This is a genomic window from Bacteroides celer (genome assembly GCF_002632415.2).
Classification (GTDB): domain Bacteria; phylum Bacteroidota; class Bacteroidia; order Bacteroidales; family Bacteroidaceae; genus Bacteroides.
This window is the reverse complement of sequence record NZ_CP178209.1, coordinates 1,557,129-1,614,799: the sequence shown is the minus strand read 5'-3', so window position 1 is coordinate 1,614,799 and position 57,671 is coordinate 1,557,129. Positions and strand designations below refer to the sequence as shown.

The 57,671-nt window shown below is 42.5% G+C and carries 43 protein-coding genes, 1 other RNA gene and 1 pseudogene (2 of these 45 cut by a window edge); 10 read left to right on the top strand and 35 right to left on the bottom strand.

Features of this window, described 5'->3' with window-relative positions; all coding sequences use genetic code 11:
* Together CJF29_RS06035 and dinB are read right to left on the bottom strand one after the other, a co-directional pair.
* A protein-coding gene (locus tag CJF29_RS06035; protein WP_074638864.1) for a heparinase II/III family protein crosses the window boundary here: on the bottom strand, window positions 1–1,303 show its 5' portion. It extends 632 nt beyond the left edge of the window; only the first 1,303 of its 1,935 coding nucleotides appear in the window; its start codon is at window positions 1,301–1,303; the stop codon falls past the left edge of the window.
* Between the two features lie 325 nt (window positions 1,304–1,628).
* Window positions 1,629–2,720 carry a DNA polymerase IV gene (gene dinB / locus CJF29_RS06030; RefSeq protein WP_074557371.1) on the bottom strand — a complete coding sequence of 364 codons (1,092 nt, stop codon included), beginning with the start codon at window positions 2,718–2,720 and terminating at the stop codon, window positions 1,629–1,631.
* A gap of 215 nt (window positions 2,721–2,935) precedes the next feature.
* Here dinB and CJF29_RS06025 point away from each other — a divergent pair.
* Window positions 2,936–4,362 (top strand): annotated as a pseudogene (locus CJF29_RS06025) (DUF4419 domain-containing protein).
* A gap of 68 nt (window positions 4,363–4,430) precedes the next feature.
* Here the strand turns inward: CJF29_RS06025 and ssrA are convergent.
* Window positions 4,431–4,827, bottom strand: a transfer-messenger RNA (tmRNA) gene (gene ssrA, locus CJF29_RS06020).
* 183 nt (window positions 4,828–5,010) lie between these two features.
* Here ssrA and CJF29_RS06015 point away from each other — a divergent pair.
* The gene (locus CJF29_RS06015; RefSeq protein WP_099146239.1) at window positions 5,011–6,192 is read left to right on the top strand and encodes a lactonase family protein; all 1,182 of its coding nucleotides are present in this window, start codon (window positions 5,011–5,013) and stop codon (window positions 6,190–6,192) included.
* A 4-nt stretch (window positions 6,193–6,196) separates the two neighbouring features.
* Here CJF29_RS06015 and CJF29_RS06010 read toward each other — a convergent pair whose 3' ends face one another.
* From CJF29_RS06010 to CJF29_RS05975, 8 genes are all read right to left on the bottom strand, one after another.
* Complete coding sequence (locus CJF29_RS06010; RefSeq protein ID WP_099146256.1) at window positions 6,197–6,835, bottom strand: M23 family metallopeptidase; 639 nt, start codon at window positions 6,833–6,835, stop codon at window positions 6,197–6,199.
* Between the two features lie 37 nt (window positions 6,836–6,872).
* Complete coding sequence (locus CJF29_RS06005) at window positions 6,873–7,538, bottom strand: B3/4 domain-containing protein (protein WP_074557366.1); 666 nt, start codon at window positions 7,536–7,538, stop codon at window positions 6,873–6,875.
* 50 nt (window positions 7,539–7,588) lie between these two features.
* Window positions 7,589–8,401 carry a peptidoglycan editing factor PgeF gene (gene pgeF / locus CJF29_RS06000; RefSeq protein ID WP_074557364.1) on the bottom strand — a complete coding sequence of 271 codons (813 nt, stop codon included), beginning with the start codon at window positions 8,399–8,401 and terminating at the stop codon, window positions 7,589–7,591.
* Window positions 8,398–9,564 carry a GTPase ObgE gene (obgE, locus tag CJF29_RS05995; protein ID WP_074557362.1) on the bottom strand — a complete coding sequence of 389 codons (1,167 nt, stop codon included), beginning with the start codon at window positions 9,562–9,564 and terminating at the stop codon, window positions 8,398–8,400. The genes pgeF and obgE overlap by 4 nt, the downstream gene beginning before the upstream one ends.
* 115 nt (window positions 9,565–9,679) lie before the next feature.
* Entirely contained in the window at window positions 9,680–10,249 is a 570-nt protein-coding gene (locus tag CJF29_RS05990; RefSeq protein WP_004301902.1) for an adenylate kinase, read from the bottom strand.
* A 67-nt stretch (window positions 10,250–10,316) separates the two neighbouring features.
* Window positions 10,317–10,853 carry a hypoxanthine phosphoribosyltransferase gene (gene hpt / locus CJF29_RS05985; RefSeq protein WP_004304676.1) on the bottom strand — a complete coding sequence of 179 codons (537 nt, stop codon included), beginning with the start codon at window positions 10,851–10,853 and terminating at the stop codon, window positions 10,317–10,319.
* Between the two features lie 41 nt (window positions 10,854–10,894).
* Window positions 10,895–12,439 carry a peptide MFS transporter gene (locus tag CJF29_RS05980; RefSeq protein WP_074557359.1) on the bottom strand — a complete coding sequence of 515 codons (1,545 nt, stop codon included), beginning with the start codon at window positions 12,437–12,439 and terminating at the stop codon, window positions 10,895–10,897.
* Between the two features lie 204 nt (window positions 12,440–12,643).
* Entirely contained in the window at window positions 12,644–12,868 is a 225-nt protein-coding gene (locus tag CJF29_RS05975; protein ID WP_099146240.1) for a winged helix-turn-helix domain-containing protein, read from the bottom strand.
* Window positions 12,869–13,425: 557 nt separating this feature from the next.
* Here CJF29_RS05975 and CJF29_RS05970 point away from each other — a divergent pair.
* From CJF29_RS05970 to CJF29_RS05960, 3 genes are all read left to right on the top strand, one after another.
* Complete coding sequence (locus tag CJF29_RS05970) at window positions 13,426–14,937, top strand: bifunctional ADP-dependent NAD(P)H-hydrate dehydratase/NAD(P)H-hydrate epimerase (protein ID WP_074557357.1); 1,512 nt, start codon at window positions 13,426–13,428, stop codon at window positions 14,935–14,937.
* Window positions 14,938–15,009: 72 nt separating this feature from the next.
* The gene (locus CJF29_RS05965; protein WP_074557355.1) at window positions 15,010–16,077 is read left to right on the top strand and encodes a DUF4831 family protein; all 1,068 of its coding nucleotides are present in this window, start codon (window positions 15,010–15,012) and stop codon (window positions 16,075–16,077) included.
* Window positions 16,078–16,100: 23 nt separating this feature from the next.
* Window positions 16,101–16,385: a hypothetical protein gene (locus CJF29_RS05960; RefSeq protein ID WP_074557353.1), complete on the top strand. Its 285-nt coding sequence runs from the start codon at window positions 16,101–16,103 to the stop codon at window positions 16,383–16,385.
* 294 nt (window positions 16,386–16,679) lie between these two features.
* On the opposite strand, the gene CJF29_RS05955 is transcribed toward CJF29_RS05960, so the two are convergent.
* The 16 genes from CJF29_RS05955 to CJF29_RS05880 all read right to left on the bottom strand — a co-directional run bounded on the left by CJF29_RS05955 (window position 16,680) and on the right by CJF29_RS05880 (window position 36,378).
* The gene (locus tag CJF29_RS05955) at window positions 16,680–17,027 is read right to left on the bottom strand and encodes a PqqD family protein (RefSeq protein WP_074557351.1); all 348 of its coding nucleotides are present in this window, start codon (window positions 17,025–17,027) and stop codon (window positions 16,680–16,682) included.
* A 118-nt stretch (window positions 17,028–17,145) separates the two neighbouring features.
* Entirely contained in the window at window positions 17,146–18,534 is a 1,389-nt protein-coding gene (locus CJF29_RS05950; RefSeq protein WP_074557349.1) for an MFS transporter, read from the bottom strand.
* A 245-nt stretch (window positions 18,535–18,779) separates the two neighbouring features.
* Window positions 18,780–19,172: a preprotein translocase subunit SecG gene (secG, locus tag CJF29_RS05945; protein WP_074557347.1), complete on the bottom strand. Its 393-nt coding sequence runs from the start codon at window positions 19,170–19,172 to the stop codon at window positions 18,780–18,782.
* Between the two features lie 6 nt (window positions 19,173–19,178).
* A complete protein-coding gene (locus CJF29_RS05940; protein ID WP_074557345.1) occupies window positions 19,179–19,952 on the bottom strand; it encodes a hypothetical protein in 774 nt (257 codons plus the stop codon).
* A gap of 5 nt (window positions 19,953–19,957) precedes the next feature.
* Complete coding sequence (gene lptE / locus CJF29_RS05935; RefSeq protein WP_074557343.1) at window positions 19,958–20,485, bottom strand: LptE family protein; 528 nt, start codon at window positions 20,483–20,485, stop codon at window positions 19,958–19,960.
* Window positions 20,472–21,713: a sigma-54 interaction domain-containing protein gene (locus CJF29_RS05930; RefSeq protein ID WP_074557341.1), complete on the bottom strand. Its 1,242-nt coding sequence runs from the start codon at window positions 21,711–21,713 to the stop codon at window positions 20,472–20,474. The genes lptE and CJF29_RS05930 overlap by 14 nt, the downstream gene beginning before the upstream one ends.
* Before the next feature lie 104 nt (window positions 21,714–21,817).
* Entirely contained in the window at window positions 21,818–22,912 is a 1,095-nt protein-coding gene (gene pdxA, locus CJF29_RS05925; RefSeq protein WP_074557339.1) for a 4-hydroxythreonine-4-phosphate dehydrogenase PdxA, read from the bottom strand.
* 4 nt (window positions 22,913–22,916) lie between these two features.
* The gene (locus CJF29_RS05920; RefSeq protein ID WP_074557337.1) at window positions 22,917–23,960 is read right to left on the bottom strand and encodes a DUF4837 family protein; all 1,044 of its coding nucleotides are present in this window, start codon (window positions 23,958–23,960) and stop codon (window positions 22,917–22,919) included.
* Window positions 23,961–23,978: 18 nt separating this feature from the next.
* Window positions 23,979–25,013, bottom strand: coding sequence for a 23S rRNA (adenine(2503)-C(2))-methyltransferase RlmN (gene rlmN, locus CJF29_RS05915; protein ID WP_074557335.1), 1,035 nt, complete (start codon window positions 25,011–25,013; stop codon window positions 23,979–23,981).
* Between the two features lie 103 nt (window positions 25,014–25,116).
* A complete protein-coding gene (locus CJF29_RS05910; protein ID WP_099146241.1) occupies window positions 25,117–28,467 on the bottom strand; it encodes a DUF4062 domain-containing protein in 3,351 nt (1,116 codons plus the stop codon).
* 205 nt (window positions 28,468–28,672) lie between these two features.
* On the bottom strand, window positions 28,673–30,814 hold the full coding sequence (locus tag CJF29_RS05905) for a peptidylprolyl isomerase (protein ID WP_099146242.1): 2,142 nt from the start codon (window positions 30,812–30,814) through the stop codon (window positions 28,673–28,675).
* Window positions 30,815–30,933: 119 nt separating this feature from the next.
* Window positions 30,934–32,190, bottom strand: coding sequence for a hemolysin family protein (locus tag CJF29_RS05900; RefSeq protein ID WP_099146243.1), 1,257 nt, complete (start codon window positions 32,188–32,190; stop codon window positions 30,934–30,936).
* A gap of 53 nt (window positions 32,191–32,243) precedes the next feature.
* Window positions 32,244–32,858, bottom strand: coding sequence for an LPS export ABC transporter periplasmic protein LptC (lptC, locus tag CJF29_RS05895; RefSeq protein WP_099146244.1), 615 nt, complete (start codon window positions 32,856–32,858; stop codon window positions 32,244–32,246).
* 43 nt (window positions 32,859–32,901) lie between these two features.
* The gene (locus CJF29_RS05890; protein ID WP_099146245.1) at window positions 32,902–34,227 is read right to left on the bottom strand and encodes a hypothetical protein; all 1,326 of its coding nucleotides are present in this window, start codon (window positions 34,225–34,227) and stop codon (window positions 32,902–32,904) included.
* Window positions 34,228–34,289: 62 nt separating this feature from the next.
* On the bottom strand, window positions 34,290–35,603 hold the full coding sequence (locus CJF29_RS05885) for an outer membrane protein transport protein (protein ID WP_099146246.1): 1,314 nt from the start codon (window positions 35,601–35,603) through the stop codon (window positions 34,290–34,292).
* Window positions 35,590–36,378, bottom strand: coding sequence for a type III pantothenate kinase (locus CJF29_RS05880; RefSeq protein WP_176553111.1), 789 nt, complete (start codon window positions 36,376–36,378; stop codon window positions 35,590–35,592). The genes CJF29_RS05885 and CJF29_RS05880 overlap by 14 nt, the downstream gene beginning before the upstream one ends.
* 408 nt (window positions 36,379–36,786) lie before the next feature.
* Here CJF29_RS05880 and CJF29_RS05875 point away from each other — a divergent pair, with 408 nt between their 5' ends.
* The 5 genes from CJF29_RS05875 (at window position 36,787) to CJF29_RS05855 (ending at window position 44,844) form a co-directional block, all read left to right on the top strand.
* Window positions 36,787–37,974, top strand: a complete 1,188-nt coding sequence (locus CJF29_RS05875) for a DUF4105 domain-containing protein (RefSeq protein ID WP_099146247.1) — start codon at window positions 36,787–36,789, stop codon at window positions 37,972–37,974.
* A complete protein-coding gene (locus CJF29_RS05870) occupies window positions 37,974–39,548 on the top strand; it encodes an alkaline phosphatase family protein (protein ID WP_074557326.1) in 1,575 nt (524 codons plus the stop codon). Before CJF29_RS05875 ends, CJF29_RS05870 begins: the two co-directional genes overlap by 1 nt.
* A 189-nt stretch (window positions 39,549–39,737) precedes the next feature.
* The gene (gene secA, locus CJF29_RS05865; protein ID WP_004301872.1) at window positions 39,738–43,055 is read left to right on the top strand and encodes a preprotein translocase subunit SecA; all 3,318 of its coding nucleotides are present in this window, start codon (window positions 39,738–39,740) and stop codon (window positions 43,053–43,055) included.
* Between the two features lie 174 nt (window positions 43,056–43,229).
* A complete protein-coding gene (locus CJF29_RS05860; RefSeq protein WP_004301871.1) occupies window positions 43,230–44,336 on the top strand; it encodes a DUF6340 family protein in 1,107 nt (368 codons plus the stop codon).
* Between the two features lie 61 nt (window positions 44,337–44,397).
* Window positions 44,398–44,844: a hypothetical protein gene (locus tag CJF29_RS05855; protein ID WP_004301870.1), complete on the top strand. Its 447-nt coding sequence runs from the start codon at window positions 44,398–44,400 to the stop codon at window positions 44,842–44,844.
* A gap of 137 nt (window positions 44,845–44,981) precedes the next feature.
* Here the strand turns inward: CJF29_RS05855 and CJF29_RS05850 are convergent, their stop codons facing one another.
* The 8 genes from CJF29_RS05850 to CJF29_RS05815 form a co-directional block, all read right to left on the bottom strand.
* Complete coding sequence (locus tag CJF29_RS05850) at window positions 44,982–46,994, bottom strand: DUF5689 domain-containing protein (RefSeq protein WP_074637607.1); 2,013 nt, start codon at window positions 46,992–46,994, stop codon at window positions 44,982–44,984.
* Window positions 46,994–48,262 carry a ComEC/Rec2 family competence protein gene (locus tag CJF29_RS05845; protein WP_099146248.1) on the bottom strand — a complete coding sequence of 423 codons (1,269 nt, stop codon included), beginning with the start codon at window positions 48,260–48,262 and terminating at the stop codon, window positions 46,994–46,996. The genes CJF29_RS05850 and CJF29_RS05845 overlap by 1 nt, the downstream gene beginning before the upstream one ends.
* Before the next feature lie 22 nt (window positions 48,263–48,284).
* Complete coding sequence (locus CJF29_RS05840; protein WP_004301867.1) at window positions 48,285–50,036, bottom strand: RagB/SusD family nutrient uptake outer membrane protein; 1,752 nt, start codon at window positions 50,034–50,036, stop codon at window positions 48,285–48,287.
* A gap of 31 nt (window positions 50,037–50,067) precedes the next feature.
* Window positions 50,068–53,283 carry a SusC/RagA family TonB-linked outer membrane protein gene (locus CJF29_RS05835; protein WP_074637616.1) on the bottom strand — a complete coding sequence of 1,072 codons (3,216 nt, stop codon included), beginning with the start codon at window positions 53,281–53,283 and terminating at the stop codon, window positions 50,068–50,070.
* 112 nt (window positions 53,284–53,395) lie between these two features.
* Window positions 53,396–54,430 carry a FecR family protein gene (locus CJF29_RS05830; RefSeq protein ID WP_009000565.1) on the bottom strand — a complete coding sequence of 345 codons (1,035 nt, stop codon included), beginning with the start codon at window positions 54,428–54,430 and terminating at the stop codon, window positions 53,396–53,398.
* A gap of 126 nt (window positions 54,431–54,556) precedes the next feature.
* A complete protein-coding gene (locus CJF29_RS05825) occupies window positions 54,557–55,120 on the bottom strand; it encodes an RNA polymerase sigma-70 factor (RefSeq protein WP_004304646.1) in 564 nt (187 codons plus the stop codon).
* A 169-nt stretch (window positions 55,121–55,289) separates the two neighbouring features.
* Entirely contained in the window at window positions 55,290–57,425 is a 2,136-nt protein-coding gene (locus CJF29_RS05820; protein ID WP_074637618.1) for an alpha-N-acetylglucosaminidase, read from the bottom strand.
* Between the two features lie 69 nt (window positions 57,426–57,494).
* A protein-coding gene (locus CJF29_RS05815; RefSeq protein WP_074637645.1) for a beta-galactosidase crosses the window boundary here: on the bottom strand, window positions 57,495–57,671 show its 3' end. Its footprint extends 2,151 nt past the window's final position; 177 of the gene's 2,328 nt are visible here — the last part of the coding sequence; its start codon lies off the right edge, out of view; its stop codon occupies window positions 57,495–57,497.

Sequence of the window (57,671 nt, the reverse complement as noted above, 5' to 3'; positions counted from 1 at the left end):
CGGCAACGAACATACCATTCTTGTTCTTCATATAGCAGAACTCTGTTTCGGGATACCAGGTTACATCCGGCATATCGTGTTTCGGAGTTGCTTTTGCGAGTTCATTACAGCAAAGCAGAGACTGGAGCGAACGGAAAGCATCGTTGCCCATGGTGGCATATGGCTTTCTCCCATTCAGCAGGTAAGCGGCAAAATGCATCATTTCATCGCTGTTTACAGCTTTACCGAAACGATAAATTAACAAAGGATCACCCCCTCCTTGTGCCGATGCATCGGCAAAGTTCACTACCCAACCATTGCCCACGTATGAGCGGGACATATATTCTCCCATCCGGCGAATCATCGGTTCGTTGAACAGAGACAGTTTTCCACCTGTACCGTCGGAGAGTATCTGCAGATAGTCATAGAGTTTGCCGGCAGCATGTCCCCAGTAGGATGTACCTTCTTCACAGGCACCGTCGGACTTCACGAAATTGATAAATTTGTCGACTGATTGCATGGAGCGGTAAACGGCTTTTGCCAACTTGTCTTTATTGTTCTCCATCAGGAAGAAACATTGCAGGGCATTCGAGTTACACCAGGGATTCCAGTTGTTGATGATTTCCCCCGGTTTCCAGTTAAAAGCCATCCACCACATTTCATCGTCGTTCATATATGGATCGAGAATACGTTCTTTGATTGCCTTACACATTTGTAAAGATACCACGGGATTGATTTTGTCGAATGGTTTGCGGAAGAAATAATGCACCCAAGCCATTAAAGCTCCATATCCGCCTGAACCGAGGTCAATAATCTGTTCGCGAAAATCGGGCAGTGAACGTTTGCTGCTCTGGCGAGGTAAGTGTGCGGATAAAACCCATGAATTCATTTCACAGCTCATATATGCTCCGTTCAGTAGTTGGTCGATGAAGCGTCCTTTTCCTTCAGCCAGTTCGGCGAGCATCAAGGTGTTGAGTGCCTGACGGTTGGTGTCATAAGGAACTTCCATCACTTTCCGGTTACCGCTACGTTCGTACTCCAAATAAGCAGTGGCAGGTATCAGTTGCCATTTATAGTCGAGGAGTTTTTCACCGGCTTCGATGAGGCGTTGTTTGTTAGAGCCCATCAACGAGTCCCAAGCGACGCGATCTGTATAAGCAGGGTAAGGCACCCAAGCCTGTTTCATTACCAACACGTTTTTCAACGTAGTTTCGTCTGCCGCTTTCTGCAGCATATTGCGTTCGGTATATGCGTTTGCCTTGAAAGAAAGACTTCCCAAAGCTGCTACCAGAAAAACACAAAGCAAATGTTTCATTCGAGTCATGGTATTTTCATTCATTTAAGTATTGCAAAGATAGTGTATCTGATAAAAAATGAGGTGAGCAAATCATACGAACCTAATGACAAAAAAGTACATACTTCAAAATTTGTACTCATAATTGCTTCATTTTAAGCTTTTAGGTTATAGAATAATCGATTTCACTCATATTTAAACAGAGATTTCTTCTCAAAATACAGAGATTCCGTTCCAAGAAAACAGAGGTGCAATTTTAGCTAAACAGAGGCTCTGTCTTCCTTAAACAGAGCCTCTGTTTAGTCCAAATAAAGGCTCTATTTTGACATCCTGTTCTCTTCCCGTTTTTCATACCTTAATCCCAATCGCTAAATTCAAAACTCAACTGTTCCCAAACACCGTGTTGCTCATCGGCTTCTTCTTTCGGATTGGAGACAGAAAGCCCGATGAGACGGATTGGATGTTGTTCATATTCCACACTTTTAAGCAGTTCCTTGGCAAGCGGGAGTACCCGGTCTAAGGTAGTCAGTTCCTGCGATTGAGTAAGGCTTCGGGTGATCTGGCTAAAATCATGAAACTTAATTTTCAAGGTAAGCGTGTTTCCTTTGAAGTCTTTTCGCTGGAGACGTTCAATCAGTTCTACTGCAACGTGATATAATTCGATTATGACCGATGAACGGGCCGAAATGTCCCGTTCCAATGTACGTTCACAGCCGATAGATTTACGAATACGAATTGCTTCGACAGGGCGTTCGTCAATGCCTCGCGAACATTCATAATACAGCGTACCTGCTTTTCCAAAATGACCAGTCAGCATTTCAAGAGAACATTTCCGTAGTTGAAGTCCGTTGTGGATACCCAGCAAATGCATCTTCCTGGCAGTCACAGGTCCCACTCCCCAGAAAGATTCAATAGGAAGACAGGCGATAAAATCAAGAGCTTGTTCCGGGTGAATAGTACATAAGCCGTCCGGTTTGCGATAGTCCGAAGCTATTTTAGCTAAAAATTTATTATAAGATACTCCGGCAGAGGCAACAAGGTTGAGTTGCTCGCGAATCTTCAACTTTATTTCCTTGGCTATATCCACAGCCAGGGAAATATCTTTCTTGTTTTCAGTAACATCCAGAAAAGCCTCATCCAAAGACAGAGGTTCGATGAGGTCTGTATATTCGTGGAAAATCTCATGTATCTGACGGGAAACGGATTTATAAACATCCATCCTGCCGGGTACAAAGATGAGTTGGGGACAAAGGCGTTTCGCCTTTTGGGAGGACATGGCCGAACGGACACCATAACGCCGGGCTTCATAGCTGGCAGCAGCCACAACTCCCCTCTCTTCAGCATGACCTACTGCCAAAGGTTTGCCACGAAGTTCAGGATTATCACGCTGTTCTACAGAGGCATAGAAGGCATCCATGTCGATATGTATAATCTTTCTCTGCGTCATTCTTTAGGATTAGCAGAGCAAACTTACTACAAATTCCCGAACAATTCCCGCTTATCGGCTCAAGAAATAATACGCTTATGTTTTTTATAGATATAAATCAAAAAACATTTAATATCCTGTTTAATCTACTTCTTATAATGTTATATTTGCATATCGTCTATGAAAAGCATAGACATACCTGATAAGTTTATGCCACCATAGAATCATTTAAGATTATGAAAAACATACTTTTTGGCTTATTAATATCTTGCAGTGTTCCCATATTCGCTCAAAATGGAATCACCTTTAAAGTTGAAAAGCTTTCAAAGCCTGAAGAATTACTCCATTTGAATTCCCAAGACGACATTTATAAAAGTCTTATATTATCGTACATGAACATAGAGCCTTATGAAATAAAAAAGAAGCATATCGAAATTCCTTATCATATCATTGCAAAGAGCCAATCTCCTGACAGTCTGGTATCTTTTGGTCCTAATTCTTTTTTCAACGGTATGTATCAGGCTTATGCAGATCACAGGCCATTTGTTCTGTCCCCAGACATGATTTGGCTACTAATCAGCCAGGGATTTGCCCGGCATATAAATGCCAATCAAGAATCGATGAGAAATAATCTCGTTGACTTCTCCGGCAAACTGTCCTTAATTGTAAGAGCGGACAAGAAACTGGAAGACCCTACTTTTTCATGGGAAGAGATCTTTCCCCAATTCACAAAACAAATATCAGAACACGTCGGTAACCATCTGACTGAGTTGCTTACCTGTAATTTTTCAACAACCACCTCCTTAGAGAAAGTTGCTTCTGAAATAACAATCATGGAAGCTGTGAAGCCATACTTTGAGTTTATAATCATACGCATTGTCTGTGGAATACCTGAAATAACCCTCGAAGGAACTCCGGAGGACTGGGAGAAAGTTCTACAGAAAGCCAGAAGCCTGAAAGAATATAAACTTGAATGGTGGATTTCCGAACTGGAGCCTCTTCTGGAAGAATTTGTCAAAGCCTCCAAAGGCCAGGTGGACAAAAGCTTCTGGCGCAATATGTTCAAATATCATTCACAGAAGCAATACGGCGCTCCGAATATTATTGACGGATGGATTGTTAAAATTTTCCCGTATGACAAGAAAGGAAGAAGAAATAATCTGAAACAGCTTGAAGGCAGAAATTGTCTCCCCGATGAAATAGTGAAGGTAGATGTAAAGTATCAGGAAGTATATCCCGATGCCGTCAAAGAGACCCCATTGGAATTTTGGGCAGGTTTCATCGGACTGGAGCAAAATAGTAAGAATTTTGCTCTGCGACCACAAATAGGTTGGATGGTCAGAAAGAAAGACGTTGACAATGACGGATTAAAAAACAAGTTGAGTGCTGATGCACAAAATAACGGCTGGGGCAGTGGGATTAACATTAGGGTAAAGGAGTTTCCTACTGTCTTGTTAGAACTGAAGGAGATAAAAAGGTTGGATATCCAGTTTATCGATAAGATCGATATACCGGATGAAATATCAAAGATAAAAATTGAATCGTTGACCCTATATGGAAAGATAACCAAAGAGGGAATAGAGCGCATTAAAAGCTATTACCCGATACGGATATAAAAATAAATGGCTCGCGAGGTGGAATAAATTCATTGATAGCCCCATAAAAAAAGAACACTCAATGTTACTATTGCAACGTTGAGTGTTCTCTTTATAGATACTAATGATTAGTATAAAGTGGAGCTGGAGGGAATCGAACCCTCGTCCAAACGAGGAAATCATAAGCTTTCTACATGCTTATCTTTGCCTAAATTTTCGTGCAGGAACAGAACCAAAGCCATCAATTCCTGCCTTATCCTCTAAAGTTTCATCAAAAGTGCGAGGCCACTTCCAACTATCCCCGATGTAACTGCACCACTGAACCGGAATGCTTCGGAGCAACAGCTTCCGAGTGATGTCTCGTCCTGGCACCTAGTGCCTGGATTAAGCTAATCTACTGTGATTCGATTAAGCAGCAAGAGCGTAATTAGTTTCGCCAGATAAAATTTTGATAACTGATATTTAAGTGGAAATTACCGACCCACTGCATGCTTACCTACCATTTCTGCCCGCTGTCAAATCCAGTCAACCCCAAATTCTTATTCGTACAGAATAGCGATTATTTAGAACGCTTTCCAAGGGTGCAAAGATAGGAAATGTTTTCTAAATTACGAGAAGACGTTAGCAAATATTATATCAAAGCATTATCTTTACGGAGCTATTTTATACTTAAAATGAAAAAGCATCATGAAGAACCAACCAATAACATGCTACTTATGAAGAAGAGATTTTTATCTAAAGCATTTATATTCAAGTCATTCGCTGCTATTTGTCTATTCGGAATCAGTATCAGTAGCTGCACATCTAAAAAAAAGACTCATATGGAAACAACCGATACTACGGAAAATGAATTAACGATGTTAGTAGGTACTTACACTTCAGGAACCAGTAAAGGTATCTATAGCTTCCGCTTTAATGAAAAAGACGGAACTGCTGTCCCGTTAAGTGAAGTAGAAATAGAGAATCCTTCTTATCTTGTTCCATCCGCTGACGGAAAATTCGTTTATGCAGTCAGTGAATTTAATGATGAGCGGGCTGCTGCCAATGCATTGGCTTTCGATAAAGAGAAAGGCACTTTCCAACTATTAAATTCACAAAAGACCGGAGGCGAAGACCCTTGCTATATTATCACTAATGGTAAGAATGTGGTGACTGCCAATTACAGTGGAGGCAGTATTTCTGTTTTTCCTATTGCTAAGGATGGTTCTCTCCTTCCTGCTTCCGATATCCTGAATTTTGAAGGTTCGGGAGTAGACAAGGAACGGCAGGAAAAATCTCATTTGCACTGTATACGGATTACTCCCGATGGAAAATACCTGTTTGCAGATAATTTAGGAACAGACCAAATACATAAATATGTCATCAACCCGGATGCAGATATTGCCAACCAAGAGAGTTTCCTTAAAGAAGGACAACCAGCGGCCTACAAAGTAAAAGCCGGTTCAGGCCCCCGCCATCTGACATTTGCCCCGAACGGTAACTATGCTTATCTGATAAATGAGTTATCGGGCACAGTCATTGCTTTTGAATATAAAGACGGAAACCTGAAAGAGATTCAAACGATAGCTGCTGATACTGTGGGAGCCAAAGGAAGTGCAGACATTCATATCAGCCCGGATGGAAAATTCTTATATGCCAGTAATCGCTTGAAAGCAGATGGCATCGCTATCTTCCGGATTCATCCGGATAATGGAATGTTGACGAAAACAAGCTATCAACTTACAGGGATTCATCCGCGTAATTTCATCATCACGCCTAACGGTAAATACCTGTTAGTCGCTTGCAGAGATAGCAATGTGATACAAGTTTATGAAAGAGATGCAGACACGGGATTGCTAACGGACGTGCACCGGGATATTAAAATAGACAAACCGGTTTGCATACGGTTTGTACCATAATAGTTTACTTCTTATTCTGCGCAACCCGACTATCAGGAGTGTGAGTCTTCACAACGATTTTACCCCCATTCTTGGTACACTTGATACATTCTTTCCGCAATGTTCTCTCTTTCAGGTTGAAAATCAGATTCGGATTGAAGTGCTCTCCGTTGATACGGGTTTCGAAATGCACATGTTCGGTAGTGGCACGGCCAGTACGCCCGGTTAGTGCGATAGGCTGTCCGGCTTTTACGATATCACCGCTTTTAACCAGATTCTTGAAATTGTGGCTATAAAGAGTTTCCAATCCGTTAGCGTGACGGATAACGACTAGATTCCCGTAGGCATAATATGGTCTCGACATACGTACCACTCCATCAAAAGCAGCACGAATCGTATCTTTTGCACAAGTTTTAATGTCTGTTCCCGAATGTCCTCCACGAGTTCCATAGGCGGAGATTACTTTTCCTCCGGGTAATGGAAAAGCATATTCATGGTCTTTCAAGGAGTCCAAATGCAGATAGATGTGATTCCCTTTAGCAAATAGTCCGGGAGTAGCTACCCGGACATCGCTCACTTCCCGGGCAGAGAATGAAGGTTTATTCTGTCCGTTGACAGCCAGTGGCAATAATAAAACAGTCAGTAAAATAAGTATGTTTTTCATGTGTTTTTTCTTTTTCAAGCCGGAAAAAGGAGCCTCATTATTCAAAGAACATGATTTCGCCTCCATCCGATTCTGCATAGTTTCTTAATAAAGTCTGAATCATTTCAGCAGCTTCTTTCAAGCCTTCTTTCCCGTTATAACCGTTGACTATCGCTAAAATATGAGTAGTTCCGAGACCCATTTTCGTACGTTCGTGATCGCTTGTCGGGGTTCCGATTCCTCCGAATGAATCGCGATATACGGGTAATCCTTCAATATTCAACACACCGCGCCCGATGCCTTCAAACGGTTCTCCAGCTTTACCGATACCGAGTTCAAGGTGTGTACCTTGTATTTTATCCGCATCGAAGCCACCGATAGAATGTCCCGTACGAAGAGACACGAGGTTAATCAGGTCTACCAATGTATCAATCTGATATAATGGGATTCCGCGCATCAGGCGGCGGCGCAAAGCTTCGGCTGACGGACGATAACGTCCGGGGTCTTTGCCACAACGTTTATAAGCCTCACGGGTAGCAAAGATAACAGGTTGATGTTTGATGTCTTCCATCTGTGTTGTGGAAGTCAGTTGTTCGGTGAAAGCATTGATTTCGTGCCAAAGACCTTCGCTGTAAGCAGTATTCTTCACTGCAGCATACACGGCGGCTCCGGCGAAAACCGGGCATGCGTCTTTTATTTCTTTAGATACTTTTATTTCAAACATAACTTATCATAAACTAATCATCAGTACTATACGGTTATAGGTACTGATTATTACTTTCTAATCATTATTCCCGACAAGATACGGCCGGAGTCTATACCCAGCCTACGTGCAGAGAAGAATTCATCATGATGAATATAGGTACAGATGCCAGCTACTTCTATCTGTTCTGCAGGCACTCCGGCATTCAGTAATTCAATCCGGTTTGCTTCCCACAGGTCGATATGATACTTTCCGGTTTTCCTCTTTTTAATAGAAATAAGGGACATATCGAAACCACTTTCTTTAAAAGCTTCGTAGACCTCATCGCCTACTTCGAATGATTCGAGCGAAATACTCGGTCCGATGCAAGCTACCACATCTTCGCCTTGCGTTCCGAACATCTCATTCATGTGTTCGAGTACATTGCTAACAATATGCTCCACCGTTCCTTTCCATCCGGCATGAATGGCAGATACCACTTGCAACTTCTTGTCATACAACAATATGGGTACACAATCCGCAGTCGTGACGCAAACGCAATACCCCGGTATATTGGTAATTAAAGCATCGGCACCTCTCAAAACATCCTGCCTCATTCCTTCCGGAGCATCAAAGTACCATTTATCAATCACTATGCTCACGGCACCGTGTCGCTGCTCTGCAAAGAATAATTCTTGTATTTCCCACTTCATCAATTGAAGCAACCGATGCCGGTTACGGACAAGATTCATACACGTGTCATTCGTATAAGGCGAGCAGTTGAAAGAGGCATAAGTCCCGGTACTAACACCTCCGTGACGTGTAGTTACGAAATGAGCTACTTCGGGATATGACATGAGTGACTTATATCCCTTCAACTCTTTATTTTTTGTAAGTGAAATCATTTTTCTTCCCAATCTTCTTCCTCATATTCATAGTCGATATCATCATCGTCATCATCAACATTGTCATCATATTCATAAACGATGTCTTCATCTTCGCCCATGTCTTTGAGCTCCTGTTGCAGACGGGTCACGTCCTTCGGACGGTGAACGATGTTCTCTATCTTATTACTTTCCTTATTCAGTTCTTCCCAAAGAATGTCTTTCAACACCGAGATACCCAAACCGGAAACAGAAGATATGAATACGTGGGGAATGCCTTCCGGCAATGTAGGTTCTATTTCGTCCATCAATTCCTGATCGAGCATATCGCTCTTGGTGACAGCCAACACACGTTGCTTGTCCAACATTTCAGGATTGAAAGTACGCAGTTCGTTCAGCAAGACTTCGTATTCCTTACGAATGTCGTCACTGTCTGCCGGAACCATAAACAGCAGTAATGAATTGCGCTCGATATGACGCAGGAAACGCAGTCCCAAGCCTTTACCCTGACTGGCTCCCTCGATAATACCCGGTATGTCCGCCATTACGAAAGACTTTCCACCATGATAGGAAACGATACCCAGATTGGGTTCGAGCGTAGTAAACGGGTAATCAGCAATTTTCGGTTTGGCAGCCGAAATAGAAGAAAGCAAAGTTGACTTACCCGCATTCGGGAAACCTACCAGACCAACATCGGCAAGCAGTTTCAGCTCCATGATAACGGTCATTTCCTGCATCGGTTCTCCCGGCTGCGCAAAACGCGGAGCCTGACGGGTTGCCGTCTTGAAATGCCAGTTACCCTGACCACCGCGACCGCCTTTGAGCAAGATCACTTCCTGTCCGTCTTCTGTTACGTCACAAAGATATTCCCCGGTTTCGGCATTATAAACGACCGTTCCGCAGGGCACTTCTATTACTTTATCCGCACCGTCTTTTCCGAAACTACGTCCTTTGCTCCCCGATTCACCATGACCGGCCATTGCATGACGGTCATACTTCAAGTGCAGCAATGTCCAGTAATTACGGTTACCGCGCAAGATGATATGACCTCCTCTTCCACCATCGCCCCCATCGGGACCTCCGTTAGGACAATATTTCTCGCGCCTCATGTGCGTAGAGCCTCTTCCGCCCTTACCCGAGCGACAGTATATCTTTACGTAATCAACAAAATTCGATTCAGCCATATTCTTTTTAAGTAGTTAAAGTAGTCAGTAGTTAGAGTAGTTAAGTAGAATACTCCGGCTACTGACTGACTTATTCATTTATAATAGTGTATTGATAATTAGTAAGATTACTAAATTACAATTTATCTACTGCTTCGCAGATTTCAGCAAAGATACCTTCCATAGTACCCAAACCGTTGATGTGTTGGTATTTCTTTTCATTCTTGTACCAGTCGATCAGTGGGGCAGTCTGTGAATGATATACGTGCAGACGTTTTTTGATGGTCTCTTCATTATCATCAGCACGACCGGAATCCTTACCACGTTTAATCAGACGTACCATCAGTTCTTCTTCCGGAACATCCAGGTCAACCATTACAGAAACATCCTGTCCTCTTTCTGCCAACATTTTCTTTAATGCTTCAGCTTGTGCAATTGTTCTTGGGAAACCGTCGAAAATTACACCTTTGCTATCTTTGAAGCTGTCGAATACGCTTGCCAGAATATCAATCATTAATTCATCAGGAATCAATTGACCTTGGTCGATGTAACCTTTAGCAGTTTTACCCAGTTCTGTGCCATTCTTGATTTCAGCACGCAATACATCTCCTGTTGAGATGTGATTGATTCCATACTTTTCTACAATACGTTCGCTCTGTGTTCCTTTTCCTGAACCCGGAGCACCGAAAATTACGATGTTCAACATTTTGTTATTTACAATTTAACGATTTACTATTTACCATTAAAACTGGTACCTATTTAATATTAACTGTTTAATCTACTACTGTATAAATATCGGGATAGTTACGTCCGAAACCATCATAATCCAATCCGTAACCAACGATAAAGTCGTTCGGGATTTCCATTGCTACATATTCGATGTTCAGATTGACCTTGAGCTTTTCAGGCTTCACAAGCAGAGAAGCAATATGGATTGCTTCAGGGTTGCGTGTACCCAGTGTATCCAACAGGCGTTGCATGGTCAGCCCGGTATCCACAATATCTTCCACAATAACTACTGTGCGTCCGGCAATGTCTTCATTCAGTCCGATCACTTCCTTAATCACTCCCGAGGAAGTCACTCCCTGATAAGAAGCCAGTTTCACAAACGAAATCTCGCAAGGGATGGTGATATGCTTCAACAAGTCGGCGGTAAACATAAATGAACCGTTCAACACACTAAGGAAGAGCGGATTCTTACCTGCCAAGTCGCGGTTGATTTCGTTCGCTACGCGAATCACTTCTTTCTGAATATCCTGTTCCTTAATAGAAACAGTGAACTGTTTGTCTTTTATCTGAATGGTATCCATAACCGGTAATTTTAAAAATAACCTTGCAAAAATACGATTTTTTATTCTACCCCGTGCATCATCTTCTGTAATTTCTTCGAGAGAAGGAACAGAATCAATGAAGCAACACCGGACATGACAACGAATACCATAAAGAAATCGTACATGGTAGCAATCTGATAACCAAGGATTGATTTCACTTTTCCGGCTTCCGGATAAAGTCCGCTCAACATGCCTGCAAATTTATTGGCTGTGGCAGTAGACAGATACCAGATTCCCATCATCAAAGAGGCGAAGCGTAGCGGACTCAACTTATTTACCATTGAAAGTCCGATAGGTGACAAGGCTATTTCACCCATTGTATGAATAAAGTAAAGTCCTGTCAGCCAAATCATACTTACCTTCACTCCGGGGATGGCATCTTTCACTCCGAAACAGATGAAAAGATAACCTAAAGAAAGAAGTAGCAAGCCAATCGCTTGTTTGGTAGGAGAAGCAGGTTCCATCTTTCGTTTGTTAAGGAAGCTCCACACACCCGGCATTATATATGCCAGAACAACAACAAACAGAGGATTGAAGGATTGAAACCACGAAGCCGGCATTTCCCAACCTAAAATATCGCGGTTGGTCTGTTCGGAGGCAAAAAGGGTTAAAGAGGCTCCTGCCTGTTCGTAAGCCGCCCAGAAGAAAATGACAAAGAAAGCTACTATATAGATAACAAAAATACGGCTACGTTCGATCTTGGTTAATGATCCGTCCAGCAGGATGAGGACAGGGAAAACAATGCAGGCGGTAAAAATACCGATGCTCACCCAATCACCCTCAAAAGCATAATTAAAGAAGGCTATTAAAGCAACTGTAAGAATAGTGATTACAAGGGTATTACGTATCTTGGTACGCTTATCCATCTTCGGGTGTGAGATATGCTCGGCTATCTCCTCTTTCTTTTCACGTTTGGCATCGGGAATAATACCGATTGGTTCTCCGGAGGGAGAGAAAAGATATTTATTCTTTTGAGTTTCAAAAAGTACAACGGTGAACAGTGTCATGATTCCGGCTGCAAGAAATCCCCATTTAAAGTCGTGCGGATCACCGGTATCACCCAGATAACCACAAATCAAAGGGGCGGCAAAGGAACCGACATTCACTCCCATATAGAAAATGGTATATGCAGCATCCAGCCGTCTGTCTCCCGGTTCGTAGAGTTGCCCCACGAGAGAAGAAACGGTAGGTTTGAAACAACCATTTCCCAAGATCAGGAATCCGAGTCCGCCATACATCATCCAGTGAGCAAGTTCCGTATTATCCAAAGTAGAGGCACTCATGAACATCAGGAATTGTCCGACTGCCATCATCACTGCTCCCCAAAACACAGAGCGACGGATTCCCCAATATTTATCAGCAATGTATCCGCCAATCAAAGGAGTTAAATAGACTAATCCGGTATAGCTACCATAAATGGATGCTGCCGCTTCTTTGTCAAACAATAATGCCTGTGTCAGGAAGAGAATAAAGATCGCGCGCATACCGTAGTAACTGAAACGCTCTGCCGTGCTTGTCGCGAAAATCAGATAAAGGCCTTTCGGATGCCCTTTCAATGCACTCATAAATTTATGTGTTTAGTAGTTTATGGGGTGCAAAGGTACGAAAAATAGATTAAATGCTTTAAAAAAAGAAAGTTCTTATCAAACAGGAATACAGGGGGAATAATAAAAATGAGCATAAAAAATCCTACCGGTCCACTTCATTATTTTTTTAGCTGTATAAATAACAAAATGGAGATCCATCTTACATGCAGGTTACTTACCACTTTAGCCAAAAGTAAATTCGACATTTTCGACACTGGCAAAAAGCATTCCTTCCCTCTTCCTCAAAAAGACTTTGCTTTCTCTAGCCAGCCAACCAATAGCAAGAGCTACGTCTTCGAACGTCAAACCTAATTCACGGCACAAATCGAATATGGAAAGTTCACCTTTTTCATTTAAGATGCGCCATACTTTCCCGGCATTCAAGCCAATCTTTGTCTTTTCCATCATGCAAACTTTAAAAGATTAAACAATCTATTATTTATAATCTTATTCATTGTGAGCATAGGAAAATGATGCAATACACATCACCTACCCCAAAGATAGTATTTTTATTGGAAACCGCAAATAATCAAACACTTAAATTGTTCAAAAGCAGATTTTTCCCCAAACCAAACAGACTATGTCCGATACATTTACAGATCATTCCCAATCTATTCATAACAAAGTTACTCTCTATCAATGATAAACTTACTAATGACTCATTGAAAAGTTCCCTTTCACTAACTAAAATCTATAAATGCAACTTGCATTTATAAAAACAAAGCTTGCGTTTATATAAATGAAAGCTTCATTTATATAATCAAAAGTTGCAATTATAGTTTTCTTCCTATACTCAAAAACTTTGCAACCTATAGAAAAGAACTTTGCTATGGGTCACGGACAACTTACTTCCCTATTCCCTGCAGCTCATCTCCTTATAATTAATAAGTTTTCTTCCCACAACAAACGGGAAAAGTCAGAAGAATCATGTACATTTGTAATCCGAAAACTAAAAGAACATCGCAATGAAAATATTTCCAAGCAGCAGTATCAAGAAATTGGACGCTTATACCATTGAGAACGAACCTATTGCATCAATCGACCTGATGGAACGTGCAGCAACTGCATTAACTAAAGCCATCACAGACAGATGGAATACGGAAACACCGGTCACCATCTTTGCCGGACCGGGAAATAATGGCGGAGACGCCCTTGCCGTAGCCCGCATGATGGCTGAAAAAGGGTATAAGCTCGAAGTATATCTCTTCAACCCAAAGGGAGAACTTTCACCTGACTGCCAGACCAACAAAGAACTGGTAGAAATGATGGAAGAAGTGGCATTCCATGAAATTAGTACCCAATTCGTCCCTCCTGTCCTGACACCCGATCATCTGGTTATTGATGGATTGTTCGGTTCCGGCCTGAACAAACCATTGAGCGGAGGATTCGCTGCCGTAGTGAAATACATTAATTCTTCCCCTGCCATGGTAGTAGCCATCGACATTCCTTCGGGATTAATGGGAGAAGAAAACACATTCAACGTAAAAACCAATATTATCCGTGCCGACGTTACTTTCAGTCTGCAACTGCCGAAGCTCGCCTTTTTGTTCGCAGAAAACACTGAATTTGTAGGAGAATGGGAATTACTGGATATCCAATTGAGCGAGGACGGCATTGAAGAAACGGAAACAAACTACGAGATGTTGGAAATAGAGGAGATCCGTTCACTCATCAAACCACGCAAACAGTTTGCCCACAAGGGAAACTTTGGTCATGCACTATTGATAGCCGGTTCAAAAGGAATGGCAGGAGCTTCTGCTCTCGCCGCCCGTGCCTGCCTCCGTTCGGGAGTAGGGCTGCTGACCGTTCATGCACCAATGTGTAACAACGACATCTTGCAGACTTCCATACCTGAAGCAATCGTAGAAACCGACGCCAACGAGACCTGTTTTGCCGTACCCACCGACACAGATGATTATCAAGCAGTCGGCATCGGTCCGGGACTGGGACGAAATGAAGAAACGGAAGCTGCCCTACTGGAGCAACTGGAACACTGCCAAGCCCCTGTTGTAGTAGACGCCGATGCACTTAATATCCTTGCCAACCACCGCCACGCACTTACACATCTGCCGAAAGGCTCCATCCTCACCCCGCATCCGAAGGAGCTGGAACGTCTGACCGGCAAATGTCAGGATTCCTACGAACGTCTGATGAAGGCTTGCGAGTTGGCTCATGCCGCTCATGTCCACATTGTTTTAAAAGGAGCCTATTCCGCCATCATCACCCCCGAAGGCAAATGTTTCTTCAATCCGACCGGGAATCCAGGAATGGCAACCGGAGGTAGTGGTGACGTATTGACCGGAGTAATCCTGGCACTGCTCGCCCAAGGTTATCCAACCGAAGAAGCCGCTAAAATCGGCACTTACATTCACGGATTGGCGGGCGATGTCGCTCAAAAGAAGCAGGGAATGATCGGAATGATCGCAAGCGATATTATCACCTGTCTGCCGACAGCATGGCGACTTGTAAGCGAATAAAAGTTAAGAACTTACAGTTTTTTCAATAACTTCATTAACTTTGTTTTCAAAACCAGTTAAAAAGAACCGAATATGAAAAAGTTGATTATAGCAGCGGGACTACTGATGGCAACGTCCGCCTATGCACAAACCGAAGTACTGACGGGAGTTACCCGGGGAAAAGATTACGGAGTAGTCTACAGCCTTCCCAAAACCCAAATAGAGCTTGAAATAAAAGCCAACAAAGTCAACTATACTCCAGGAGAATTCAGCAAATACGCTGATCGTTACTTGCGATTGGCCAACGTCTCCACCGAACCCGAAGAGTATTGGGAACTGGCTAGTGTGAAAGTGAAATCCGTAGGAGTACCCAACAGCGAAACTACTTACTTCGTAAAATTGAAGGATAAAACAGTAGCACCGCTTATGGAACTGACAGAGGACGGCATCGTGAAAACCATCAATGTGCCTTACAGCAAAAGCAGTTCAGACAAGAAAACAGCTCCTGCTCCCACTGTCCTCTCAAAAATAGCGAATCCCCGCGAATTCCTGACCGAAGAAATCCTGATGGCCAGCTCTACCGCGAAGATGGCTGAACTGGTAGCTAAAGAAATCTATAACATCCGCGAAAGCAAGAATGCCTTATTGCGCGGACAAGCTGACAATATGCCTTCAGACGGAGCACAGCTTAAAATTATGCTCGATAATCTGAATGCACAGGAAGAAGCCATGACTCAAATGTTCTCCGGCACTCGTGATAAGGAAGAGAAGACATTCACCGTCCGTCTTACTCCGGACAAGGAATTCAACAACGAAGTTGCTTTCCGCTTCTCCAAGAAGCTAGGCGTAGTTGCTAATAATGACCTGGCAGGAACTCCGTTTTATATCAGCTTGAAAGACCTGAAATCTGTCAAGATCCCACAGGAAGACGGTAAAAAGAAGAAAGATTTGGATGGAATCGCCTACAACGTGCCCGGACAAGCAATGATTACATTGACCGACGGTAAAAAGAAACTTTACGAAGGCGAACTTCCTATAACTCAATTCGGTGTGATAGAATATCTGGCTCCTGTCTTATTCAATAAGAATTCTACAATCAAAGTTTATTTTGATCCGAATACGGGAGGATTGTTAAAAGTGGATAGAGAAGAAGGTAAATAGTAAAATTCTAAAAGACAAAGAATATGGGTGGTGAAGGACATATGCTCGACATGATACGCCGGCTTAGCGAAGGACGGGAGGCTTCCCGTCTACGCCGTGAACGTGCCAACAACAAACTGAAGCACTTAAACCGCACCAACGAGCCTTATCCACTGCCCAACACCACTCCCGAGGAAATGGGACGTATCATCCACGACTCGGAGAAAAAGAAAGAAAAGGACAGTAATTATTTCGTTTGGGGGACGCTTATTATCATGGGAGCCCTCATAGCAACTGCTGTCATATTCTGGGCAATCTTCCTTAATTAGATAATTTATGATGATAGATGATAGATGATAGGTGATAAATGATAGATGGGAGATGTTTCCTAAATGATAAGGGATATTTAGTAAATAAGAAATATAAGTAACTAAAGATATTCTCAAAATATTAAAAAGGCAACTAATTCGTAATGAATCAGTTGACTTTTTTCATGTCTTTAAACGAGATATTTAATAAACCTCCTTAGGAGGGCTGTACTACGCATATAACCAGCTATTATGCCACATAGTAACTATCATTTATCATCTATCAACTATCATTTATCAACTATCTATCACCTATCATCTAATTAAGAAAAGTTTTATAAATCCATCTTTCTGCATTTGAGAAAGATAAGCCGATACACGAGACTCGTATCCCGCTTCATTTTGAAAATGCTCTGCGAGTTCTTCTATGATCTCACGAACAGTACGTTTTCCATCTATCAGTTCCCATACAGCCGTACCGTGTTCTTCCAATCGTACATGAAGTTCTTTCGACATTCCTGCCGGTACAAGGAAGCGTTGCATCCACGGATATTTAAAACGGGGAAAGGAGAGCACAATCGTCTCCCCTTCCCTTTCTGCTGTAATATGTTCACTGCGACAGGGAATAACCTCTAACAGGTTGGTTTTCTCTTTGGCAGCCATAGTTCTTATTTCTTATTTCAAAGCATTAATACTGATTCTCTTTTATTTCCGAACCTTATACTTTCGGATTTATAGCGTTACTTTGAATCACAACAGTTACTTCAAATTGTAGCAACTGTTACTTCTGGATATTTGCCTCTTCCAAACCGTATCCTTTCTTCTTGTTCTCTGCTTTCAACATCAAAGCAACAACCAGAGCAAGTACACCAAAGAGAGCAAAAATAGTCATCGGCAATGTGTAATCATAAGTCTGTGCACCGTCTACCACCGGACCTTTACAATAAGTATTCAATACCCATCCGATTAACAAAGGAACACCCATCAATCCCCAGTTCTGTACCCAGAAAATCAAAGCGTAAGCAGTACCCAACTGTTTTTCCGGAATAATCTTCGGAACAGAAGGCCACATAGCCGAAGGCACCAGTGAGAAAGCAAATCCCAATATAATCATTATAATAGTAGCAAACCACCATATATTCAATATAGGCAGGGCAAACATGGTATGTACAAAAATCAACATCAATGATCCGATCACCATCAATGTGGCTCCCTTACCGATACGGTCATATAACGAACCGAACAACGGAGTCAGGATAATAGCACCAATCGGCAATAATCCGGGAATCGTTCCCGCCAGTTTCGGATCCACATTATATTTCTGCACCATCAAGTCGGCAGCATATTTGATAAAGGGGAACACGGCCGAGTAGAACAATACACACAGTAATGCAATCAACCAGAATCCTTTATTTGTGATGATATACACAATGTCTTTCATGCGGAACGGCTCTTCCGGTTCCAAGCCTTCTGCATCCAAAGAAGCATCCAATTTCTTATCGTAGAAAGTATAAAGGAAGAAAGCGATGGTACCTACACACAACATAATCAGACAAAACAGAATAGGAGCAGGAATATTGGTATGGAATGCACCACTCTCGTCCGTATATCCGAAGAAGTCTGCCAAAGGAACTGTCAACACCATCGCCAGAGTTGTTCCGATACGTGCCGTAGCCATTTCAAGTCCCATAGCCAATGCCATTTCCTTGCCCTTGAACCATTTCACTATAATCTTGGAAACAGTGATACCGGCAATCTCCACACCTACACCAAAAATAGCATATCCCAATGCAGCCAAAGTCACCTGTGTTTTGAATCCGAAGAGCATGGCACCTTCCGGAAAAGTAGTAGAAATCGCATAGTATTTCAATCCACAACCAAACACCATCAATAAACAAGCTCCCATTCCGGTGAAACGAACTCCCATCTTATCCAAAATGATACCACCGAAGATCAGCATCAACAAGAATACGTTAAACCAACCGTAAGCGCTTGTGAAGAATCCATAATCAAGACTATCCCATAGTAGTTCTTTCTCAAGCATGGGTTTTAGAGGAGACATTACGTCGGTGAGGAAATAGCCGCATAGCATAGTAAATGCGACCAATGCTAGAACACTCCATCGGAGTACGGCGGAGTCATTCAATTTCTGTTTCAAATGTTCTGTCATTGTTATATTCAAAAAGTAGTTAATAATCTTATACAGCCCACAAAGGTAGTTAAATCTCGTTTGTTTCTATCACAAAGAGATTGTTTTTACAAGAAAAAGTTAAGTGCGGATTACACTGACCACTCGGAACATTGAAAATCCGTGTAATCTGCGTAATCCGCACTTAAATATCAAAGAAATGCAGCATCCGTCTGCACCTTCCCTTAAATGGTTTTATCCCAAAGCCTACCTGACGGCGGAGCAAATTACTCTGCTTTAGGAGCAGGAGTTTCAGCCGGTGCCGGAGTTTCCGTTGCAGGTGCATTGGTAGCAGGAGCATCAGTTTGCGGTGCAGCCGTACCTGCGGGTAAGTTATACGGGTTAGTCTGTTGTTCTTTCTGTGCCTGTTCCAACACTGCGTCTTTAGCAACTGCAGAACGAGGAACTACATAAGCAGTAGCAATGCTCATTACAACCATAAAGATGGCCAGGCCCCATGTTGCTTTTTCCAGAAAGTCTGTAGTCTTGCGCACGCCCATGATGGCGTTAGATGAAGAGAAACCAGAAGCAAGTCCGCCTCCTTTTGAGTTCTGAATCAGCACGATGAAACACATCAACAAGGCTGCAATAACCATTAAGATAACGAATAATAAGTACATTTTTAGTTATTTTGAATTAGCGTTAATAATCAATTTCTCCAAAAATCTGATTTGGTCTGCAAAGTAAGCATTTTTTTTTGGATATTTCAAGCTTAATTTTTTAATTATTTCAAGAGCTTTTGAATATCGTTGCTGTTTAACATAGATTTTTGCTAAAGTTTCCGTGAAACAGCTGTCGTCTTCCTCTTCTTCCTCCATCGTTTCTTCTTCGCATACCTCGTCCGAAGCAGCTGCGGAAAATACCGCTTCTTCTCTTAACGGCTTCATGCAGAGGGGGGAGTCACTCTCACTCTTTTCTATAAAATCGTCAATCAGTTCGTATCCTTTGAGTTTGGGCGTTTCTTCCGATGGCTGTTCCGTAGCCGGAGTCTCCTCCAAAAGATAGGAAGTATAATCCATCGAATAGTCGAAGCCGGTCTGGGCCGCTACTTCTTCGGGGACTGTGGACAAGAAAGCGTCAATCAATGCCAATGTGCGGTCTACAGACGGCTCGTCTTTCAGTACCTCCGTGAGAGGTACTCCTTTTTTCCGCGCCTGCACATCATAGCGGTCACCTTCAATCAACTGGAACAACTGTCGTCTGTCTGCGATGTAAAGAACCGCTTTTCGCAGTTCCCCACCAAAACTAATATCATGGAGAACATACAGGTTTTTCAAATACAGCAGACGGAGCGACTGAAAATACGGATATCTCGCAAGAAGATTGCGCAGTTCGTATAAAGTATCCCTATTCAGCATCTCGGGATGCTGTATCCATTGTTGAAAGTTAACAGAAGTCATTTATATTACCAGTTTGCTACAGTTGCATTAAAAATTTGGTCGGTGATCTCTTTAGACATTTCAGCAATCAATCCGTCCTGTACGGCAGTCAGCAACTGGGTAGAGTCGTAGGTACGGAAAGCAGAAAACTGTTGTTCAAAGTCTTCGGCATGATTGGTATTGTTGACAAAGCGTACATTGACGGTGATAGTCAATTTTGTTTCCGAAGAGTAACCGTCGGCAGATACTGCCTGGTTATACTGATTGTATCCTGTGATTTCTCCGTCAATCTGCAAGTCGGCATTCTGATTCGGCTTGAGCAGTTGCAGACGGGTTTGCCGGATGAAGATATCTTTCAGGTCTTCATTGAACTTGGTCGCCAACGGAGCATACACATACTCCGACTTGATCGGGAAATCTGCTATCGAAATAGTCTTTACCTTATCATAATTGATAGACGATCCGTTAAACTTATAGGAGACAGTGCACGCAATGACTACCACCGGTAAAACGAACAGTACCAAAGGGCGTATTATTTTCTTAATCCAATTCATATTCTTTTATTTTTCTATAAAGTGTACGCTCGGAAATATTCAAGTCCTTAGCCGCACTTTTCCGCTTTCCATGATGCCTTTCAAGTGCTTTGCGTATCATTTCTTTTTCCACTTCGTCCAGTGACAAAGGAGGTTCTTCTACATATTCTTCCGTGTCTTGTATGTCATCATCATCCTTACAAACCGCAGGCTGCATGGTATGAATGATAGCAGGTACCGAAGGCTGGTGTGTCGTCACCACCGGGGTAGTAACCACCGTTCCCACTTGTCCTACCTGCCCCACCTGTCCGGCACGTTCAGCCATCAGGTTGTGTACCATCTTCTTCAACTCCGCTACCTCCTGGCGCATATCGAACAGAACGGAATAAAGAATCTCCCGTTCACTTTCAAAGCCTTTACTTTCGCGTGTTCCCATCAGTGCGGGAAGACGTTGTATATTTTGTGCGGGAAGATAATTCTGCAAGATGGCGGCAGTGATCTCCCTGTTTGTTTCAATGATGGATATTTGCTCGGTGATGTTCTTCAGCTGGCGCACGTTACCGGGCCACGGATAAGCCAGCAATTCTTTCTTGGCATCCTCCGTCAGCTGAATAGCGGGCATCCGGTATTTCTCTGCAAAGTCTGCGGAAAACTTACGGAACAACAGGAGCACATCGTCCCCACGTTCACGCAAAGGGGGAATCTGGATAGGTACCGTATTCAACCGGTAATATAAATCTTCACGGAAACGTCCTTCGGCAATCGCTTGTGTAAGATTGACATTGGTAGCTGCAACAATACGTACATCCGTCTTTTGTACTTTGGACGAACCTACTTTTATAAACTCGCCACTCTCCAACACACGAAGCAAACGTGCCTGGGTAGGCATCGGCAACTCCCCTACTTCGTCAAGGAAAATAGTACCACCATCGGCTTCGCCAAAGTACCCTTTCCGTTCGCCAATCGCACCGGTAAACGCACCCTTCTCATGCCCGAACAGTTCGGAATCAATCGTACCTTCCGGAATAGCACCACAGTTGACAGCAATATACTGCCCGTGCTTCCTCCGGCTATATTGATGAATAATCTGCGGAAAACTTTCTTTTCCGACTCCACTTTCTCCGGTAATCAGCACAGACAAATCGGTAGGAGCTACCTGAATGGCAACATCTATGGCGCGCAACAATGCTTCGGTATTACCTATAATACCGAAACGTTGTTTCACTTGTTGTATCTCTGCTTTTGTCATCTATTTTAAGTATTAAGCCAGTATAAAGTATTAAGTATAAAGTATTAAGTATTAACCTTGCAAATGATCGACTGTGATAATACTTAATACTTTATACTTAATACTTATTCTTCGTCTACTGTATCCAGTTTCAGTTTATCACTATCATCACGTTTCTCGTAATACTGTTTACGCAACGGATTGGCACGAGCCACCTTTTCCCGCTGACGATTACGGAACACGTCGATAGCAACATAAATTGCCTGACGGAAAGAATCTTCACAAGCCACTCCCTTGCCTGCAATATCATAAGCAGTACCATGAACCGGAGAAGTACGTACCACCGGCAGACCTGCCGTATAGTTCACTCCGTCTTCCATAGCCAATGCTTTGAACGGAGCCAGCCCCTGATCGTGATACATTGCCAGGATACCGTCAAAATGAGTATAATTGCCTGAACCCATAAAGCCATCGGCCGCATAAGGACCGTAACTAAGGATTCCTTTCTCTTCCATTTCTTTCATGGCAGGAATAATCACTTCCTGTTCTTCCATTCCCAACAAACCACCATCTCCGGCGTGAGGGTTGAGAGAGAGTACCGCGATACGCGGAGCACCAATGCCGAAATCCTGTTTCAAGCAACGATGGAATATCATCAGCTTCTCCTGAATCAGTTCCTTGGTAATCGTAGTGGCAATCTCTCTGACAGGAATATGCGTCGTAACCAAAGCTACCCGGAAGTCATTCTTCATCAAAATCATCAATGATTTATTACCGTTACCCAGACGTTCTTCGATATATTCCGTATGTCCGGGGAATGAAAATTCTTCCGACTGAATCGTATGTTTGTTGATCGGAGCTGTCACGATGACGTCGATCAAACCTTCGCGATATTCTTCAATGGCACGTTCCAAGGCTCCCAACGCAGCTTTACCCGCTTCGGGATCGGGTTTGGAAAATTCCACTTTCACCTCATCATCCGTGCAGTTCACCACACTCAAGCGGTTGTATCCCGCTTCGGTAGCAGAGTTGACAATACTGAAATTCGTCTGTATGTCCAACGCTTTACGATGATAAGCCGCTACTTTTGGTGAACCGTAAATGATCGGAGTACATAGTTCCAACATTGTAGGGTCGGAAAATGTCTTCAGAATCACCTCATAGCCCACCCCGTTAATATCTCCCTGGGTGATACCTATTCTTATCTTGTTATCTTCCATGTTTTTATTTTTTAGTTTGTTCCGCTGCCTCCTTGGATACACCTCCCAATGGAATTTGATTCTGCTGAACTTCATTCGGAAGTTTCAGTGTATAAAGAGATGCTTCCATCTGGCGTACCAGGTTGCGTTTCATTTTATCAGGTGAATAAACAAATATTTCTGCTGTAATAATTCGTTGGTTTTTCTCGTCCAGGCGAGTGTGGGAAACGTATGGGCCACCCATAAAATCACCCTTCATACGCCACAAGCCGCGTGCTTCCATCGTGTAGCTGTTCTGTACATTGATGGGACGAACGTCAGTCAGCAAACTGTCAGTCGACATATAAACGCCTTCTTTGAATCCGGGGATATTGGCTTGCATCACAGAGTCACGCTTATGCACAAAATATTCTTTCGTAAATGTATCCTTGTCAGTATAAGGATAAGAGTACATCACAAAATTACGGTCGGCAGTACCTGTGTTGGTAGAAGCCCAGAAAAAGTTCTCACCGGTTTTAGAATTGGTCAGTTCGGAAGGCAACCAGATATTGCAGCCGAACAGGCTATCCACTTTGTTGGAGATAAAGTTACTGTGTTTTTCTTCCAATAACGTAATCTGACGGTTCATTTCCGCACGGGTAAAGAAGTCGACAATCGTCTTTTTATTCTCTTCTACAAACTTTTCAAACTCTTCTTCGTTCGGAGCCTGGATAGTCAATATCATTTGCGGATTGGCATATACGTCTTTCGCATATTTGAAAGATGCTTTCGTATATATATCCTGTATATCTACAATAATAATGTTACGTATCAGCTTCAATGTAGAATCATAGTCTTTCGGTGAAGTATACATAATCCGGAAAGAAGGTTCCGACTGCGGCAAACCGGGCATATCGGAATCGAGCGCATCATGTAAAGCCCTTCCGGCAGCACGATCCCAAACACCGTGATCTACTACAACCAGAAGCTCATAGGCACGACCACTAGAGGTGTGATTTCCTTTCAGACCACAAGAAGCAACGACAAAGGCTACCAAAGCGATGCTTAAATAAAAAAAGTACTTTTTCATGATGTTCGGTTTTATATATTAACTCTCATTATTTTCTTCCTGTTTCGCTGTCGACAACATACCACAAGCTGCAAAAATATCTTCTCCTCTTGAAGAACGGATGGTGGTGAAAAGCCCGTGTGACGTCAGATAATCACGAAAACGGGTCATCGTTTCCATGTCCGCTCCTTCGAGGTCTACTCCCGGTATGGCATGAAAACGAATCAGATTCACCCTGCAATCCAGTCCGCGAAGAAGCTTCAGTAGCTCTTTGGCATAGACCTGCGAATCATTAAGCCCTTTAAAAACAATATATTCAAATGAAAGTCGACGTTGTTTGCTAAAATCATAGTTTTTTAACAGTTCCACCATCTCGGTGATCGAATATGCCCTTTCTGCCGGCATCAATTCGGAGCGTTGAGCTGTCAATGGAGAGTGAAGACTGATGGCGAGATGGCAATCGTTTTCTTCGATAAAACGCTGCAATCCTTTCCGTAGTCCGACTGTAGAAAGTGTGATACGCTTCGGGCTCCAAGCATAGCCATAGGTAGCGGTCAGTAGTTCCAATGCTTTCAGCACCTCATCCAAATTATCAAGCGGTTCGCCCATTCCCATCATCACGACATTGGTCAGTTTGTCGCGTTCCGGCAACGAATGAATCTGGTTGATGATCTGACTGGCGGTCAGGTTGGCGGTATAGCCTTGTTTACCCGTCATGCAGAACTTACAGTTCATCTTGCAACCTACTTGTGAAGACACACACAACGTTGCCCGGTCGTCATCCGGAATATAAACCGACTCAACAAAATGATTCTCACCAACTTTATAAAGATACTTCACCGTACCATCTACAGAGCGCATTTCATCTACCGGAGCAACTGCTCCCACCTCATAGTTCTGCTTGAGCAACTCCCGGTGTTTCAACGACAAATTAGTCATTTCATCAATCGAGGCTACCTTCTTTTCGTAAAGCCATGATGCAATCTGTTTGGCAGCAAAGCCGGGCATACCCAGTCTTTTTGTCAATGATTGAAGCTCTACAAGAGTCATTCCTAAAAGGGGATATTTAGACATTCTTCTTTCTGTTGATGGTTTATATTTGCAAATGTAAGGAAATAAAGTCGATTTCTATATAGCGAGAATGCAAAAGTTAACAAAAAAGGGAAGTAGTCCCAAGTTATGAACGAACCACATCTATATATTGAAGCAGCTTTTTCGCCATTTCCGAGTCACTACCATTCCTTTTCACTTCATGATCGTACGCCTCACGAAAACAGGCCAACGCATCTTCCCGTTCATTACAAAAACTGTGTAAAACCCCTAGATTTTGACAAGCCAGAATCGTATGATCATCCTCCCATCCCAAGTACTTCTTCCGTAGTTCAAACTCTTTTAAGAAAGCATCTTTCGCCATTGGATAATTTTCCATCTTTGCATAAGCTTGCGCTTCGTAGTAACAGACCTCACTAGAAACATCAGGATCAATATCCTCGTGAATATCTAAAGTCGTTGCAATACGAATTACGTTCCCATACTCCTTATTCTCGTAATATTGTCGCATAATATCACATCTCAATGCCTCGTAACGGACAGTTAATTCAGCCAGACGCGGCTTTTCACTGAAAAACTTTTCATGCAGAAGAGACTCACGAAAAAATAAAGTAGAACTTTGTTCATCTCCACGCTCCTTCATCACCCGTTTAAACTCTTTGCACAAATGATACAACTCTTTGTGACAAGCCACGATCTGTTTCCTATTATCTATCTGTATAGCAATACCCAACGCCTCATTCACCAAACTCCACGCTTCATCATATCGCTTAATATAATAAAGACATTTTCCCTGCATACGCAAACATTTAGCCACTCCACTCGACAGTCTGCCATTCAAAGATTCGTGCATTTCAGCCACTTTCCGGAATTTCTTGGCGGCACTCTCTTCCTCATCCCTATAATAATCACAATAAGCCAAAAATTCGGAAAGTTCAATAACTTCTGCCTGACTCTTCTCGTCAGTAGAAGCCGCATGATAATTAAGCGCCCTATTCAAATAAATCGCAGCCTCATTGTATTGCTCATTGTAGTAATATGCCAGAGCCAGATTCCGACAGGTATTGGCAATCTCCAATTCCGGAGTTGGTACAATACTTTCCTGCATCACCAATGCTTTCAAGAAACAGTCGCATGCCGTTTCGTATTCTTCATTGCGGGCGTACCGGCATCCTTCATTCATCTTTAATACCGACTTGGCAATTAACGGTATCGCTTCTCCTTCCATACTTTTCTCGCTCACCTCCATTGCCGCCTTCGTCAGATGGAAAGAGCTGCTTAAGAAAGTAGCCATGTCATTAGCAATGACAGGAATCAAAAAAGAGTCAATCTGACCAAAGTCCAATTCAGCATAGGCTGCAGGCGTAAGCGAAGGGTTATCGTTCATTATCGCCTTCCAACAATCTTCTAATAGAGAATAATTAGTGCGATACAGGATTTCGAAGGTTTCCGCATCACAAATCCAATCTCTTAAAAAGTCCCAATGTTGCATCTTATAACTTTGATAAGTAATTTCCACTTGATAGCGATAAGAATCATGGTAACAAAACTGCTTCATGCGATAGTTATAATCAGCAAAAGTCAAAGGATGCGAAAGAGTATCGCTATCATCCAGAAGAGCAACAATTATTTCCTTGCGACACTCGTCTATAGACACGTCATCTTGAGCAAAACACCGTTCAATCGCCTCTATCATTTGTGTATCACAAATGCAATATCGCCCCCCCTTGTTGGTGAGCCAACTACTCATTTCCACTCTCAACTGCGACCAAAGCAGCTGATTAATACCTGTCATACTCTTTACCTCATCTTCGGTAAATCCTTCTAAAGTAAGTGAAAGCATTAAAAGCGCTCTTCCAATCCTATCGAAACCATAATCAGACGACAAACGCCGGAGCACACTGTCGTAGAATTGGGCAATCTCGTTTATCTGACAATATCCACTCATATATTCACTAAGAGTATCATATTGACCAAACGAAACTAATTCATTGAGCAATACATTTAAGCAGCGCGGTTGTTTAGCCAGCCCCCATGAGCTAAGAATATCTTCTTGCTGTGCAGACAGAGCTTTAGAATAAGTAGACAAATATTGTTTTGAAAACGACTTTGCATCAGCCTGCGAAAAGCCATTCAACCGGTAATGAACGTACCCGTTCCGGACAAAAGGCAGATATGCAGTAGATGATGCAGCAAAACTTAACACGACCTTCACATTGGACGGTATAGATCCGAATAAAGAAAACAGAGATACTTCCGTTGAATTTAGATAACTGATATCATCAATCAATAAAATGATAGCATATTTTGATCTCCCCAGCGCAGCCCATAACTGACTGAACTTTTGAATAGAATTCAAATCTTCCTCAATTTCTTTAATGTTTCGAAGTGTGTTTTCTGAAAAACCGTCCAATACATTATTCCCAAACACCATTGATTCTCTCACAATATCCAGAATCGATCTGGCTGTACCTTGAGTTGAATCTGATTCCTTTGAAACTTCAGCGGTAAACAAATCTTCTTCACCTAAAGTCTGACATTTGAGTGCATTCTGACATTTGGCAGCTAATGCCCTCACCAAAGTCTCCGGATAAGAAGACAGCGTAGTATTGTCCAGTCGATGATATATGGGAATCATCTGCGTATCATTGTTCACCCAATCACTCCAATGAGCCAGCAGAGCACTCTTACCAAGACCACGATCACCCGTTACAACCAGACACCGTTGCTCATCCGCAGCTAAGAAATCGGAAAAAGCCTGATCCGCTTCAGGTATTGGATGATAATTAAATAAGAGTTCATTACGGGTTAACTGTTCTTGCAATGCCTGGTTATCTTCCACAGTCAATACACTAGGAAACTCTTGTTCGAGCAGTTCTGTGAAAGCAGATTCTACAAATTGGCATAGCTGCTCGGGCGAATCATACTCTTGCACAGGGTAGCGATCCTGCTGCAAAAGACACTCTTTAAGATGCTGCAGCTTATGAAACTCCTCTTTAGGACAAGAGGGATCAGTAGCAGACTGTTTGATATAAAAATAGGCATGCAACGGATCGGGATTGCGCAGTACTCCAAACTGCATTTCCATCTCTGTCACACTCAAGTGGTTATTCAAATCATCTTCCACCCAACTATATTCCAGGCTATCACTGAAAGTCTGCGATAAATCTTCATAACTGGGACACCATCCATAGCGTTCACCTACCATGCCAATGAAGAAAGGCCGGGAATGCACTATTTCTTTCAAACAGATTTCGACCACCTTGCCACTTTTTGCATCTTCTTCCGTGATGCCCCAACGCAGGTCGACCAATGAAATGGTAACACCACGACTGGCAGCCTTCACTTGCAAGCCCTTAAAAAGTTTGACTAATGCAGAGCGTTCCATCTCCATGTCTCTGAACGTTGACGAAAGGAATACACGAATGATACGTGAATTTTCAGTGGGAACTGAATACTGGGCTAGTTGTTTGGTCATAATATAGATTCATATTAGTTAATGAAGTATTTCACAAAGCCAATTAAAGATTGGCAAGGTATGGAAAATTTATCAGATAACAAAGATCGTAAACGAAAATGAGAATAAAAAAGGCACGGATTACACAGATTTCGCGGTTCTCTCATAAGTTAAAACCGTGTAAATCCGTGTAATCCGTGCCTGAATATCTATTCCTATTACTTCTTTAGAAGAACAGGAAGCGTGTATCTTTTACGTTTGCTTTCAGATACAAGTCGTTCATCAGACGGCTGGCAAAACGTGCGTGCATGTTAGTCAGCGTAGCTTCTTCAGCTTTTGCGTCGAATGTTTCGTTCAACTTGTCTTTACCGTATACTTGCAATACAAATACTCCGGCGTTACCTTTAATAGGAGCACTCAACTGATTTTCCGGAGCAACAGAAGCATAAGCACCTACCAGCGGCTCGCTGCTGCGCAATGCTGACACATAAGCAGGGGCTGCAAAAGTAACCATCTTCAAAGAGTCGCTGACTGCATTAGCCATATCTTTGTACTGGTTGAATGAAGTTGCATTGGCAGCTTTCATGTCAGCCATGATCTTTTCAGCTTTCTTGTCTTTCACGATTTCAGCTCTCAACTGATCCTGTACAGCTTTTAACGGACGGTATCCTTCCGGTTTAATGCTTACCAGACCTACCACCATCAGGTGATCGCTTTCGCCACATTCGTACAAGCCGGAAACATCACCCGGTTTCGCTTTATCAAATGTCCATCTCAAAGCCTCTTTTGTACCTCTCACGCCACCGATGTTATGTTCTGAGCTGCTCAAATCCATTCTATCGAGCAATCTGTAACCAGCTTCTTCAGCGTTAGCCACCATCTTTTCTACACTAGGGTTAGCAGCGATAAACTGGCTGAAATCATTATAAGCACGGTTGTAAGTTTCTTTGCTGAACTCTACTTCACGCTTGATAACAGCTACTTTATATTTATCTTTCACAGATTTCTTGTTAGTCACCTGAAGGATTACATTTGCTTGTCCCATCGGCAAGTTCACCAGTTCGTTCACACCTGCATTGTTGATAGCAGAGATGAATTTTAGGTTGTCACCATCTAGCTGTGCACCTTCATACTGTGCAGAAGTGATCCAGTTAGCATCACCAGTCTGGCCATATTTCTTTGCAACATCTGCAAAGTTAGCACCGCCTTTAATAGCGTTATAGATACTGTCAGCCAATGTCTTTGTCTTCACTGCATCTTCTGCGTATACCTGAATCTGGCGGAATTCCACAGAGTCGGCAGCAGCAGCCTTAGCAACTACTTTGAAAGAGTTGATTGTATTGTCGGCTCCATTATAATAAGGACCATAAATAGCACCAACAGAAGCAGAGTCCAAACGTGCAACTACATCTGACGGGAAAGCTGTCTTGTTATAGAACAAGTCTACATAAGGAGCTTCCGAGCCAACCGAACGGATAAAAGAAGTATAATCATCCGTAGTGGTAGCCAACTGTGCAGTAGCTTCGTCTACTTCTTTCTGGATAGCTGCTCTGTCTTCAGCACTTGCAGTTACCTGTACATCAATATATTTGACGTCACGAGTTTCCTGATATTGCTTGAATTGTTCTTTCTTCTTGTTATACAAATCTTTCAGTTCCGATTCTTTCACTACAATTGTAGAATCTACCACAGAAGAGTAAGGAATACCAGCCATCAACACATTGTACTGGTTTACTCTTGCGTCGAAAGCATCCTGTGCTTCCACCGGATTAGAAAGAAGAGCTTTAGAAACCAATGCCTGGTATTTTTCAGCCAGACGGCTCTGAATCAACGTTTTCTGGATGAACGACCAGTATTTATACATATTGTTGTATTGTTCAGCATACTGTGCCGGCATCTGTGACTCGCTCATCTTGGCATATTCCACGAGGAACTTGTTCAACATATCCTTGTCGAAGTTGCCTGTTTGCGGATTCTGGAAAGGAGTTTGTCTCAACAAAGGATGAACGCCAGCTTTCAGGATGTCCTGAATTTCAGCAGCAGAAACAGTCAGTCCCAGTGCTTTTGCTTCTTTTTCAACCAGTTTATTGTTTACGTAGGAACGCCATACTTCATCGCGCACCTGATTGGTTTGTTCGTCATTCAAGGCGGTCACCCCACGCATGAGTTTCACCACTTCGGTATATTCTTCTACCAAATTCTGATACTCTTGAGCGGAAAGAGCGTCTCCGTTCACCTCACCTACGTCATGTGCCTGATGCGGCTGCATCACCTTCCATGCGTCACCCGCAATGAAAGCAAACAGCGCCAAGCCAATAACAATCACCAATAGAGGTCCTTTCGACCTAATGTTTTGTAACGTTGCCATTTTGATTAATACGATTTATGTTTATTATTATTTCTTTCTTTTGTCGTTTTAGCGCACGAAGATACAAAAAATGCTAATATGCATCTATTTATTGGCTAAAAATTTCTTGATTATCGTCATTATTCCAAGACTTTTAATCGCACGAGTTCTATTTTTGTCGCTGTGACCTTAATTATCTTGAATTGATAACGTCCTACCCGCACCACTTCATGCAGCTTCGGGAAGCTCTGATATTGGTTCAGAATCAGCCCTCCTACCGTCAGATAATCGTCCGATTCGGGCAAATCAAGTCCGAACGTCTCATTGACTTTTTCTATCTCCAAGCGGGCGGACAACACATACTCGCGTTCGTCGATCTGCTTGCTGATGTAGGAAGTATTATCGTGCTCATCCTCTATATCTCCAAAGATTTCTTCCACGAGGTCTTCCAGAGATACGATGCCGGATGTTCCGCCAAATTCATCCACCACTACGGCAATCGTTTTCTTTTGCTGCATGAAGAGTTTCATCAATTTATGGGCGGACATGGTTTCGGGTACAATCGGCACTTGCTTCACATTCTCATGCCAGTTTTTCGGAGCACGAAACATTTCTGACGAATGGATATAACCCACTACATTATCGATATTTCCATCATACACAATGATCTTGGAGATTCCGGATTCGATGAAGCGGCTTTTCAACTCGTCCAGTGAAGTTGTCAGATCAACGGCCACCACTTCAGTACGGGGAACGATACAGTCACGGATTTTTATGTTCGAGAAATCCAAAGCGTTCTGGAAGATTTTCACTTCCGTATCCAGTTCTTCCTCATTCTCGGCATTATCAATACTGCTTTGCACGAAGTAATCCAAGTCTACTTTCCCAAACGCTCTATCGGACGCATCCTTGTTGACCTTCATTCCAAAGACACGAAGAAATAAGCAGGACAAACCGGAAGCCAGTTTGGAAATAGGATATAGAATGACATAACAAACAATAAGTGGAATGGCAAAAATATTCAATACTAGATTGGGATTGATTTTGAAAATTGTTTTCGGCAGAAACTCTCCGGTCACCAGAATGATAAGGGTAGAAATTATAGTCTGCGCCAGCACCATCAGAAAATGATTGTCAATGAATCCTGCCAGCAAATTATCACCGATAATCTGTGCCATCAGGATACCATAGATGACCAGGGCGATGTTATTCCCCACCAACATGGTAGAGATAAATTCATTCGGGTTCTTGAAGAAGATGGAGAGGATGCGGGACGTAATTCCCCCCTTACGTTCCATCTCAAAACGCAGTTTGTCTACCGACACAAAGGCGATCTCCATTCCTGAAAAGAAGGCGGAGAAGACCATGGTGATAATTAGAGAGATATAAATATTCATAAGTTCTGATTTACGATTAGACGATTTACGATGTACGATTGATAGTACTTCGCCTATTTCGCTGAATCTTTTTTCACTGAATCCGGCAGTGCTTTTGTTTCCGGTTGGGGCGGACCACCCGCTTCCTCATCCACATAGAAAATGCCTTCGATATTATGGATGGTATATATGGTCATTTGCTGGTTCGAGTCGAATCCATGCCCTGTAATAATTCTGTCCGGTTGTTGAATACGTATAAACTTGTCAGAATACACCTTCTGGGTAGCTTCGTTCCAGTACAGCAGTTCCGTATTAAAACGCTCTCCTTTCCGGTTCTGTATATCTACGTTCCCTATCAGCTTCCAAAGCCTTTCTTTGTCATAATAGTAGGCAGTATCCGCTTTGATACTGGCTTCTATATGAAAGATAGAGTCGAACTGTTCCAGATATACGCCTTTCTCAAAGGCCCAATAGGATGGTTTCTTACGGTCGTACACCGACCATTCTTCCGTATTCACTCTGTAGCGTGTCACTCCGGAATCGGAGATAAGGGTGGTGACTCCCAATGTTGTCATCATCGGAAGGGAATCACGTTCAGTGATGGCCTCACCCATAGCTTTCTTCTTTCCGCCACAGGAAGATAATAAAAGAAGCATAACAATCACCCCGAAGGTGATTGTTATGCTCATGCTTTTATGCAATAAACGGTTTCTTCGTTTTCGCAACATACATTTATCTAATCGTTGTAGTCTCTCCTATCCAACCGCCGATAGTGATGCGGTCGCCTTGCTTGTAACCTAACATAAATAGGTCTTTAGCTTGCGGAGTATGACCTGAATATCTACCGATCAATTTGTTAGCTTCTTCAGCTACGCTCGGATCCACTTGTTTTGCACGTTGCAGTTTATCGATCACTGCAAAGTAAGTACACTTGTTCAGAGCAGATTCGTCGCTCCAGTTAGGACTCATTGCATAAAGGTTAGCAATCAGGATATAAGGAGCACCATAATTCTCGTTGAAACCAATTGCTTTCTGGCAATAAGCTCTTGCTTGAGACAGTTTCTTGGCAGAAGCCAGTACTGCTGCAGCAGCGTATGCTTTTTCAGCCTTCTTCATATTGTCTGTTTCCAGATTCACTGCTTCATCGAAGAATTTCACCGCACCGTCAATATCACCTTTCTTAAATGCCTGATAAGCACATCCGGTAGCTGCTTCTGCAGTAGGTTCTATCTTATAAGAATAGAAAGAAGCCTGTTGATAAGCGTCACTTTCAGTACATTTCATCATTTTCATGATATCGATTACTTTCTTCAAGTAAGCCAAGTCTGTTTGGTTAGCTTCTACTTTCGGTCCATAGATGCTTTGCAATGATTCACAATCAGCTGTTCCACTGTTCACAAACAAAGCAACCAAGTTGTCTTTGATACCCAGCAAAGATTTCTTTTTAGCTTCACTAGCCTCGGCTGCAATAGCAGCATCTACATATTCAGAAGCAGCCAGATAATCCTGAATGAACTGTTCTTTATGATTCGGATCCGTTTTCAGTTTATCCAAAGACATTTGCAGGAAATAGAAGATAGTTGCACCTGCCGATTCACCTTTCACAGCGTTTACAGACTGGCTCAACCATTGATAGGCCTGATTCACATCAATCTTCGGAGCAAAAGCAATATAATCTACCGCTTTGATACCCAGAGCTTCATCAACAGAAGACACTTTTGTACCTTTAGACAAGAATTCATCCGTATATTTGATACGCAGGTCATGCGTATTCATCAGTTCATTAAAATATTTCTGATAATCCGCACTATTCCGGTCTTTAATTTGTCCCATCAAGCCTTTCAGAATTTTATATCCGTCAGTAAAGGTATAGAAACGAAGCGTCGGGCAGTTTTCCAACACAGCTTTCCAAGGAGTATACGCATCTTTAAAATTACCAGCACGCACAGCTTCATGCGAAATACTACTGTTTGAGTTACAGTTAGACGCATCCTGTGCTACCACAGTGGTTGCTCCTGCCGAAAGGAACAACATAGCCACAAGCGTTTTAATTTTCATTGTATCTAAATTTTAGTTGTTATTATATAGTCGTCTATTCTCTCTCACATCGATTCATCCCATTATTCCACTCTGCGTTTGAAGAACCAACGTTCGTTGAACGTCAATCCGATACTCACGCGGAAGATATTTTCATTTACAAAAGCCGCTTCCTGTCCACTGATGCGAACAAACTGCCCGCTAATGCTAAGAATGGAACGGGAACGGGGTACAGGCAGACCGAAACCAGCAGTTACGCCATATTCACGGGTAGCCTCTTTGCCGCCGACCTTATAATACGGAGTCGTATAATAAGCTCCCAAACGGTATTTTATATGGGATAAATAGGAACGTCCAATCAAATTAGGAATGTATTCCGCACCCACTGATATTTTATGACGGTCGCAATACGTGTATGTTTCTTTAAAGTCTTCACGTACAGCTTCATCTGGTGTATTTACGTCAAATTTCGTTTTTGACCATTGTTGCAAACTATAATCCAGACCAACTGTCAGGCGTTTGTCATAGTTATATGTAAATCCGACACCAAATGTATTAGGAACTTCAAACGTAGCATCCGGTTTCAATGTTGTAGTAGAAACCGCTGTGCCCGTAGAATTTGAAACCATTTGTGTCGTTACACTATAGTCATTACCCAATTGCAACTTCGGAGAATATATAGCTCCAATTGTCACTGAATGTTTTTTATCAATATCAAGTGTATACTGTGCTCCAAAATCAAGTTTATAACTCGACACTGACGCAACCGATTGGTGATTATAATTATAAGCACCTGATACACTGGGATAATAAACGACACGTGTACGGTTTATATCTCCCCAGAAATAAGACGCATTCACACCTACCGAAAGATTTTTAAGAACCTTCACACCCAAACCGGCATATAATTGATGCAAACCTCCATCGCCAGTATAACTTCTGGCATAATCAGCCGTAGCACCGGTACTCGGATCTGTTGCAGTCTGTGTATCCGACACAGAATACCCCACATTGGAGAACGGCAGCAATCCGACACTCATCGCTATCCTAGGATGCAAACGAAATTGCATAGCCAGATAGTCAAAGCTGGAGTTTTTAGCGTTCAGTTTCACACCGCTACCGCTAATATTCATATTTTGCAGACTGACACCTCCTTCAAAGAGGAATGTCAATGAGTCAATGGCTGTATACGAAGCAGGATTCAGCGGATTGATCTGTGCTCCATCCCGAAGTCCAAAAGCAATTCCCCCCATCGCCTTGCTGTTACCGAAACTCTGATCGGACAAGTCGCCATAGCCATATCGTGTATAAGGAGAGTTTGTATTATTTTGAGCGATTGCCATTCCGGTAACCATCGTGAGCAAAAGCGCACAAAGTGTGTGTTTAAATCCTACCATTATTATAGTTTAAAATTCTATTTAATCCTTTCAACACTAAAAATCTATCTGCAAAGATGATACTTTTTACGCTGCTATCAAAAGAAAAATCATCTCCGCCCGTTAAAAAAACCAAAAGTTCAGGATATTTATGCTTCATAGACTCAATATAACCTGAAATTTCGTATTCCATCCCTTTCATCACTCCGGCACGTATAGCCGTTTCGGTGTCCCGTCCCATCGGGAGTTTGCGCCCGTTGGTGTCTACCAGAGGCAAACGTCCTGTAAACTGATGAAGTGCTTTGAAACGCATTTGCATACCGGGAGAAATATTACCGCCATGATACTGACCTTTTGAGTCAATAAACTCATAAGTAATGCAAGTTCCCGCATCAATCACCAATATATCCCGATGAGGAAACTGCTCATTAGCACCCACTACGGCAGCCATACGGTCATATCCCAATGTTTCGGGAGTTTCGTACAGGTTGACAACCGGAAGCGGAGTCTGATGATTGAGCCAGAGCAAAGGAAACGGCAAAGCTGCCAAATCAGCTAATACCTTTTCGCTTAAATCAATGACAGTAGCCACAATCCCCTGTTCAACCGGATATTGGGAACAAAAAGCCTTCAAGCAACCCAACGACTGATTGGATTCAGCTACTACATCCACGATTTCTCCGCCGTCGAAGAAAGCAATCTTTGCCTTTGTATTTCCTATGTCGATTATTAAATTCAAATCTTTTGATTCTTTAGTGGGCGCAAAGGTAAAGTAAAAAAAGAAAAGTTGAAGCATAGAAGAGGAATTATCTTCTTTTTTCATTTTAGAAATCCCCAAAAACAAAAAAATCGAACTATCTATTTTTAAATAGATCAATTATCTTTTATTGTTTATTATGTATTCCACTTTGCGTTCGGCAGTCTTTTTTTATTACATCATAAACAGCTAATAAGCAATAGATTACAAGAGAAAAACAGTATTCCAAAAAGTGTTCCACTATTTTGTAATCAATTTTCCGTTCAAGCAGAAACATTATTTCACCCCAACAGAGGCTCCATTTAAAGAAAACAGAGCCTTTGTTTAAGCCATATAGAGCTTCTGCTTGTATGAAACGGAGCCTCTATTCTGATAAAATAGAGGCTCCGTTTTCCCGAATCCAACTATTCTTCATATATTTGCCACCGAAATAAAACGAACCAGCTAATGAAACGGTTTTTCTCATGCATCATCCTCTCCTTCTTCCTGTTGCTTTTGCCCGCCGGACAAGCATCTGCCAACAACAACGACTCCATCCGTTTGAGCCTGTTGACTTGTGCCCCCGGAGAGGAAATATATTCCCTGTTCGGACACACTGCCATCCGTTACGAAAATCCTTCACAAGGGATTGACGTTGTATTCAACTACGGATTGTTCAGTTTCAACACTCCCAACTTCATCTTCCGCTTCTCGCTCGGAGAAACAGACTACCAACTGGGAGCAACGGATTATGAACGTTTTGCAGCTGAATACGCATTTTTCGGACGCAGCGTATGGCAGCAAACGCTGAATCTGACCGATGAAGAAAAGACAGAACTAATCCGGCTATTACAAGAAAATTACCATCCGGAAAACCGGGTGTACCGTTATAATTTCTTTTACGATAATTGTGCTACCCGCCCCCGGGACAAGATAGAAGAAAGCATTGCAGGAAAAGTGATTTATCCCGCAGAACCGCAGGGTGGCTCCCACACTTTCCGCGACATCGTACATCAGTATTGCAAAGGACATCCGTGGGCACGTTTCGGCATCGATCTCTGTATCGGAAGTGAAGCCGATCAGCCCATCACACAACGTCAGATGATGTTTGCCCCTTTCTACCTGATGGATGCTTTCGACGGTGCACAAATTAAAGGCGATTCTATCCAGCGTCCACTCATAACGGCCAACGAACTGGTAGTCGATGCCACTCCCGAACCGGATGAAAGCAGCCGGATGCCTACTCCGCTTCAATGCTCCTTACTCTTATTTATACTGACAGCCGCCGCCACAATCTATGGAATCCGCCGGAGAACCGGATTATGGGGAATCGACCTCTTTCTTTTTGGTATGGCAGGCATTGTGGGATGCGTCCTCGCCTTCCTCGCACTCTTCTCCCAACACCCGGCAGTCAGCTCCAATTTCCTATTATTGGTATTCCATCCGGGGCAACTTTTTTTCTTGCCATACATTATATATTGTGTCCGAAAAGGAAAGAAATGTTGGTATTTAACCCTGAATCTGATGGTTTTAACACTTTTTATAGTGCTTTTTCCTGTAATTCCGCAAAGATTTGACTTTGCTGTTGTACCTTTGGCACTCGTTTTGCTGATACGTTCAGCGAGCAATCTGATTGTGACATCTAAAAAGAAATAATGAAAGGACTACTAACTTCCCTCATCACCGTACTGACTTTCACCGGGCTACAAGCCCAGTCACTGCCTGCCGCCCCTAAATTAGTAGTAGGGCTGACGATTGACCAATTACGTACGGACTATTTGGAGGCTTTTTCGTCACTCTACGGTGAGAAAGGCTTCAAACGTCTTTGGAAAGAGGGAAGAGTGTTCCATAACGCCGAATATACCTTCTGCGGTATAGACCGTGCTTCTGCCATAGCGGCTATTTATAGCGGTACGACGCCTTCCATGAACGGAATTATTTCTCAACGCTGGATGGATGCCTCTACCCTTCGCCCCGTCAACAGCACAGACGACACGGCATTTATGGGGTATTACACCGACCAGACTGTCGCCCCCACCAAACTACTGACTTCAACCATTGCCGACGAGCTTAAAATAGCGACACAAGGCAAAGGACTCGTATATGCCATTGCACCAGATTGCGATGCCGCACTTTTCGCAGCCGGACATGCCGGAAACGCTGCTTTCTGGATCAATCCCAACACCGGAAAATGGAGCGGAACCACCTATTACGGAGAGTTTCCGTGGTGGGCAAGCCAATATAACGACCGTCAAGCGATTGATTTCCGTATTGCCGGTATGACATGGGAACCTATATTTCCCCGGGGCATGTACACTTTCCTGCCAGATTGGCGGGATATGCTCTTCAAATATAAATTTGATGATGATCGCAATAACAAGTACCGCCGCTTCATCACCAGCCCTTTTGTAAACGATGAAGTGAATGCGCTTGCCGAAGAAGCATTAAACAAAAGTTCGATCGGCATGGATGACATTACTGACTTATTGGCACTCACTTACTATGCCGGAAACTATGCGCATAAATCCGTACAGGAATGTGCCATGGAAATACAAGACACCTATGTGCGTCTTGACCGCAGCATTGCCGACCTGCTCGAAGTTCTTGATAAGAAAGTAGGACTGCAAAACGTGCTTATTTTCGTCACTTCCACCGGATATATAGACAGCGAATCGCCCGATTCGGGATTGTACAAGATTCCCGGCGGAGAGTTTTATCTCAACCGTTGTGCGGCTCTATTGAATATGTACCTGATGGCTACGTATGGCGGAGGAAAGTATGTGGAAGCTCACCATAACCAGCAGATTTATCTGAATCATAAGTTATTGGAAAAAAAAGAACTGAATCTGGCAGAGATCCAACAAAAGTCAGCAGAATTCCTGATGCAGTTCAGCGGAGTGAACGAAGCCTATTCGGCTAACCGGCTATTACTGGGTTCATGGACTCCGGAAATCTACAAAATACGTAACGGCTACCACCGCAAACGTTCGGGTGACCTCGTAATCGACGTCCTCCCCGGATGGACGATCGTCAACGAGAACGGCGGCGACAACAAAGTGGTACGTCATTCTTATATTCCCTCACCGCTGATTTTCATGGGACATTCCGTGAAACCGGCCATTATCCAGACACCTGTAACCATTGACCATATTGCGCCTACACTGGCACATTTTATGCGCATCCGGGCTCCCAACGCCTGTACTTCTGCTCCTATTACCGACCTTCGGTAAAAATTTACTCACAAAAACAGGGAGCAAAACATAAATAAATCAGCATTTTAATGTAACTTTGCGGAGGTTATTCGTCACATAATCGATCGATTCACACAGATTTCTTTCTTGAATCTGTGTGAGGAATGAGAAAATCTATCCGGATGAATGTGACCTGCAATAGATAAATAATAAACTAAATAATATAACATGGGATTTAATGAATTTTTAAGCTCGGTTTTCGGAAACAAATCCACACGAGACATGAAAGAAATCAAGCCCTGGGTGGAAAAGATCAAAGCTGCTTACCCGGAGATTGAAAAACTAGACAACGACGCCCTCCGTGCCAAAACGGAAGAACTCAAAAAATATATCCATGAATCGGCTACTGCTGAACGTGCGAAGGTGGAAGAGTTGAAGGCAAGCATTGAAACTCTCGAACTGGAAGACCGCGAAGAAGTCTTCGCACAAATCGATAAGACAGAAAAAGAAATTCTGGAAAAATATGAAAAAGCACTGGACGAAGTACTGCCTGTTGCTTTTTCTATCGTAAAGGCTACTGCCAAACGTTTTACAGAAAATGAAGAAATCGTTGTAACTGCTACCGACTTCGACCGTCAACTGGCTGCTACAAAAGATTTCGTACGCATCGAAGGTGACAAGGCCATCTATCAGAATCACTGGGTAGCCGGTGGTAACGACACATTGTGGAACATGGTTCACTACGATGTACAGCTCTTTGGTGGTGTCGTTCTGCATAAAGGTAAGATTGCGGAAATGGCAACCGGTGAAGGTAAAACATTGGTGGCTACACTCCCGGTATTCCTCAACGCACTAACCGGAAACGGTGTGCACGTGGTTACCGTGAATGATTACCTCGCCAAACGTGACTCCGAATGGATGGGTCCTCTTTATATGTTCCACGGTTTGAGCGTAGATTGTATCGACCGTCATCAGCCGAACTCCGACGCACGTCGTCAGGCATATCTGGCAGATATCACTTTTGGTACAAACAATGAATTCGGTTTCGACTACCTGCGTGACAACATGGCTATCAGCCCGAAAGACCTTGTACAACGTCAGCACAATTATGCCATCGTCGATGAGGTCGACTCGGTATTGATTGACGACGCACGTACTCCGTTGATTATCTCCGGTCCTGTACCCAAAGGCGATGACCAGTTGTTCGAGCAACTCCGTCCGCTAGTGGAACGTCTGGTAGAGGCACAAAAGGTACTGGCTACCAAATATCTTTCCGAAGCAAAAAAACTGATCGCATCCAACGATAAGAAAGAGGTGGAAGAAGGATTCCTCGCTTTATACCGCAGCCACAAGGCATTGCCGAAAAACAAGGCTTTGATTAAGTTCCTTAGTGAACAGGGTATCAAGGCAGGTATGCTCAAGACGGAAGAGATCTACATGGAACAGAACAACAAGCGTATGCATGAAGTGACTGATCCGCTGTACTTCGTAATCGACGAAAAACTGAATAGCGTAGACCTGACAGATAAGGGTGTAGACCTGATTACCGGTAACTCTGAAGACCCGACATTATTCGTGCTTCCGGACATCGCCGGACAACTTTCGGAATTGGAAAACCTGAATCTAACCAACGAACAACTGCTTGAAAAGAAAGATGAACTTCTGACAAACTATGCCATCAAATCGGAACGTGTACACACCATCAACCAGCTGTTGAAGGCTTACACCATGTTCGAGAAAGATGATGAATATGTAGTGATCGACGGACAGGTGAAGATCGTAGACGAGCAGACAGGCCGTATCATGGAAGGTCGCCGCTACTCTGACGGATTGCACCAGGCTATCGAAGCCAAGGAACGTGTGAAAGTGGAAGCTGCTACGCAGACCTTTGCAACAATTACTTTGCAAAACTACTTCCGTATGTATCACAAACTGTCCGGTATGACCGGTACTGCTGAAACGGAAGCAGGCGAACTTTGGGATATCTACAAATTGGACGTAGTCGTGATCCCGACCAACCGTCCGATTGCAAGAAAGGATATGAACGACCGCGTTTACAAGACGAAACGCGAAAAGTATAAAGCTGTTATCGAGGAAATCGAAAAATTGGTTCAAGCAGGACGTCCGGTATTGGTGGGTACTACTTCGGTAGAAATCTCCGAAATGTTGAGCAAGATGCTTACCATGCGTAAGATTGAGCACAAGGTATTGAACGCCAAACTGCACCAGAAAGAAGCGGACATCGTTGCTACCGCCGGTTTAAGCGGAACAGTAACCATTGCTACCAATATGGCTGGTCGTGGTACCGACATCAAGTTAAGTCCGGAAGTGAAGGCTGCGGGCGGTTTGGCAATTATCGGTACGGAACGTCACGAATCCCGTCGTGTAGACCGCCAGTTGCGTGGTCGTGCAGGACGTCAGGGTGACCCGGGTTCTTCTGTATTCTTCGTATCACTGGAAGACGATTTGATGCGTCTGTTCTCTTCTGACCGTATTGCCAGTGTAATGGACAAGCTCGGTTTCCAGGAAGGCGAAATGATCGAACACAAGATGATTTCCAACTCCATCGAACGTGCACAGAAGAAAGTGGAAGAAAACAACTTCGGTATTCGTAAACGTCTGTTGGAATATGACGACGTAATGAACAAGCAACGTACAGTGGTTTACACCAAACGTCGCCACGCTTTGATGGGTGAACGTATCGGTATGGACATCGTGAACATGATTTGGGACCGTTGTGCCAATGCGATCGAAAACAATGATTATGAAGGCTGCCAAATGGAACTGCTTCAGACATTGGCAATGGAAACTCCGTTCACTGAAGAAGAATTCCGTAACGAGAAGAAAGAAAAGTTGGCCGAAAAGACTTTCAACATTGCGATGGATAACTTCAAACGCAAAACTGAACGTCTGGCACAGATCGCTAACCCGGTTATCAAACAGGTATATGAAAACCAGGGACACATGTACGAAAACATCCTGATTCCTATTACAGACGGTAAACGGATGTATAATATCTCTTGTAACCTGAAAGCGGCTTACGAATCGGAATCTAAAGAAGTGGTGAAGTCGTTCGAGAAATCAATCTTGCTCCACGTAATCGACGAAGCATGGAAAGAAAACTTGCGCGAACTGGACGAACTGAAACATTCCGTACAGAATGCAAGCTACGAGCAGAAAGACCCGCTATTGATTTATAAACTGGAATCTGTGACTTTGTTTGACGCTATGGTGAACAAGATCAATAACCAGACTATATCTATTTTGATGCGTGGACAAATTCCTGTACAGGAAGCTCCGGATGAATCAGCTGCACGCCGTGTAGAAGTGCGTCAGGCTGCTCCTGAACAACGCCAGGATATGAGCAAGTATCGCGAAAACAAAGAAAATTTGAGTGATCCGAACCAGCAGGCTGCTGCAAGTCAGGATACTCGTGAACAGCAGAAACGTGAACCGATTCGTGCAGAGAAGACAGTAGGTCGTAACGATCCTTGTCCATGCGGAAGCGGGAAAAAGTATAAAAACTGCCACGGAAAGAACCTTTGATTAATTAATAATTAAAAATTAAAGGTTGGAAATTGTAGGGTAATGTGCTTTATGGCATAGTCTCTCTATATTCAACTTATAAAAGAAAGTCTCAAACGGTTAAAAACTGTTTGAGACTTTCTTTTATTCTTCCAAAGTTGTACTTTTGTTCAAATTACTAAATAGAACAAAACTATGGCAAAATCTTATTCACTGGTTTTCATCGTTTTATTCCTGCTGACTCTGGGTAGCTGTCAGAGTCTGGAACAGATCCCCATTGATTATCTGCAACCTGCCGACTTGAGCTTTCCTCCGCAACTCCGGAAAGTAGCTATTGTGAATAACACCAGCGACGCCCCGGATAATAAACTGATAACAGAGACTGAAAAAATTAAAGAAGGTACACCATTGATAAGTCGTGCAACAGCTTATGCCAATGGAGATCCTAAGACAGCCACTGAATCACTGGCAGAAGAAATAGCACAGCAGAACTACTTCGATGAGGTGGTTATCTGTGATTCTGCCTTACGCGCCAATGATAAACTGGCCCGCGAAAGTACATTGAGCCAGGAGGAAGTGCGTCAACTGACTTCTAACCTGGGAGTGGACTTTATTATTGCACTGGAAAACCTGCAACTCAAAGCAACAAAGACTGTCCGTTATCTGGATGAGTTCAACTGCTTTCAAGGAGCGGTAGACGTGAAAGTTTATCCCACGGTGAAAGTTTATCTTCCCGAACGCAGCAGACCGATGACTACGCTCCATCCTAATGATAGCATTTTTTGGGAAGAGTTTGGAGGTACAGCCATAGAAGCCGCCACTCGCATGATTCCCGACAAGCAGATGCTGGAAGAAGCGGCAGCATTCGCAGGAACGGTTCCGGTGAAAAATATTGTCCCTATTTGGAAAAAAGGAACACGGTATCTTTATACTGGTGGTTCGGTTCCTATGCGTGACGCTGCCATTTATGTACGCGAAAATTCATGGGACGACGCATACGAACTTTGGCGTCAGGCTTTCGAAGGTACCAAGAACCAAAAGAAAAAAATGCGGGCAGCTCTCAACATTGCTGTTTACTACGAAATGAAAGATAGTTTGGCTAAAGCAGAAGAATGGGCAGAAAAGGCACAACAACTAGCTAAAAAAATAGATAAAAAGAACATCACAGATAGCCCTCAAGCTACCATTGATGATGTGCCGAATTATTATCTTACTACTTTGTATTTAGCTGAACTAAAGGAGAGAAATGCTCAATTACCCAAGTTAAAATTGCAAATGAGCCGATTTAATGATGATTTTTAAGGAAATTGTGTATCAAATCTTATTTTTTTTATACCTTTGAACTTATAAAAAGAAGGAACCCATGAAATTGAGCCAACAATCATTATCTATTATCGAATCGGCTATCCAAAAGGCAGTCGCTAAATATGTATGTAGCTGTGAACAAACAGTTGTAACCGATATCCATCTCCAACCGGATCAGGCATCGGGACAACTTAATATTTACAACGATGATGATGAAGAACTGGCAAACATCATGATCGAAGAATGGGCTACTTATGAAGGGGATGATTTCCTTGAAAACGTGGAACCTTCTCTTCGCAACATTCTTTGCAGAATGAAGGATGCCGGAGATTTCGACAAAGTGACTATTCTGAAACCTTATTCTTTCGTTTTGGTAGATGAAGAGAAAGAAACCGTAGCAGAATTGCTGTTGATTGACGACGATACCATACTGGTGAATGATGAATTGCTGAAAGGGTTGGATAAGGAGTTGGACGACTTCTTAAAGGATTTGTTGGAAAAATAAAGAAGAATTGTTGGAGAAATAAGATATCGTTCTTTTTGAATAGAGATCGTTCAAGATCCACATATAAAAAGATAATCGGAAGCAATCAGGATATGTCCTTTATTGCTTCCGATTATTTTATATATATTCCCTATTGATTATTTGTTGTATTTGATTGAGATATTAGCAAGTCTAAGCGGCATGAAGCTGGATACCCCTGCCGGGAGTCTGACCGGTCGCAATCTGATGCAAATATTATCACGGTTCAATAAGGCATCCGGCAACTTAAAGTCATAGACTTTATAACCAGGAATGTTCTTCTCCGTCTGTCCACCTGCAGCCGTTCTATCAAACTGTCCCAGAATGGTAAACTCTGAATTATCTACTTTAATCCATTCACCATTCATCGAATAAGCATATTCAACCACTGCAACAGGGCCACCTCCCCAACTTGCATTCATTTCAACCTGAAGAGACAAGGATGTAGAAATACCTACTGTCGATATTTTGTCTACGTAGAAATATGAACTTGTAGACCACGGTTTACTATTAAAAGCACCGCCTCGCATACGACCATAGTATCCATCGGTCGTGTTAAGGTTAACATCTCCTCTGAAATCATCCTGGAATCCCAGAATGTAGTCTGCATAGGTTTGCTGGAAATATTTATTTCCGTCTTTGCTAAGAAGAGCATTCGCCTGCGATGCCTCGCCACCCGTAGGATGGTAATCCGTAAAAGTAGAAGAGCCTATTTCTTTCCAATCGGGTACATTACAATCCCATTCTACAAGCACAGAAGTGATCTCGTTTATATCACTGATGTTAATATCTTCTCTGTTAAGCGGAAGAATACATAACCGGCTTTCAGAGATGTCGAAATTTGTAAGTTTCACTTTCGCCACCATTCCTGTTATGCTTCCCGAACCTTTAGGAAGTGTTTCGTGAGCATAAGGAGCTTCAAACGCAGTAAGCATATATGTATTAGAACCGTTTTTATCTCTTATACAGGTCGGATAGTATCTGTAATATGCAGGGAACTTTTCTACCCAATAGTTTTTATTAATCTTACGATCGGCAGCTCCCGGGTCAGTAGTCTTGAAATTAGTGAATGCACCTACCGGAGATGCAATCTCGACATCTTTCAGGGTCACAAGACTAAATACCATATTATCCGTAAGTTCAGCAATCGTTCTTTCAGGAATTGTGAAGGTAGAAAGTTCCGAGCTGATTACGTGGGCAGCAGTGATACCGCTAATCAGTCTATAAGTAAAGCTACCCTCTGATTCTTCTCTTATCATTCCATCTTTCAGACACAATGACACTTTGGCAAATTGTGCAAACGTAATTAAAGATTCGGACTCAAACACAACTGTCTCTCCTGCCTCATTCTGAATGACATAGCGATTGCTCGGGAAGTTCTTCGAAGTGCCATTGGCTACGATGATTCCTTCAACATATACATTGTTAGTAATTCCACCGACAGCATAACCATGTACGGTTGGATAACTGACAAGTTCCGCATTCGCATATTCAGAATATGCTTGCGAGAGATTAATGGTAGCCGTGACCTTACGCTGGTACTGATCGTCATAACTCAACACAATACTTCCTGTACGGGGTGATTGCGAATTTGTTTCCGTATTAAAATAAAGCTTTCCATCACTTATCCTATACTCCTGCACCCAGTTCACCGTTGGCGTAATAACGATATCCGTTTCGGGCACATTGGTAGAGATTTCCATTTCATATTCACCTCCTTTAGTAAACAGCTCCATCTTATCACTGGCAGGAACAATAAATGGATAACGGGATAATTGTTTTATCTTGATTACATCCGCAGTCTTACCATCTTTCGTAAACACACGAATATCACAGAAACGTTCGGAATCACTGATATTCTCATCATAAGTCACAGTGAAATAAGTTCTTGATGACTGGGCTCCACGTATATCCGTAGAGAACCAGGTTGATTCTACAAAATCAATTCGCCACTCGGTATTGGACTTCACCTCCACCTGAACCGGATCACCTTCCGCCTGAAGAATAATCTCATTATTTGTTATTTCCAATATACCGGCTTCATGTTCGTCAGAGCATGACGGAAACATTATGATTGCCATCACAGCCAGAAAAGCTGTCCAGACTATTGAATCTTTAATTTTCATGTTCATCAATTATTAGATTTAATCTCACCTGTTTTATATAGTATCTCATAAGCTTCATTCCGATCATTTAATACAAAGATCTGAAAATTCTCTCCACCCGGATAAACACGCGTAACAACATGTCCGGCAGGCTTTATCTTCAAGCCGTCTTCACCTAGTCTGCTCCTGTTACTGTCTACCATACCGGCAGCAAAAACCGACCGTTCACCAGGATAAAGAGTTTGAGACAGCATCCGGCTCAACGTTGCCGGTTGAGGGTGATAGTAATCCCATACGGGAATTACATAGACTTGTGGTTTCACTTGGGAAATGTAGGTATCGCACATAGCATCAGAATAAGCGTGATGATTGGCAACAACCACATCCGTCTCACCGAGCAATCTGGCTACCGGCGTTTCTATATCAAACCATTCCGGTGCTTTTTCTACGCCCAGAATATCTCCTGCGGAGAAATAATCAAAATTACCGTATGTGATACGAATTCCACAACTGCAACGGTTTTCGTTCAACTGTTCACTTGAAGAGGCTGTAGAAGGCACAAGCTCTTTGGCTGTTGTTCCGCTACCTGTCCAAATTTTACCATTACCCACGATATTACGTACTTCGAATGTAGGATAAAAGCCCGGATCTTTCAAGAGTTTGATCTGACTATTGCTTCCTATTACAAATCCCTCATTCTTTTTACCTTCCCTGTCACGAGCGGCAACATATAATTTATAGTTTGAGATATGAGCACCAGAGACTTTAGCTGCTGTCGGATAATCATAAGTAGGATAACCACGATCTATCAAAGTGGAAATATTGAGAAGATTACCAACATGAGTGATTCCGGTAAGTTTGTAATCCAGTCCTACTTTTTCGATTGCCAGTTTTCCATTCTGTCCGATATGGTCCGTATCAAAGTGAGTGAGCAAGGCATAATCAAGTGCTCCGTTATTTTTTAATGGCAATGAGAAATGTTTTATATATTGAGCAATCCATTCGGCAGGCCGCTTAGAATCATTAGGCACTGCTTTCATAATTTCCTGTGTGCCTGAATGTACTCCTAAATCTCCTGCATCCAATAACATGGTAGTCCCATCCGGAAAAATAAGATAGGCTGCATTACCTCTTCCGGTACTAATCTGATGAATATCCAAATAACCTGCCTGCCACTCCGGAAGGTATTCATACACTTTATCTACTGCATCATCAGGAAAAGGCTTTTCTTGTTGGCAACTTGCGAATGTAGGCAGCAACATGATGGCTCCTAAAAAAAATATCTTGCTATTCATTATATTATTCTTTAATAGTTGATTAATCGATTTGCTTCACACTATAGATACCGGCTTCTTCTTTAGTCATTTCATTGCCGCCTCCGTATCCCGGATTTTGCTTCAAGACATTGCTGACAGAAATTGACTTTTCCGGAATAGGAAAAAGCTCATAATGATCGTCGTTAGTAGGTTTATGATCCCACCAAGAACCTGTTGTATACAACCCCCAACGACGAAGATCGGTACGACGACGCTGTTCACCCAGAAACTCGACCATCCACTCATCAAGAATCCGGTACTTGTCGATATTCGTTTCGGTCACCGGATCAGGATCGGCTTTATTCTCGAAATTGCGTTTACGCACTTCATTGAAAAGATTGGCTGCTTCTTTTTTATAGCCGCTTCTATATTTACATTCAGCAAGCATATAATAGATTTCAGCAAAACGAATAACCGGATAATCCGGATTAAAAGCAATGGTTTTGTCGATATTGTCGGGAACCGGTAGTTTGCACAAACGTATTCCGGAATTCTCTTCCCCGGTACTTATATTGGAGGGAAGCTCATTCACTGAAGAATATTCTCCGTCTTTCACTTTCTTGAATTGTGCCACCTGATCGACAAATTCAAGAACCTCACCCGGATATTCGTACAGTCCCGTACACTTCACCTCTGTGCCACTTCTTGATGTACGCTGTAATTTTCCATAAAGGAACATTCCTTCGTATTTCCCATTCCCTTTATACAAGTACAATTTTTTACGAAGATCTTTATTATTGAACTTGGCAAAAGGTCGCCCAAGCTTATCCGTATAGGGATCGCCATTGGGTTTAAGAGACGGCTGAAGATGCATACCATTAGTAGAAGAATAGCCGCTTAGATCAAAATAGTTCTTTGCATTATAATGATTATAGCGTTCGAACTGCCATTGAAACAAAGTGCCTTTTGCATATTGCGACTGAACAGACCACATTACTTCCTTAGATTTATTATTGTCGAAAGTGAAAGGACCGAACCAGTCTTCCTCCAATTCGTAATAACCGTATTTGCCATCTAATAGATCCTGGCAGACCTGCGCACATTCAGCAAAACGGTTCTCTCCCATGTAGACTTCCGCATTAAAATATAACTGAGCAAGAAGGGCGGCGGCAGTTCCTTGACGTAAATAGCCTTCTTCCAGCATATCTGCTCTTTTTTTCTCTAATTTGGGAATAGCGGCAAGCAACAGTTCTTCCACATAATTAAAGGTTTCGCGTGCAGTGGAACGTGGAACTTCCTCGGTAGTAGAGCGCCGGTAAATAGGCATACCCCCATAGAAATCAAGTCCCCGCAGATAAAAATAGGCAACCAATGTCTGAAGTTGCATCTGATGATCTGCTTTCAATTCTTCCGTCATGCCCAGTGATACATAATCCACACCGGATAAGTCTTCCTTACAAGCTAAAGCCATTGCCACTCCCATGCCTACCCCACGCCAGGTTTCTTCGTTGTTGGGGTGAAGAGGTGTCCAGTCGTGATGCTGCAGTTGGGAATATCTGACATCATTGTAATGTATTCCTTTTTGTGTGACACACATCTCATCTGTTGTACATTCTTGAAGAATGGCACGGTCGAATCCGTGAAACCAACGCCAATGTGTGAAAGAGCGTACCAAGAAAGAATAAACAGTTTCCTTAGACGTGAAATAAGTGTCCGGAGTGACTTCGGAATACCACTTCTCATCCAGATTTGTACAACCGGATGACACCAGAAGGGTGAGGAAGGAGATAATGATTAAAATATTTCGTCTCATATCATTTTATTAGTTTATAGGTACTTTAATATTAGAATTGGATTTTCATACCAACGGTATATCTACGAGTTTCAGGATAAATATTATTAAACCATTCATAACCAGGGTCCAGTCCGTTGACATTCACTTCCGGATTAAGTCCTGAATATTTCGTGAAACATGCCACATTCCGGACGGTCAGGTAAAGATCAATCTTATCTATATATTTCTGCCACTTTTTCATGTTAAGAGAATATCCCAGACTAATGGCGTCTATCTTTAAGAAAGTGCCGTCCTCAAGCCAGTAATCGCAAAGCTGCTTTACTTCTTTGATGTGCCGGTTGTCAATGTACGCATTGCGAAGAACGTTCTGGCCTGCTACTTCAGAAAGTCCATAGTACATATTTATGGTATTAAACACGTCGAAATCGATCCAGCTACGCAGGTTGATACCTAAAGAGAGGTTCTTGTAAGTGAAGGTATGATCCCATGATACCATCAATGCAGGAATAGCATTACCGATGTACCGCTTGTCATCATAGGTCTTCTTATCGCTAAGAATCACATTGTCGTTCTTATCATACAGAAGCCATCTTCCATTATCCGTGATACCGGCATATTTCCAGATATAATAGCTTCCGATCTTTGTTCCTGCTTCAATTCTTCCGGCTGATCCGTTCGTTCCCGGTGACGGGAATCCTACACGATCCTGGTAAGTATTATTCCCCCACAAAGAGGTAATTTTGGAAGAAGAATGGGATAGACGCATGGTAGTTGTCCAGTTAAAGTCTTTCGTTTTAACAGGCACTCCGCCAATCTCAAACTCCCATCCGGTATTCTCAAGATTACCATAATTCATGGTCGTTTTCTCGTAAACGGCGGGAGGATTGGGTACACTGATATTGTATAACATTCCGGAAACTCTTCTTTTATATATATCGAACTTTCCAAAAAGCCGGTTATTCAGAAACGCATAATCCAAACCGATGTTAAGCTCTGCTTTCTTTTCCCAATGCAAGTCATTATTGACATTACGAGCCGGTCCATAAGAAGTGATCCATGTACCGTTATAAGGCCACATTGAATTGGAGGAGTACATGGCTGTGGATGCTCCTGCAGAGAAATTGTTATTTCCCGTCACACCATAACCGACACGTACTTTGAGGTCATCAAGAAAACTGACATCACGCAGAAAGGCTTCATTGGATATACGCCATCCACCTGATACAGCCCAGAATGTTCCCCAGCGATGATTCTTTCCAAATTTGGAAGATCCCTCATGACGGACACTTCCAGTAACCATATAACGATCTTTATAGCTATAATTCGCCCGACCAAAGAAGGAGATAAGACGTTCACGAGGATATTTGTGAGAAGACATAGCTGCTTTTCCATCAGAAAGCCAGCTGCCTGTTCCCATATCCCAAGCTCCTACTCCATCCACAGGGAAATCGAAGTTAGACATATCAAAGTTTTCAGAATTGTTTTCCCAATAGCTATATCCGGCCACCGCACTAACCGTATGGTCATCTGCAAAAACACGCATGAAATTAATGGTAGGTTCAAAAGAAACATTTACTGTTTTACTATATCCGTGAAATCCCTTTCCTTTATAACTTCCATTCAAAGATGTTCTGTGTAATGCGGATACATAATGCGTCTGCTGATACTGGCGATCTTCCCATCCGAGAGTGGCTTGTGCCGAAAATCCGGCAGGCAGATTGAGCTTTACCGTAGCATCCGCCTTGAGCCATTTATCAACATTATCCGTCTGCTTGAGCATAACTTCCGCTAATGGATTGTAATATTCACTACCACCAACCAATACATTGTAGCCTGTTTCACTAGTACTATCATAAACATGTTCCGTTGGATTCATCTTCAATGCCATGTCGAAACAGGAACTACTGCTCCGCTGATCCCGATGTGCTTCACGATATTCTGTATGTAAGCCTATTTCCAGCAAGTCATTGAGAAGATTAAAGTTTGCATTGATACGCCCCGAATAGTCTTTACGATTATCGCCTATCGCAATACCTTTCTGATCCTGTGCCATAATAGTGGCATATATTCTGGCTGTATGTCCCCCTCCCGAAAGGGTGACAACATGGCGCTGGGAAAGTGCTCCCTCATTTAAAAGTTCACCGTACCAATCGGTAGACGCTCCCAAATCTGTTCCTACACCGAACCTCACGAAAGCATCGCGATCCAGGACCTGTGGTCTTCTGGAAACTTGTTCGGTGGACAGCTCGCCTGTATATGATAATGTGATAGGACCTTCTTTCGCTTTCTTGGTAGTCACGAGAATGACACCACCAGCTGCCCTTGTTCCGTAAATAGCACCTGCAGAGGCATCCTTCAAAACATCAATGGATTGAATATCTTCCTGACTGATAGAACGCAAATCACCACCAGGAATTCCGTCTATCACAATCAAAGGGGAAGAAGAAGCATTGATGGAAGCTACCCCACGAAGCTGGAAACTAGCAGAGGCATTCGGACTGGAGGTCTCGGAAACATTCATACCGGAGATTTTTCCTTTCAGAGCAGTCGCAATGGTAGAGCCTCCCAATCCAGTCACTAAATCTTTTGAAGATATGGAAGTAATGGAGCTGGTCACAGCACGTTTCTCCATTGTTCCATAACCGATAACGACTACTTCATCCAGCAACTGATGATCTTCTTTTAATACCAAAGACAAGCTTGTCCGATTTCCCACCTTTACTTCAAGAGACTGAAAACCGATATATGAAATCAGTAATACAGCATTTGACGCAACTGACAGGTTAAATTTTCCATCCAAATCAGACACTGTACCTTTCCCGGCCACTCCTTTCTCCTGAATACTGGCACCAATCACCGGATCTCCATTCGTATCTACAATCACTCCTTGTATCTTTTTCGAAGTTGCTTCCGTTTGCTCTTGTTTTACCGGTACGGGAACCAGAACGATATACCCTTTTTCTATCTTGTAAGTAAACCCCGTTCCCGCGAGCAACTTATCCAAAACAATAGAAAGTTTTTGTTTCTTAAAATCAACACTCAATGTCCGATTCACATCTATTTTAGTCCGACTATAAGTAATGCTTAATTGAGTCTGACTTTCAATAGCATCAAAAGCTTTCAACAAAGTTATGTTTTTTCCGGCAATAGTAATCAACTGATTCTGCCCATAGATAGTACCCAAAGGGACTATAAAGAATAAGGTTAACAATAAAATACGCAAATTACTGGTATGTTTTATAGTAAAATAAGAATTAAAATTCATACTTTTGTATATTAAATGAATACTACATTTAAGGTTCACTATTTCCTAAAATTTTAAATGATAACGGTATTTATTTCGGGTTGGACAAAAGGATCAGTTTTGTCCAACCTTTTTATGGATGGGTACCTCCTTTCTTACTCTTATTCGCCGGTGAAGCAGCTGTCAGTATCACAACCTTATTGTCTGTGACCTTGCTTTCCATACCTCCGACGGTCATTGTTACAATATGAATTGCTGCTTGAAGAGGTTCGCCCTTTCTAAGCTTAATGGTATATAAATCATTTGTGTATAAATGCGGTTCTGCCTTTATTTCTACATTATAATGTCGTCCCAATGTGTTCAGAATATCCTCCAGATGGCAATCGACAAAATTCAATTCACCACGTGTCCAACCGGAAGCCATCATCACATCTATTTTTCGTTTTTCATAATTCTTAGTCAGGTGATTGTATTCAAGTTGTTCACCGGGAGTAAGAATAAAACAGCTGTCTGGTGCCAGCAGGTTATTGATTTGCACTTTTCCATTTTCAAGAGTTGTAGTCGTTTTCCTGTCTTCCGAATATGCCTGTATATTAAACTTCGTACCTAAAGCACGAACTGATAACAAAGATGTCTTGACAATAAACGGATGTTTCTTATCCTTATGGACATCAAAATTCGCCTCTCCGGAAAGATAAACAGTGCGTGTATCGCCTCGAAAGCTTTTCGGATAAATGATACTGCTCTCCGAATTGATCTGTACCTTTGTCCCATCCGGCAAAGTCAATTCTCCCCGTTCACCCATGGGAACAATATATTCTACCAATTTGCAAGAATCAGTATAATCATTTATATAATGCCACGATAATAGCACTGAAAATAAGGGGATTAATATCATAGAAGCAATGCGAAGAAGTGGTTTGATTTCCCAATGTGGTTTTATTATCGGATTTGCAAGTCCCGCTTTACGCCGGACCTCATACCATGAACGCCGGGTGGCCTCATCAGGTTCAGCGATGATATTCATCCACTCTTCCTGTATAGCTTCTTCTTTATCTTCTGCATCAGCAGGAGAAACCAGCCAACGCCAAAACTTCATCTGCAAGGAGTTTTGCAGGGGATGGCGAACAAAAAAATGTATTAGTTCTGATATGCTTTTCTTCTTCATGATTTTATCCGTTTATTAATAAGATGCACGAGATAGAATACACACACAGTCTAAAAGCTATTTTTTCTACTTTTTTTGAGAAAGGAGAATAAAAGAAGAGTTTTTGTCAATAGGAAGTGGTTTTATTTAGAAAAGATAAAAGTGCTTCAGCATCTTGCGGATATCAGCCAATGCTTGTGTGAGATGGTTTTCTACAGTCCGTTTGTTTATTGCAAGCAGTTGCGCTATCTCATCATTGTTTTTACCTTCTTTACGGCTCATCTCATAAATTCTTTTTCGTTGGGCGGGCATTTGCTCTACCGTATGCTGTATCAACAACAGTAATTCTTCGGCAAACATATTTTCTTCGATGTTTCCCGCACCCTCATTCTGCTGACGGGAAAGATTCTCCTGTTGCTTTTCTCCATATTCATTCACCAAAAGTATATGTCGTAAATGCTGGTACACAGCATTCCGGGAAGTCCGATAAAGGTAGGCATTCAGATTTTCGATTTTTGCCATCTCCTCACGCTTCTGCCATAGTTTGAGGAGAATATCTTGTGCAAAGTCCTCTGCCGTTATATCATCCTGAAGTAAACCGGATATAAAACGTTTCACCCTCGGGAAATAACGCATAAACAAAACCTCAAAAGCTTTCTCATCTCCTCGTGACAAAGCTCTCAACAGTATTTGCTCTTCTGTAAATTCCATTTGCAACTTATTGTGTTTAAGTATTAGTTGCAGCAAATATAAGAATTTTCCTATTAGCAATGAAATTAGAAATTCTTTATGAAAGGGTTCTAAGACAAATATAGCCGGATAATATTTCATACCCGCCTATATATTACGTGCATATTACTTATATATCACTTGCTTTTATTTAGTTCTTCAATGTCTGTGCCTTACTCTTCTCTGCCCAGGCTTTCTCCATCCCATAGAAGTTTATTTCCTGTCCTGCAGGCTTCCCATCCAGCTCCGCCTGTTTCTGCTCAAAGAAGGCTTTCCAACGCTGATAATACAAGTCTTTCAAAAGTCCACTCCATTCCCGATGCGAATAATCATGTAGTCCGCCTTGATTGGCAGCAATGCTATCTCCCCAGACTGTGATTAATGCGGAAGCATTCCATTCGTACAATCGCTTTTCTTCTTCTGTAGTTCCCAGAGAACGAGCTGCATTCAACCAAGAGGAAACGGAAAATTCTTTCCGGGTAGATAACAAACGATCTTGCGCCAATATCAAGTCCAGGAATTGCTGTGTTTGTTTGCGGAAATCCTCTTTGTCCTTTCGGTCATAGCTCTGTGATATTTCTTCAAGTAACACATTTCCTTTATCGGCATTACTCTGACGTACGATGTCTACCAAGTCATACTCAAAATTGTTGTTTCCTTTATACTGGTCGGCAACGGAAGTAAATAGCCGGGCTGCCTTTGCAGTAGAATCGGGAGCATAAAATAGTTTGGAATATCCCCAAGTAGAAGTTCTATCCAGATGGAAACCCGGACGGGCACATAACAAAGACTCAATGGTTCCTTCACCCTGATAATCTTTCGGAGCATTGTAAACGGTGTGTTCCAATGCACGCCAAGCCTCCATTATTTCCGGTGAAACTTCTCTGCCATAACGAGCTTTCAAGTAAGTCTGCAACCATTCATCGGAAGAAAAGCGTTCTTCACGCCAAGGAAGTTCGTAAAGGAGTTCGAACATCACCGGATTATTTTCTATCCCCTCCGGGGTTGCTCCTACTCCATGCAACGTTTTCCCGTTAGTGTGTGCACAAGCATCATAATACCCGTTCACCAGCTGATTCATCCGGCCGTGCAAACCAACATTACCTCCAAAATTCAGTAACATACAATAGAGCCAATCGTGTTTGCCAAAGCCTTTTTCCCGATACCACATGGAATCCGGATCTCCCCATTGGGGACGTTTCTCACTATATAAATCTAAAACGAGCAAATCTCCCTGATTAAGAGAAGCAATCATTTCTTCCCGAGGATTCGCCTGCCAGGCCTGAATGATCCAAACAGCCTTCGGATTGGCTTTCTTCATAGCTGCCATAATGGAAGCACCGGTTTTCGCCAAGTCGACTCCTTCCGTGTTACCTCCCTCATGAAATGGATCCATGCTGTAATAGTTGGCTTTTCCATAGAGTTTCTCCAATTCCTCATAATACATAGCGGCAAAAGAATCGAAGTGTTCATCTTCCGTAGAAAGGAAAGCCGGACGGGGGAAGCCACACCATTTACCGGGATCAGCAATCTGATAACCTAGCTTTTCACCAATGTTACGGGGAACCATTCCAGCATATCCGGGGAATACTGGTTCAATACCCAACTCCCGCATACGGGCTACGATCTTCTTCTGAAGCGCTTCTTGTTGCTGATACCAGCTATCGGGATTCGGTCCACCCCAACCCTCGAGATTATTCATTTGCCACCAAGCCATAAAGGCCGGGCCGGAAATAAATTCATTGACTTCTTCTGTTGTGTATCCCAAACGTTTCAGCAAATTGTACCAGACCACCTCCATTCCGGTGATGCTCAAAGGCATATTGATGCCATGCATTGCCATCCAGTCTATTTCTTTTTCCCAACGCTCCCAATCCCAGAAAGCCATGGAATAAGAATAAGTGCAATAGTTCAGATAATATCTGTTCTGCATGGATGTCTCCTTACGTATCTTTTCTTGTGGAAGCGGTAGTATTTCCGGTAACTTCTGCGAAAGATTATTCCAGGAAAGATGAATACCGGCTACATATTTCAGATACCAGTTCAACCCCGTAGCCAGAGACAAATCAGAGTTTCCGGTTATCAGCACTTTACCGTCTTCAGAAGATATTTCAAAATAATCTTTTAACGGATTGTTTTCATCAGCAATCATCCGAAAAAGAATTCGATCTTTCGAAGTACCTTCCGTCACACGATCTGCCAATGCATTGACAGGCGACTGTTCGGTTTGGCAGCTACATATCCATGTAGCCCCCAATAATAGAATGAATAAAAGACGTGTATACATAGCTTTATTTACAATTTATCAAATATAATAATTAAGAGTCGCATTTTATATCTATTTACTACGTTTTATTCAATGAAATAAGAAGAATTGTGGACGGCCATATACATTTATATCTTTCACCTTTCCTGACAAGAATGAACCTTTACGAACTTTCACGCGAAAAGCCGAAACCTTATAAATTTCTTTCAGATCTATAATAACCCGGTGAGGATGATTAGGTTCCATAGCCGCATCCGTATGCCAAAA

Excerpts from the sequence above, each read along its gene's own strand:
- pgeF (WP_074557364.1), bottom strand. The coding sequence starts at position 8,401 with ATGATTTCACTTACAAAAAATAAAGAGTTGAAGGGATATAAGTCACTC.
- CJF29_RS05830 (WP_009000565.1), bottom strand. The coding sequence starts at position 54,430 with ATGAAGAAGAAAAGCATATCAGAACTAATACATTTTTTTGTTCGCCAT.
- CJF29_RS05825 (WP_004304646.1), bottom strand. The coding sequence starts at position 55,120 with ATGGAATTTACAGAAGAGCAAATACTGTTGAGAGCTTTGTCACGAGGA.
- CJF29_RS05850 (WP_074637607.1), bottom strand. The coding sequence starts at position 46,994 with ATGAACATGAAAATTAAAGATTCAATAGTCTGGACAGCTTTTCTGGCT.
- CJF29_RS06015 (WP_099146239.1), top strand. The coding sequence starts at position 5,011 with ATGAAGAAGAGATTTTTATCTAAAGCATTTATATTCAAGTCATTCGCT.
- CJF29_RS05920 (WP_074557337.1), bottom strand. The coding sequence starts at position 23,960 with ATGAAAAAGTACTTTTTTTATTTAAGCATCGCTTTGGTAGCCTTTGTC.
- CJF29_RS05965 (WP_074557355.1), top strand. The coding sequence starts at position 15,010 with ATGAAAAAGTTGATTATAGCAGCGGGACTACTGATGGCAACGTCCGCC.
- CJF29_RS05880 (WP_176553111.1), bottom strand. The coding sequence starts at position 36,378 with ATGCTTCAACTTTTCTTTTTTTACTTTACCTTTGCGCCCACTAAAGAA.
- secG (WP_074557347.1), bottom strand. The coding sequence starts at position 19,172 with ATGTACTTATTATTCGTTATCTTAATGGTTATTGCAGCCTTGTTGATG.
- CJF29_RS05820 (WP_074637618.1), bottom strand. The coding sequence starts at position 57,425 with ATGTATACACGTCTTTTATTCATTCTATTATTGGGGGCTACATGGATA.
- CJF29_RS05875 (WP_099146247.1), top strand. The coding sequence starts at position 36,787 with ATGAAACGGTTTTTCTCATGCATCATCCTCTCCTTCTTCCTGTTGCTT.
- CJF29_RS05975 (WP_099146240.1), bottom strand. The coding sequence starts at position 12,868 with ATGATGGAAAAGACAAAGATTGGCTTGAATGCCGGGAAAGTATGGCGC.
- CJF29_RS05910 (WP_099146241.1), bottom strand. The coding sequence starts at position 28,467 with ATGACCAAACAACTAGCCCAGTATTCAGTTCCCACTGAAAATTCACGT.
- CJF29_RS05960 (WP_074557353.1), top strand. The coding sequence starts at position 16,101 with ATGGGTGGTGAAGGACATATGCTCGACATGATACGCCGGCTTAGCGAA.
- CJF29_RS06010 (WP_099146256.1), bottom strand. The coding sequence starts at position 6,835 with ATGAAAAACATACTTATTTTACTGACTGTTTTATTATTGCCACTGGCT.
- hpt (WP_004304676.1), bottom strand. The coding sequence starts at position 10,853 with ATGGATACCATTCAGATAAAAGACAAACAGTTCACTGTTTCTATTAAG.
- CJF29_RS05955 (WP_074557351.1), bottom strand. The coding sequence starts at position 17,027 with ATGGCTGCCAAAGAGAAAACCAACCTGTTAGAGGTTATTCCCTGTCGC.
- CJF29_RS05990 (WP_004301902.1), bottom strand. The coding sequence starts at position 10,249 with ATGTTGAACATCGTAATTTTCGGTGCTCCGGGTTCAGGAAAAGGAACA.
- CJF29_RS05870 (WP_074557326.1), top strand. The coding sequence starts at position 37,974 with ATGAAAGGACTACTAACTTCCCTCATCACCGTACTGACTTTCACCGGG.
- CJF29_RS05950 (WP_074557349.1), bottom strand. The coding sequence starts at position 18,534 with ATGACAGAACATTTGAAACAGAAATTGAATGACTCCGCCGTACTCCGA.
- CJF29_RS05970 (WP_074557357.1), top strand. The coding sequence starts at position 13,426 with ATGAAAATATTTCCAAGCAGCAGTATCAAGAAATTGGACGCTTATACC.
- secA (WP_004301872.1), top strand. The coding sequence starts at position 39,738 with ATGGGATTTAATGAATTTTTAAGCTCGGTTTTCGGAAACAAATCCACA.
- obgE (WP_074557362.1), bottom strand. The coding sequence starts at position 9,564 with ATGGCTGAATCGAATTTTGTTGATTACGTAAAGATATACTGTCGCTCG.
- CJF29_RS05980 (WP_074557359.1), bottom strand. The coding sequence starts at position 12,439 with ATGAGTGCATTGAAAGGGCATCCGAAAGGCCTTTATCTGATTTTCGCG.
- rlmN (WP_074557335.1), bottom strand. The coding sequence starts at position 25,013 with ATGTCTAAATATCCCCTTTTAGGAATGACTCTTGTAGAGCTTCAATCA.
- CJF29_RS05835 (WP_074637616.1), bottom strand. The coding sequence starts at position 53,283 with ATGAATTTTAATTCTTATTTTACTATAAAACATACCAGTAATTTGCGT.
- CJF29_RS05890 (WP_099146245.1), bottom strand. The coding sequence starts at position 34,227 with ATGAAAATTAAAACGCTTGTGGCTATGTTGTTCCTTTCGGCAGGAGCA.
- CJF29_RS05855 (WP_004301870.1), top strand. The coding sequence starts at position 44,398 with ATGAAATTGAGCCAACAATCATTATCTATTATCGAATCGGCTATCCAA.
- CJF29_RS05860 (WP_004301871.1), top strand. The coding sequence starts at position 43,230 with ATGGCAAAATCTTATTCACTGGTTTTCATCGTTTTATTCCTGCTGACT.
- pdxA (WP_074557339.1), bottom strand. The coding sequence starts at position 22,912 with ATGGAAGATAACAAGATAAGAATAGGTATCACCCAGGGAGATATTAAC.
- lptC (WP_099146244.1), bottom strand. The coding sequence starts at position 32,858 with ATGAGCATAACAATCACCTTCGGGGTGATTGTTATGCTTCTTTTATTA.
- CJF29_RS05885 (WP_099146246.1), bottom strand. The coding sequence starts at position 35,603 with ATGGTAGGATTTAAACACACACTTTGTGCGCTTTTGCTCACGATGGTT.
- dinB (WP_074557371.1), bottom strand. The coding sequence starts at position 2,720 with ATGACGCAGAGAAAGATTATACATATCGACATGGATGCCTTCTATGCC.
- CJF29_RS05940 (WP_074557345.1), bottom strand. The coding sequence starts at position 19,952 with ATGACTTCTGTTAACTTTCAACAATGGATACAGCATCCCGAGATGCTG.
- CJF29_RS06005 (WP_074557366.1), bottom strand. The coding sequence starts at position 7,538 with ATGTTTGAAATAAAAGTATCTAAAGAAATAAAAGACGCATGCCCGGTT.
- CJF29_RS05840 (WP_004301867.1), bottom strand. The coding sequence starts at position 50,036 with ATGAGACGAAATATTTTAATCATTATCTCCTTCCTCACCCTTCTGGTG.
- CJF29_RS05905 (WP_099146242.1), bottom strand. The coding sequence starts at position 30,814 with ATGGCAACGTTACAAAACATTAGGTCGAAAGGACCTCTATTGGTGATT.
- CJF29_RS05930 (WP_074557341.1), bottom strand. The coding sequence starts at position 21,713 with ATGACAAAAGCAGAGATACAACAAGTGAAACAACGTTTCGGTATTATA.
- CJF29_RS05900 (WP_099146243.1), bottom strand. The coding sequence starts at position 32,190 with ATGAATATTTATATCTCTCTAATTATCACCATGGTCTTCTCCGCCTTC.
- lptE (WP_074557343.1), bottom strand. The coding sequence starts at position 20,485 with ATGAATTGGATTAAGAAAATAATACGCCCTTTGGTACTGTTCGTTTTA.
- CJF29_RS05845 (WP_099146248.1), bottom strand. The coding sequence starts at position 48,262 with ATGAATAGCAAGATATTTTTTTTAGGAGCCATCATGTTGCTGCCTACA.